The 57,671-nt window shown below is 31.8% G+C and carries 47 protein-coding genes, 1 tRNA gene, 1 other RNA gene and 5 pseudogenes (2 of these 54 running past the window's edge); 24 read left to right on the top strand and 30 right to left on the bottom strand.

Annotation, left to right across the window (positions count from 1 at the left end):
- Positions 1-100, top strand: a pseudogene (locus tag JBKA6_RS07805) (IS1595-like element ISIse1 family transposase) (its annotated part extends 61 nt beyond the left edge of the window); the annotation flags it as partial.
- 80 nt (positions 101-180) lie between these two features.
- On the opposite strand, the gene coaD reads toward JBKA6_RS07805, so the two are convergent.
- The 4 genes from coaD to bshA all read right to left on the bottom strand — a co-directional run bounded on the left by coaD (position 181) and on the right by bshA (position 3,903).
- Entirely contained in the window at positions 181-648 is a 468-nt protein-coding gene (coaD, locus tag JBKA6_RS05055; protein WP_096686484.1) for a pantetheine-phosphate adenylyltransferase, read from the bottom strand.
- Entirely contained in the window at positions 645-1,622 is a 978-nt protein-coding gene (locus JBKA6_RS05050) for a D-alanine--D-alanine ligase (protein ID WP_096686482.1), read from the bottom strand. The genes coaD and JBKA6_RS05050 overlap by 4 nt, the downstream gene beginning before the upstream one ends.
- Before the next feature lie 9 nt (positions 1,623-1,631).
- The gene (gene rfbB, locus JBKA6_RS05045; RefSeq protein WP_096686481.1) at positions 1,632-2,693 is read right to left on the bottom strand and encodes a dTDP-glucose 4,6-dehydratase; all 1,062 of its coding nucleotides are present in this window, start codon (positions 2,691-2,693) and stop codon (positions 1,632-1,634) included.
- 91 nt (positions 2,694-2,784) lie between these two features.
- Positions 2,785-3,903: an N-acetyl-alpha-D-glucosaminyl L-malate synthase BshA gene (gene bshA, locus JBKA6_RS05040; RefSeq protein WP_096686479.1), complete on the bottom strand. Its 1,119-nt coding sequence runs from the start codon at positions 3,901-3,903 to the stop codon at positions 2,785-2,787.
- 189 nt (positions 3,904-4,092) lie between these two features.
- Between bshA and JBKA6_RS05035 the strand changes: the two genes are divergently transcribed.
- Positions 4,093-4,596, top strand: a complete 504-nt coding sequence (locus tag JBKA6_RS05035; protein WP_096686477.1) for a TRAP transporter small permease subunit — start codon at positions 4,093-4,095, stop codon at positions 4,594-4,596.
- A gap of 2 nt (positions 4,597-4,598) precedes the next feature.
- A complete protein-coding gene (locus JBKA6_RS05030; protein WP_096686475.1) occupies positions 4,599-5,675 on the top strand; it encodes a TRAP transporter large permease in 1,077 nt (358 codons plus the stop codon).
- Between the two features lie 171 nt (positions 5,676-5,846).
- Here the strand turns inward: JBKA6_RS05030 and JBKA6_RS05025 are convergent, their stop codons facing one another.
- Complete coding sequence (locus JBKA6_RS05025) at positions 5,847-7,145, bottom strand: IS1380 family transposase (protein WP_096686473.1); 1,299 nt, start codon at positions 7,143-7,145, stop codon at positions 5,847-5,849.
- A 107-nt stretch (positions 7,146-7,252) separates the two neighbouring features.
- Between JBKA6_RS05025 and JBKA6_RS05020 the strand changes: the two genes are divergently transcribed.
- Entirely contained in the window at positions 7,253-7,549 is a 297-nt protein-coding gene (locus tag JBKA6_RS05020; RefSeq protein WP_096686471.1) for a TRAP transporter large permease subunit, read from the top strand.
- A gap of 135 nt (positions 7,550-7,684) precedes the next feature.
- Here the strand turns inward: JBKA6_RS05020 and JBKA6_RS05015 are convergent, their stop codons facing one another.
- Both JBKA6_RS05015 and fmt read right to left on the bottom strand, forming a co-directional pair.
- Positions 7,685-8,146, bottom strand: a complete 462-nt coding sequence (locus JBKA6_RS05015) for a prolipoprotein diacylglyceryl transferase (protein ID WP_096686469.1) — start codon at positions 8,144-8,146, stop codon at positions 7,685-7,687.
- 377 nt (positions 8,147-8,523) lie between these two features.
- Positions 8,524-9,462, bottom strand: coding sequence for a methionyl-tRNA formyltransferase (fmt, locus tag JBKA6_RS05010; RefSeq protein ID WP_172843107.1), 939 nt, complete (start codon positions 9,460-9,462; stop codon positions 8,524-8,526).
- Between the two features lie 99 nt (positions 9,463-9,561).
- On the opposite strand from fmt, the gene rnpB reads away from it, so the two are divergent.
- An RNA gene (gene rnpB, locus JBKA6_RS05005) (RNase P RNA component class A) lies at positions 9,562-9,947 on the top strand.
- Between the two features lie 667 nt (positions 9,948-10,614).
- On the opposite strand, the pseudogene JBKA6_RS08170 reads toward rnpB, so the two are convergent.
- The 5 genes and pseudogenes from JBKA6_RS08170 to JBKA6_RS04985 all read right to left on the bottom strand — a co-directional run.
- Positions 10,615-10,794, bottom strand: a pseudogene (locus tag JBKA6_RS08170) (IS982 family transposase); the annotation flags it as partial.
- 792 nt (positions 10,795-11,586) lie between these two features.
- A tRNA-Arg gene (locus JBKA6_RS05000) sits at positions 11,587-11,663 on the bottom strand.
- Between the two features lies 1 nt (position 11,664).
- Positions 11,665-12,702, bottom strand: a complete 1,038-nt coding sequence (locus JBKA6_RS04995; protein WP_157776954.1) for a PorP/SprF family type IX secretion system membrane protein — start codon at positions 12,700-12,702, stop codon at positions 11,665-11,667.
- A 4-nt stretch (positions 12,703-12,706) separates the two neighbouring features.
- On the bottom strand, positions 12,707-13,930 hold the full coding sequence (locus JBKA6_RS04990) for a 3-phosphoshikimate 1-carboxyvinyltransferase (RefSeq protein ID WP_231952039.1): 1,224 nt from the start codon (positions 13,928-13,930) through the stop codon (positions 12,707-12,709).
- A 26-nt stretch (positions 13,931-13,956) separates the two neighbouring features.
- Positions 13,957-15,336 (bottom strand): aspartate kinase, encoded by a 1,380-nt coding sequence (locus tag JBKA6_RS04985; protein ID WP_096686461.1) that lies wholly within the window; start codon positions 15,334-15,336, stop codon positions 13,957-13,959.
- A 163-nt stretch (positions 15,337-15,499) separates the two neighbouring features.
- On the opposite strand from JBKA6_RS04985, the gene JBKA6_RS04980 reads away from it, so the two are divergent.
- Both JBKA6_RS04980 and JBKA6_RS04975 read left to right on the top strand, forming a co-directional pair.
- Entirely contained in the window at positions 15,500-18,403 is a 2,904-nt protein-coding gene (locus JBKA6_RS04980; RefSeq protein WP_172843106.1) for a glycoside hydrolase family 3 N-terminal domain-containing protein, read from the top strand.
- The gene (locus JBKA6_RS04975; protein WP_096686457.1) at positions 18,397-19,290 is read left to right on the top strand and encodes a NifU family protein; all 894 of its coding nucleotides are present in this window, start codon (positions 18,397-18,399) and stop codon (positions 19,288-19,290) included. The genes JBKA6_RS04980 and JBKA6_RS04975 overlap by 7 nt, the downstream gene beginning before the upstream one ends.
- A gap of 114 nt (positions 19,291-19,404) precedes the next feature.
- Here the strand turns inward: JBKA6_RS04975 and JBKA6_RS04970 are convergent, their stop codons facing one another.
- The 6 genes from JBKA6_RS04970 to JBKA6_RS04945 all read right to left on the bottom strand — a co-directional run bounded on the left by JBKA6_RS04970 (position 19,405) and on the right by JBKA6_RS04945 (position 28,155).
- On the bottom strand, positions 19,405-21,825 hold the full coding sequence (locus tag JBKA6_RS04970) for an alpha-ketoacid dehydrogenase subunit alpha/beta (RefSeq protein WP_096686455.1): 2,421 nt from the start codon (positions 21,823-21,825) through the stop codon (positions 19,405-19,407).
- A gap of 48 nt (positions 21,826-21,873) precedes the next feature.
- On the bottom strand, positions 21,874-24,723 hold the full coding sequence (locus JBKA6_RS04965) for a gluzincin family metallopeptidase (protein WP_096686453.1): 2,850 nt from the start codon (positions 24,721-24,723) through the stop codon (positions 21,874-21,876).
- A 41-nt stretch (positions 24,724-24,764) separates the two neighbouring features.
- On the bottom strand, positions 24,765-25,931 hold the full coding sequence (locus JBKA6_RS04960) for a proline dehydrogenase family protein (protein WP_096686451.1): 1,167 nt from the start codon (positions 25,929-25,931) through the stop codon (positions 24,765-24,767).
- Positions 25,928-26,497 (bottom strand): aminoacyl-tRNA hydrolase, encoded by a 570-nt coding sequence (gene pth, locus JBKA6_RS04955; protein ID WP_096686449.1) that lies wholly within the window; start codon positions 26,495-26,497, stop codon positions 25,928-25,930. Before pth ends, JBKA6_RS04960 begins: the two co-directional genes overlap by 4 nt.
- Positions 26,498-26,599: 102 nt before the next feature.
- Positions 26,600-27,202 carry a 50S ribosomal protein L25/general stress protein Ctc gene (locus JBKA6_RS04950; protein ID WP_096686447.1) on the bottom strand — a complete coding sequence of 201 codons (603 nt, stop codon included), beginning with the start codon at positions 27,200-27,202 and terminating at the stop codon, positions 26,600-26,602.
- A 14-nt stretch (positions 27,203-27,216) separates the two neighbouring features.
- Positions 27,217-28,155 carry a ribose-phosphate pyrophosphokinase gene (locus JBKA6_RS04945; protein WP_096686445.1) on the bottom strand — a complete coding sequence of 313 codons (939 nt, stop codon included), beginning with the start codon at positions 28,153-28,155 and terminating at the stop codon, positions 27,217-27,219.
- 758 nt (positions 28,156-28,913) lie between these two features.
- Here JBKA6_RS04945 and JBKA6_RS04940 point away from each other — a divergent pair.
- Positions 28,914-29,339: a DUF1573 domain-containing protein gene (locus JBKA6_RS04940; RefSeq protein ID WP_096686443.1), complete on the top strand. Its 426-nt coding sequence runs from the start codon at positions 28,914-28,916 to the stop codon at positions 29,337-29,339.
- A gap of 23 nt (positions 29,340-29,362) precedes the next feature.
- Here the strand turns inward: JBKA6_RS04940 and JBKA6_RS04935 are convergent, their stop codons facing one another.
- Together JBKA6_RS04935 and JBKA6_RS04930 are read right to left on the bottom strand one after the other, a co-directional pair.
- Positions 29,363-30,220, bottom strand: coding sequence for a class I SAM-dependent methyltransferase (locus JBKA6_RS04935; protein ID WP_096686441.1), 858 nt, complete (start codon positions 30,218-30,220; stop codon positions 29,363-29,365).
- A gap of 26 nt (positions 30,221-30,246) precedes the next feature.
- On the bottom strand, positions 30,247-31,935 hold the full coding sequence (locus tag JBKA6_RS04930) for a S8 family peptidase (protein WP_096686439.1): 1,689 nt from the start codon (positions 31,933-31,935) through the stop codon (positions 30,247-30,249).
- A gap of 160 nt (positions 31,936-32,095) precedes the next feature.
- Between JBKA6_RS04930 and JBKA6_RS04925 the strand changes: the two genes are divergently transcribed.
- Positions 32,096-32,725 (top strand): beta/alpha barrel domain-containing protein, encoded by a 630-nt coding sequence (locus JBKA6_RS04925; RefSeq protein ID WP_096686437.1) that lies wholly within the window; start codon positions 32,096-32,098, stop codon positions 32,723-32,725.
- Positions 32,698-33,441: a hydroxymethylpyrimidine/phosphomethylpyrimidine kinase gene (locus tag JBKA6_RS04920; protein ID WP_096686435.1), complete on the top strand. Its 744-nt coding sequence runs from the start codon at positions 32,698-32,700 to the stop codon at positions 33,439-33,441. Before JBKA6_RS04925 ends, JBKA6_RS04920 begins: the two co-directional genes overlap by 28 nt.
- Positions 33,442-33,783: 342 nt before the next feature.
- On the opposite strand, the gene JBKA6_RS04915 is transcribed toward JBKA6_RS04920, so the two are convergent.
- Together JBKA6_RS04915 and dnaB are read right to left on the bottom strand one after the other, a co-directional pair.
- Entirely contained in the window at positions 33,784-34,977 is a 1,194-nt protein-coding gene (locus tag JBKA6_RS04915; protein ID WP_096686433.1) for a phosphoglycerate kinase, read from the bottom strand.
- A gap of 283 nt (positions 34,978-35,260) precedes the next feature.
- Entirely contained in the window at positions 35,261-36,754 is a 1,494-nt protein-coding gene (gene dnaB / locus JBKA6_RS04910) for a replicative DNA helicase (protein ID WP_096686431.1), read from the bottom strand.
- Positions 36,755-37,182: 428 nt separating this feature from the next.
- On the opposite strand from dnaB, the gene JBKA6_RS04905 reads away from it, so the two are divergent.
- From JBKA6_RS04905 to JBKA6_RS04870, 8 genes and pseudogenes are all read left to right on the top strand, one after another.
- A complete protein-coding gene (locus JBKA6_RS04905; RefSeq protein WP_096686429.1) occupies positions 37,183-39,054 on the top strand; it encodes a M1 family metallopeptidase in 1,872 nt (623 codons plus the stop codon).
- Between the two features lie 3 nt (positions 39,055-39,057).
- Positions 39,058-39,975, top strand: coding sequence for a PfkB family carbohydrate kinase (locus JBKA6_RS04900; RefSeq protein ID WP_096686427.1), 918 nt, complete (start codon positions 39,058-39,060; stop codon positions 39,973-39,975).
- Between the two features lie 245 nt (positions 39,976-40,220).
- Positions 40,221-40,835 (top strand): DUF4294 domain-containing protein, encoded by a 615-nt coding sequence (locus tag JBKA6_RS04895; RefSeq protein WP_157776953.1) that lies wholly within the window; start codon positions 40,221-40,223, stop codon positions 40,833-40,835.
- Positions 40,836-40,928: 93 nt separating this feature from the next.
- Entirely contained in the window at positions 40,929-43,340 is a 2,412-nt protein-coding gene (locus JBKA6_RS04890; protein WP_096686423.1) for an OmpA family protein, read from the top strand.
- A gap of 68 nt (positions 43,341-43,408) precedes the next feature.
- Positions 43,409-43,846: pseudogene (locus JBKA6_RS04885) on the top strand (5-methylcytosine restriction system specificity protein McrC); the annotation flags it as partial.
- 3 nt (positions 43,847-43,849) lie between these two features.
- Positions 43,850-46,138 (top strand): AAA family ATPase, encoded by a 2,289-nt coding sequence (locus tag JBKA6_RS04880; protein ID WP_096686419.1) that lies wholly within the window; start codon positions 43,850-43,852, stop codon positions 46,136-46,138.
- A 79-nt stretch (positions 46,139-46,217) separates the two neighbouring features.
- The gene (locus JBKA6_RS04875) at positions 46,218-46,409 is read left to right on the top strand and encodes a hypothetical protein (RefSeq protein ID WP_096686417.1); all 192 of its coding nucleotides are present in this window, start codon (positions 46,218-46,220) and stop codon (positions 46,407-46,409) included.
- A gap of 198 nt (positions 46,410-46,607) precedes the next feature.
- On the top strand, positions 46,608-46,901 hold the full coding sequence (locus tag JBKA6_RS04870) for a transposase (RefSeq protein ID WP_231952038.1): 294 nt from the start codon (positions 46,608-46,610) through the stop codon (positions 46,899-46,901).
- 146 nt (positions 46,902-47,047) lie between these two features.
- On the opposite strand, the gene JBKA6_RS04865 is transcribed toward JBKA6_RS04870, so the two are convergent.
- The 4 genes and pseudogenes from JBKA6_RS04865 to rfbC all read right to left on the bottom strand — a co-directional run bounded on the left by JBKA6_RS04865 (position 47,048) and on the right by rfbC (position 49,581).
- Complete coding sequence (locus JBKA6_RS04865) at positions 47,048-47,704, bottom strand: hypothetical protein (RefSeq protein ID WP_096686409.1); 657 nt, start codon at positions 47,702-47,704, stop codon at positions 47,048-47,050.
- An 80-nt stretch (positions 47,705-47,784) separates the two neighbouring features.
- Positions 47,785-47,994, bottom strand: a pseudogene (locus JBKA6_RS04860) (transposase); the annotation flags it as partial.
- An 8-nt stretch (positions 47,995-48,002) separates the two neighbouring features.
- Positions 48,003-48,851, bottom strand: a complete 849-nt coding sequence (gene dptG / locus JBKA6_RS04855) for a DNA phosphorothioation-dependent restriction protein DptG (protein WP_096686405.1) — start codon at positions 48,849-48,851, stop codon at positions 48,003-48,005.
- A gap of 175 nt (positions 48,852-49,026) precedes the next feature.
- Positions 49,027-49,581 (bottom strand): dTDP-4-dehydrorhamnose 3,5-epimerase, encoded by a 555-nt coding sequence (gene rfbC / locus JBKA6_RS04850; RefSeq protein ID WP_096686403.1) that lies wholly within the window; start codon positions 49,579-49,581, stop codon positions 49,027-49,029.
- Positions 49,582-49,689: 108 nt separating this feature from the next.
- On the opposite strand from rfbC, the gene yaaA reads away from it, so the two are divergent.
- The 5 genes from yaaA to JBKA6_RS04825 all read left to right on the top strand — a co-directional run bounded on the left by yaaA (position 49,690) and on the right by JBKA6_RS04825 (position 53,307).
- Positions 49,690-50,442 carry a peroxide stress protein YaaA gene (gene yaaA, locus JBKA6_RS04845; protein ID WP_096686401.1) on the top strand — a complete coding sequence of 251 codons (753 nt, stop codon included), beginning with the start codon at positions 49,690-49,692 and terminating at the stop codon, positions 50,440-50,442.
- A complete protein-coding gene (locus JBKA6_RS04840; protein WP_096686399.1) occupies positions 50,439-51,143 on the top strand; it encodes a lysophospholipid acyltransferase family protein in 705 nt (234 codons plus the stop codon). Before yaaA ends, JBKA6_RS04840 begins: the two co-directional genes overlap by 4 nt.
- Before the next feature lie 7 nt (positions 51,144-51,150).
- Positions 51,151-51,435 carry an Asp-tRNA(Asn)/Glu-tRNA(Gln) amidotransferase subunit GatC gene (gatC, locus tag JBKA6_RS04835; protein ID WP_096686397.1) on the top strand — a complete coding sequence of 95 codons (285 nt, stop codon included), beginning with the start codon at positions 51,151-51,153 and terminating at the stop codon, positions 51,433-51,435.
- A 69-nt stretch (positions 51,436-51,504) separates the two neighbouring features.
- Complete coding sequence (gene atpD / locus JBKA6_RS04830) at positions 51,505-53,016, top strand: F0F1 ATP synthase subunit beta (RefSeq protein ID WP_096686395.1); 1,512 nt, start codon at positions 51,505-51,507, stop codon at positions 53,014-53,016.
- 3 nt (positions 53,017-53,019) lie between these two features.
- Positions 53,020-53,307 (top strand): F0F1 ATP synthase subunit epsilon, encoded by a 288-nt coding sequence (locus JBKA6_RS04825; protein WP_096686393.1) that lies wholly within the window; start codon positions 53,020-53,022, stop codon positions 53,305-53,307.
- Positions 53,308-53,433: 126 nt separating this feature from the next.
- Here JBKA6_RS04825 and JBKA6_RS04820 read toward each other — a convergent pair whose 3' ends face one another.
- Together JBKA6_RS04820 and JBKA6_RS04815 are read right to left on the bottom strand one after the other, a co-directional pair.
- A complete protein-coding gene (locus tag JBKA6_RS04820; RefSeq protein ID WP_096686391.1) occupies positions 53,434-54,864 on the bottom strand; it encodes a CCA tRNA nucleotidyltransferase in 1,431 nt (476 codons plus the stop codon).
- 14 nt (positions 54,865-54,878) lie between these two features.
- Complete coding sequence (locus JBKA6_RS04815; RefSeq protein WP_096686389.1) at positions 54,879-55,436, bottom strand: L-threonylcarbamoyladenylate synthase; 558 nt, start codon at positions 55,434-55,436, stop codon at positions 54,879-54,881.
- A gap of 604 nt (positions 55,437-56,040) precedes the next feature.
- On the opposite strand from JBKA6_RS04815, the pseudogene JBKA6_RS04810 reads away from it, so the two are divergent.
- Positions 56,041-56,454: pseudogene (locus tag JBKA6_RS04810) on the top strand (transposase); the annotation flags it as partial.
- A gap of 116 nt (positions 56,455-56,570) precedes the next feature.
- Here JBKA6_RS04810 and JBKA6_RS04805 read toward each other — a convergent pair.
- Entirely contained in the window at positions 56,571-57,344 is a 774-nt protein-coding gene (locus tag JBKA6_RS04805) for a methyltransferase domain-containing protein (protein WP_096686386.1), read from the bottom strand.
- An 82-nt stretch (positions 57,345-57,426) separates the two neighbouring features.
- Positions 57,427-57,671: the final stretch of a hypothetical protein gene (locus JBKA6_RS04800; protein WP_096686384.1), read on the bottom strand. It continues 1,165 nt past the right edge of the window; only the last 245 of its 1,410 coding nucleotides appear in the window; its start codon lies beyond the right edge, outside the window; its stop codon occupies positions 57,427-57,429.

Here is a 57,671-nt window from a genome sequence, read left to right as displayed (position 1 = left end):
GTATTTTACGATTATTTTGCCTGGGTATGGCAAACGACAAAAGGTTAGTGCATTGACTAATATAAATCGTATTAATACCGACAAATACCACATTAAAATAATATGTGGAATTTTCATTTTTGTAATGAAAATTTATATTTCTATTTACTCAGATGAGTAAAAAATTAAGTTATCTTGAAACTATAATTTAAACTGAGGCACCACATCTGGCACAAAATCAGAGTAATTACCTTTGTTCTTTATAATGTCTCTTACAATACTAGAACTTATAAAGGAATACTGATGATGAGTTAGTAAAAACACAGTTTCTATCTCTGGGCATAGTTTATTATTTGTATGAGCTATGGCTTTTTCAAATTCAAAATCTGAAGGATTTCTCAAGCCTCTCAAAATAAACAGAGCTCCTCTTTTTTTACAAAAATCCACAGTTAGATCTCGGTAGTTATCTACAATTACTTTTGGCTCATTTTCAAAAGTTTTTTTTACAAAATAAAGTCTGTCTTCTAATGAAAACATATATTTTTTTGTATTGTTTTCGCCTATAGCTATTATTATTTGGTCAAAGATGGGCAAAGCCCTTTTTACTATACTCAAATGACCATTAGTAATTGGATCAAAAGATCCTGGAAATACTGCTATTTTACTCATTTATTTTTGAAAATATCTTCTATTATTTCGCTAAAAAAATCTTTCCATTCTATGCCATATGCCATTATCTGCGCTGGTATTATACTGTTTTCAGATAGACCTGGAGTAGCATTCACCTCTAAAAAATAAGGAACTTCATCTTTTATTATAAAATCTATTCTGATATAACTCCTCAGAGATAATATTTGGTATATCTTTTTAGCCTCAGCTTTTATTTTAGAGGCTAGATCTTTTGGTAGATCAGCAGGAGTTATCTCCGTTGAAGCCCCATCGTATTTGGCTTTATAATTGAAAAAAGACTCATCTGATCTTATCTCTGTAATAGATAAAACCTTAACCTCATTATTTGTAGAGAAAACTCCTACAGATACTTCCTTCCCATCTATATATTCTTCTATCAAAATTTGATCATCCTCTTTAAATGCAAGTTCTATGGCTTTATCTATATCTGCTTGTTTTTCTACCTTGGAAGCTCCTAGGCTAGATCCAGATTTATTTGGTTTGATAAAAATAGGTAACTCTAATTCTGATAAAATATCATTTTTTTCAACGGGTCTATCTCTGTATGAAATTAAATTTTTAGCCTTTATTATTCCGTTTAATTCCAAAATAGACAGACACATTTTTTTGTTGAAAGTCAAAGCCGAAGTTAAAACATCACAACCTGTATAGGGTATATTTGTAATTTCGAAATAGCCTTGTAATTTCCCGTCTTCTCCTGGGCTTCCGTGAATGGTGTTAAACGCGATATCAAAAACTATTTTCTCACCATTTATCTTTAATGAAAAATCGTTTCTGTCAATGTCTATTTTGTTAGCATTTTCGTCTATGAAAAACCATCCTTCTCTGAGAATATGTATTAAATATGGCTTGTATTTTTCTTTATCTAGATTTTTATAAACCATATCCCCGCTCTTTATGGATATTTCCTTCTCATTGGAAAAGCCACCTATTATAATTGCTACATTTTTCATGCGTCCTTTTTATTTTAAAATATCTTTATACTGGTTTTGATAATATTTTCGGTATTCCAAAGAGATTACATTATCTAACCATTCTGTGTTTTCTAAATACCAATCTATAGTTATAGAAATTCCCTCGTCTAGTTTTACAGAAGGTGACCACTTTAACTCTCTATTTAACTTTGTAGAATCTATAGCATAACGTTTATCATGCCCTGCCCTATCTTTAACACAGGTTATCAATGACTCTGAACTTCCCTTTTTATTACCTAATTTTTCATCCATCTTATTACACAATAACTTTACTAGATCTATATTTTTCCATTCGTTAAAACCTCCTACATTATAACTGTCTCCTACCCTTCCCTTGTGAAATATCAAATCTATAGCTCTGACGTGATCATTGACAAAAAGCCAATCTCTAATATTATCACCACTGCCATATAGTGGTAGAGGCTTTCTGTTTTTTATATTGTTGATAAAAAGAGGTATCAGCTTTTCTGGAAATTGATAAGGACCGTAATTATTGGAACAATTACTTATAATATAAGGGACGTCATATGTGGCCCCATAAGCTCTAACAAAGTGATCAGAGCTAGCCTTAGAAGCAGAATAAGGCGAATTAGGACTGTATAAGCTCTCTTCTGTGAAAAGTCCTGTAGAGTCCAAGCTTCCATATACTTCATCTGTAGAAATATGATAAAACAGCTTTCCTTCAAAATTATTTTTATGTATCTCTTTAAAAGAATTTAACAGATTTACAGTCCCAATAATATTTGTCTCTATAAATTCCATGGGATTGCTAATGGATCTATCTACATGACTCTCTGCTGCTAAGTGTATTATTCCATCTGGTAAATATTTGTGAAATATATCGGTTATCTCCTTTTTATTTACGATATCAGCCTTTAAAAAAGTATAGTTCTGACAGTCTTTTATGCTATTTAAATTCTCTAAATTCCCAGAGTACTTTAAAGCGTCCAGGTTTATTATATGATAATCGGGATACTTACCGACTAATAGTTTCACCAAGTGAGAACCTATAAAACCAGCTCCTCCTGTTATGAGTATTTTCTTAATCATTTTCTATAAATGCAAGATAAAAAACTGCAAAAGCAAAATACTAGCAAATGTAGTAGATTATTTACAACGCTAAAGAAGACCTTCATTTATACTAATTGAGAACACTTTTATACACATTTAAATACATTGGAAGTATATTTTCTATTCTAAATTTAGTAGACCTTTGAAAAGCTCTTGTTTTAAAAAGATCTAATGTCTTTTGGTCCCCCAGTATTTTAATAGCATTTTCGCTCATGCTTTCTACGTCTTTGACATTGCTTAAATAACCTGTCTCTCCATTTACATTTATCTCTGGCAATCCTCCAGTATTGCTAGATATAACGGGCGTTTTTGCAGCCATAGCTTCTAGAGCTACAAGCCCGAAACTCTCTTTTTCCGATGGTAATAAAAGCAAATCAGATATAGTTAAGATAGATTCTATCTCTATAATTTTCCCTAAAAAACAGACTTTCTTTTCTAGATTTAGATCGTTAACCATAATTTCTATTCTCTCTTTTTCTGGTCCTTCACCTATTAATATCAGCCTTGATTTTATTTTCTTTTGTACTATGTTGAATGTATCGATTACATCTTCTACATTTTTTACCTTTCTGAAATTTGAAATATGAGTAATTATTCTCTCATCACATCTAGCGATGAGCTCTCTATTTAATACCTCTACATTTTCGTACGTATGTTGATTTATGAAATTAGGTATTACACTTATATCTTTTTTTATATCAAAAAACGATATAGTTTCATTTTTTAAATCGTTAGACACTGCAGTTACCGCGTCTGACTTTTCTATACTAAAAGCCACTACCTCTTTATAGATTGGGTTTCTTCCTACTACGGTGATATCCGTTCCGTGTAATGTAGTAACCACCTTGATATCATAACCTTTATCTCTTAGTATTTGTTTGGTCATATAAGCGGTATAGGCATGAGGTATCGCATAGTGAACGTGTAGCAGTTCTAAATTATAATTTACAACAGTATTAGCTATTTTCCCCGATAGGGCTAATTCATAAGGTTGATACTGAAATAAAGGATAATCACTGACAAAGACTTCGTGATAGTATATATTCTTTTTTAAGAAGTTTAATCTAGCAGGCCTCTCATACGATATGAAATGGATCTCATGATCTAGTTTTGCTAGATTTATACCAAGCTCAGTAGCTACTACACCACTACCCCCAAAAGTTGGGAAACACACAATGCCTATTTTCACAAAAAAAATATTTAGAGTTAAAATCTAAAAAAAACAAGGGGTGCTAATGTACTTTTTATATGTGATAGTATTTAGCAATTAGCTCTTTCATTTTTTTCTTTTACTTAGCAAACAGACTTTTAAAAAAATATGTAATTCTTGGGAGAATTTTTTATAGCCTTCCCACTGAGAATTTTTACTGAGTAAAATATGTTGAGAATTATAAAATTATTAGATGATATCAATAATAAAGTAGGCGAGATAATTAGTTGGTTTGTAGTTGTTTTGATGATAGTAATATGTATTGATGTCATAATGAGATACTTGTTTGACTTCACCTTTATATGGGTAACTGAGATAGAGACATACCTGTTTGGATCGTCATTTATATTAGCATCTGGTTATACTTATTTACATGACAAACACGTTAGAGTAGATGTTTTTTATTCCAAGTGGTCGGATAAGACTAAGGCGATAATAAATTTGATAGGAAATATATTTTTCTTGTTACCATGGTCTCTTATAATTATAATATGCTCATGGGAATTTGCTTATATGTCTTTTTCCATAGGTGAGAGATCTCCACAACCTGGCGGCCTACCAGCTCTTTATATTCTAAAATTTAGTATTACTGTAGGATTTACACTGCTTTTCATTCAAGGAATTTCCAGCGTATTAAAATCTATAGTTACGATTCGTAAAATTGATAAATAAATATGGAAGTATTAGGTATAGTATTATTTGCAATTATATTTTTTTTAATCTTAAAAGGCTATCCTGTAGCTTTTACTCTATCGGGAGTATCTATATTATTTGCTCTCTTTATCTCTGTATTTTATCCTGAGCATTTTTCTATGTCCAGTTTTAATCTAATCCCTTATAGAATAATGGGAGTGATTAATAATTATGTTCTAATGGCTATTCCCTTATTCATATTTATGGGGGTGATATTAGAAAAATCTGGATTGGCTAAAAGTCTATTAGAGACTATGGCCATGCTTTTGGGCAGGATTAGAGGAGGCCTAGCTATATCTGTATTGTTAGTTGGAGTTTTATTAGCCGCCTCTACCGGTATAGTTGGAGCGACCGTTGTAACTATGGGATTGATAAGTTTACCGACTATGTTAAAAAGGGGCTATAATGCAGAATTAGCAACTGGTATTATATCTTCATCGGGCACATTAGGACAAATAGTTCCTCCCTCTATTGTTCTAGTTCTTCTGGCAGATACTGTAAATAGCTCTTCTAGATCTTCACAATCAGTAGATGTTGGGTCTTTATTTTCTGCAGTGATTATACCCAGTTTGATATTGATTTTAATGTATTTTTTATACATAATATTCAGGGCTGTCCTCGATAAAGATAGCGCTCCACTTATTTCTAAAGAAGAGTTATTAGAATTCAGACAAAATGATTTTTGGAAAAATATTTTCAATGTCATATTTCTCCCAGGGGTTCTTATATTCGTCGTTTTGGGATCTATATTTACAGGTGTTGCTTCTCCTACAGAAGCTTCTGCCATAGGGGCTTGTGGAGCTACTCTACTATCTTTTTTTCAAAAAAAGCTAAACTTAAAAATATTAAAACAAGCAGCTACAGATACTACTAAAGTTACTGTTATGGTATTTTTCGTTTTACTAGGAGCCACTACTTTTACTTTGGTTTTTAGAGAAATAGGAGGTGATGATTACTTGAGAGATATAATCATATCCTCTAATCTTTCTCCTATTATGTTTTTGATATTGGTAATGGGCTTAACCCGCATTATTCATAGTCATACTAAAATAGATTAGACGTGATATTTTTTCCTTAACTTTTTTACTAATCGAAGAGAACTCATCTTCTTTGTCGTTTTTTTGCACCTTTTTTTAGGATGACAATGCTCTTTTTTAGTGTTTTTACATGGTTTTTTAACGACAAGGCGTAACTATCCCAAGGTTGTTCATTTCACAAATAAACAACCGTTACTGGGTAATAATTTCCCGAAATAAACCCTTGTAAACAAAAGATTTAGATAGCTGATAATAGATTCGCCTTTTGGTAATTTTAATCGTTGCTCCTACCTTGAGAAGATAGGTTCTAATCGAACTGATTAACCATTTTTTTGCTACTTCAAATCTTGTTTTCTTTATCTTCTGTTTCAGTAATAAAAACATTTCATAGGCAAGACTACTCATCATAAGTCGAAAAAAATTAGCAAGAAAACTATGATTTGACAAACGATCAGAAAAACACATATTTTTAACTTCTTTTATTCTATTTTCACTTGAATCACCTCTTTTCACATAAAAGTCAAAGTAAATTTCTCTAGCATCCTTTTGGGGAAGATTACTAGAAAAATGCCTTATGTTCATCCCTAATCCTGTACTCTCAACTTTAGAATAGCACTGTTGAGGCTTGTGCCAACTCTTGGCTTTGTACGTAAAACTCATAAAATGTTGGTGCTTCTCTCCCTGATCTAAATACATTTTTTTTACAGCATTTTTTGACCAAGATACCTTTCTTTTTAAAACTTCATTGCTCGCTATGCCTGTCACATATAGTAAATCAAAATCATCTACTAATTGGTAAAAAGGAGCGCAACTAAAGCCGCTATCACTTCTAATAATTATTTCCATCTCTGGGTATCTCTTACGTATTTTGATAATTATTCGCTTTAAAATACTCACATGCCATTTATTAGAATGACTGTTTCCTGGGCGGAGTACAGGAAGAATAATCTGCTCTGTATCTCCATCATGAAAAAATAGTTCATTGTACATGAATTGACCATAATAACCGTTAAACATTGACAATTGTTGACTGCCATGAGTTGGATCATCGGTTGAATCTACGTCAATAACTATTCTCTTGCGACCAGATAAACTTAAAACATATTTGTATAACCACGCATAACAAAACTTAAAGACAGCCTGTTTATCCAAGCTATTCTCAAATCTTGATATAGTGGGTTGAGAGGCCAAATTACCTTGAAGAACATCTTTGAATAAAGGATCATTCTGTAAATGATTAACATCATTGGCGTCTTGATAGCCTAACATGATCATATAAACCCTTTGCTTTAACTGATACCTTCTGCTATAAGTAATAAATCTAGAGTCTCGAGTATCAAGTAAAAACTTACTGTAATAATGAATCAATCTATGATCTGGTTCTAGTTTTTCAAGCATGATTAAAGATCCATCAGAACTAATTTCTGATGATGAAAAAGTTAATTCAACAGAAGTCTTCCCTCTATAAAATAATGTGTTTTTATTCCTCATTTTTGGGCCTTATATAAAGTCGTTGTTTTTTAGTTAACCCTACTAAAATTAACACTTTATACCCAATATTGAAATATAACCATGAATAATCCAGGTTAATATTTTTCATGGGCTTTTTTATAGATTTTATAGAAATAATTTTCATAATAGTGCCTGTAGTGACACCCATTTTTAATGAGATGAATGTAGATATGTTGTGGGTTAGTGTTTTAATAGCATTTAATCTTCAGACATCATTTTTAACACCTCCTTTTGGTTTTGCTCTCTTTTACTTAAAGGGAGTAACTCCCCAAGGGGTTAGCACGAATCAAATTTACAAAGGAGTTATTCCCTTTATAATTATTCAAATTATAGTGTTGGCTCTGATAGTTAAATTCCCTGAATTGGTTATGAAAATAAGTTAATCTTAACCTGAGTTTGATTGACAAAACCCTGAAAATCAGAGTTTTATAACAGTATATACAAAAAAAAGAGCAGACTGCCTTTGCAGTCTGCTCTTTTCTTATATGGATACCATAGATCAATACAATTCAAGTAGTCTATACAGACTTATCGGTATCATCTTCGTCTTCGTTTTCATTAGCACTATCATTATCTTCGTCTTCATCATTAGCACTATCATCGTCAGCAGGTTGAGCTTTTTCTTCTTCTTTTTTACCTTTACCTTCGTTTTCATTAGCAGCACTCTCATCAACAGCAGGTTGAGCGTCTTCTTCAGAAGAAGAATCAGTTTCATCAAGTGGTGTTGATTCCTCAGCAGTAGAATCATCATCAGAATCAACGGCACTCTCCTCATCAGTTTTAGTAGACTGACCATCAACAGGTGGTGTTGATTCCTCAGTAGCAGAATCAACATCAGTTATATCAGTAGGTTGATCTATATCCGAAGTACTAACCTTAGATTCAGTTTTTTCCTCATTAACCATATCATTCTTACTACAAGAATAAGAAAAAGCTATAAAAAAGATCCCTAAAATGATTTTACTCAAAAATGTTTTCATAATTGTAATTTTTAAAAATTTAAAAAAGTCATCTTATTAATGACACACTATAATTTACAAAAGAGATAATCAATGATTTAAAAAATAAACTTACGCTATAGCAATCTCTAATGCAATGCAAATATATAAAAAATATTTCGAATAAAGTAGATTATTTGAACAGCTATTTGAAAATGATTTTTTAAATAAGATTAAATAACTGATAATAAGACTCCTAGATTAAGATTCAATGTGCTATAATAGCACAGTCAGTGAGTATTACAATTTACTTAAGGCTCTAAGTTTTTTTTATTAAGCAATTCATTATCCAAACTCAGAGATTTTTTATACATGTTACATTAAAAATAGTTGTAAAACAATAGTGTCTAAAAACTACATCATGAAAAATAAGCCCCTTGTTCAAAAGAAAAACCGTTTAGCAAGTCGACTATATCTAATGCTTTTCTATTTTCTAATTGGATAGTTTTAGCTTCTAAAAATCCATCTTTCACTGAGATCAGCAGCTTTTTATTTTGTATGAACACAAGTCCTATTTTCTCCGAATGAGTTTCAAAAACTGGTTTTACAAATAAAAATTTAACTTTTTTCACCTCTTGTTTATTGTGTAAAATAGCCCATGCAACAGGATGAGGACTCAAACCTCTTATCTTGTTATATATGTCTTTGAGTGGCATATCCCAATCTATTTTACAGGTATCTGTAAATATTTTATTGGCCATACGTAAAGATTTATGGTTTTGCTGCACTTGTAATGTGTAATTATCTTTTGCTATTGCATCTATTGTCTTTAAGACTAACTCTGCTCCTAATACCATTAACTTTTGGCACAATGTGCCTGCGGTATCAGAATCTTCTATTGTCATTTTTTCTTGCAATATCATTTTTCCAGTATCTATTTCTTCGTCTATGAAAAATGTGGTTACTCCTGTTGTAGTTTCTCCATTTATTATAGCCCAATTAATGGGAGCAGCACCTCTGTAATTTGGCAGTAGGGAAGCGTGTAAATTAAAAGTACCTTTTTTAGGTATTTCCCATACTACTTTGGGCAACATCCTAAAGGCAACCACTATAAATAATTCTGCTTCTAAAGATTTGAGCTCTTTTATGAATTCTTCATCTTTTAAGTTCGACGGCTGCAGTATATTCAAATTATTTTCGATAGCACATTTCTTAACTTCAGATTGAAATAATTTTCTTCCTCTACCCTTGGGTTTATCTGTTGAAGTAATCACACCTACCACTTCATGCCCTGAGTTTAATATACTATTTAATGATTCTACTGCAAAACCAGTAGTCCCCATAAATACTATTTTCATATTTAGTTTTTTCAAAAGAGCAAATTTATAAATTATAAGAAGTAAAGATTAATCAAAATCAGATTTATAAATCTACAATAACTATATTTGCCCCATTATTGGGCAAGCTATCTTATCGCTGGTATTATTTTTTTAGTATCAGAGGAAAGTCTGGACACCAGAGAGTATCACACTTCTTAATTAGGAAGGATTTTTTAACTAAAATACAGATAGTGCCACAGAAAATAACCGCCTTATTTTTAGGTAAGGGTGAAAAAGTGAGGTAAGAGCTCACTACTTTATCTAGCGATAGCTAAAGTGGGTAAACCTTGTGAGGTGAAATGTCAAGTATATTGGAAAGTTATTTTAACATAGAGTTACTCGCTCTATTCCAAGGGGTAGGCAGATAGAGGTTTTTAGTGATAAAAATCGTAGATAAATGATAAGAGTTATACTATAAATCATAGTATGATTACAGAATCCGGCTTATAAGGCTTGTCCATTTTTTTTTAAAAAGCTTTACAATCAAAAACTCCACTTTAGAAAAATATTTCTGATATCTTTTGACCTGAGTTAGATTGATATTTTTAATGTGTTCCTATCTTTTATTTCATATACTTGCCTTTTGAGTAAGTCCTCATTCGAATTATACAGTATAACACTAAAATATTTTAGAGAACGGTTGACTTATACAAAACTTAAAAACATCTAATAGAACGTCATTACTAAACTCAACTTTTATCGAACTTAAATTATTGCTTAATAAAAACTTTTTATCACCTATTGGTGTAAGGTCGATATTTTTTATACCATTCATTTTCTTGACTACTATTTGTTTATCTCAGGATAATTCAAAAAACTCTTTGCCGCTAAATGTAGAAGAAATAATAGAACAGTGTTATACCAGTCAAACTATGAATAACGAATATACTTGTATGAAAAAAAATAACAGGAGTATTAGAACAAGTAGAAAAAGAATTCATAAATGCATCTAAATCATTATTATGTATACTTCTGGAAAGAAAGCCCTCTCCTTAATTAAAGGAGGTGGTTTTTTAATTTTGACACTATCCTGTAAAGTGTGTAAATACACAATCACGTATTTTTTTGTCATTTTTCATAGTCGAACCCTTTTGTAAAAAATAGTTAAAAATTGATTCAGGATTATTACCCAAAATTTCTCATGCTACTGAGTTGAAAAATAATTATTATGCTTATGATTTCGCTAGAGCTCATTCTGCATAGACATTTTGATTTATTGCCCAAAAGTACTTTATCAATGACTTGAGAATATTTTTTGCAAAATTCATCGACTAAACAGAATATTTCAGTGATTTTGGAACAAATTATCATGCCTGTTTTTTTTAGAATCAAAACGTTGAATTTTAGAGAGTTAAATTACTCTAAATACATTGTTTTTACTTAATTACCCTAAGTGATTATTAATCAAAAACAGGTTAACCTGGATTATTCACGGTTATATTTCAATATTGGGTATAAGTGTTAATTTTAAAGGACTTTAACTAAAAACAACCGTTTTACATAAAGCCCAAAAGTGGGGAATCAAAGTACATTATTTATAATCTGAATTAGATTGATAATTACTCAGAAATACTGAGTAATAATATTTTTAACTTGAAAAATTCATATGACTATGAATAATCCAGGTTAATAGATGATAAGACAGACATATTACAAAACGCAGAGAAAAAAAGCTATAGGAGTAACAGGCAACTATCTAGCCCTTTACGGTATAATATAAACAAAGTGTTACAAAAAAAAAGAGAAGAAAAACACAACCGCTCTGTGGTTAATTATCTCGTTACCGTGTGTATCTATTTTCTTTATACTTGCGCGCCTTTAATGACAATACTCCTCTAGCGCGGTTAAAAATTACGATGATCTAATCATAAAGCTTAAAAAAATAGCGAGTGGAAAAATAGGTGTCTCATGATTAGAGAAAAAAAAGAAATAGGAGGAGAGTGCAAGACAAATTTTAGATATTTCACTCCAAAAAAGAAGTCTATAACCTATGAAAAAAAACTTTTTTTTTAAAAAAACAAACATGCTTTTTTCTTTCCTCCTTACCTTCCCCTCACTTTTGCAACTAGCTGATTATCAGGGGGGGGGAGGCAACTAGGTAAATGGTGCTCGAGGAAGGATTCGAACCCTCAACCAACGGAGCCGAAATCCGTTATTCTATCCAGTTGAACTACTCGAGCATTAATTAATACAGCCGCAGAAACCACTTTTAATTTTCATCTTATTAGGACTGAGTATATCATATCCTATCATGATCTGATGTATTCCCTCAAAACCACTATCCATAACGATTCCATATGAATAAGCAAAATTCCAATTATATGTAGATAGTCCAAACATATTAGTTATAGAATGAGGTCTAAAAAGGTTCAATTTATCAGGATTAGAAATCCTCTCTGCATAATTGACTCTATAGGAATTTAATATCCATATACGATTATTTTTATTCAAGAGATATGAAGATCTTAGATTAAAATCCATAAAAGAAAAATCTTGGACAGAATAATTTATAAGCAACGAAGGGGTAATATCAAATTTATTATCGGTGTATACTAAATATCCTATAGACATCATATAATCTCTTCTAGATATATCTTCATCCGCAAAATTACTGATAAGTAAAGTCTTTTGTTCCAAAAAGTCTTTTATTGAAAAACTCAAAAAAAAGAATTTATAAACGTAGTGTGCCCCGAAACCAAAATTAGCTATGTATTCTTTTCTTAGAGTCCCTGTTATTGCAGGGTCATTGAATATGCTATTTGAAAGCTTAGTTTGATCTTCAGAATGAACTAAAAAAGATGCCGAAATTCCAAAGGAAAGAGTGTGCAGCTTTTTATAAGCGATTTTATTAAAATTCAAACGATATGCATAAGATATCTCTCCTCCATCTTTAGAGTGTATTCCGTTTATATCCCTAAACAGGTAGACTCCTATTCCAGAATTATTTAAAAAATGACTCATTGGATCAGATGACAACTGGCCTTGGTAACTCATATTGTATACTCTAGGGTACTCAGAATTTATATACCAATTAGAAGAATCAATAAATCTTATTTTTTGGACATCTGCTTGACCTACATAAGCTGGATTAACCATAAAATAATTATTCATAAGGTATTGATGATAGTAATGAGGAATATTAGTCTGAGCCACAACACACAAACGCGTTACTAACACAAGAAATAATGAAATACAAATATTTTTTATTAATCCTGACAAAATTTTACTCCTTAAAATCAACTACAAAGTTAATATTTTCAAAATCTTTCCAAAACGAAGGATACGATTTATTCACGACATTATAATCACATATTTCAATCGGGCATAAAACACCTAGCGCAGCAAAAGACATAGCCATTCTATGATCATTATATACAGAGATTCTTTCTTCTATTTTTTTATTAGACACACTTAGTATTTCTATACTACTGTTGGTTATCTGCGATTTAGCTCCTATCTTTTCTAATTCATTTTTAAGAGCAACTAGTCTATCCGTCTCCTTTATTTTGAGGGTATGCAGACCTGTAATCTTACATTTTATCTTTAATCCAACACATGTGACAACTACAGTCTGAGCTAAATCTGGAGTTTCAATCATATCGAATTCTAAATATTCTGGAATACTAAAATGTTCATCTTTTTTTAAAAGTATGTAATCTTCTCCAAATTTAGTTTGTACTCCGAGTTTTTTATAAATATCAGGCAATATACTATCTCCTTGTCTGCTGTTTTTTTTATATGAAAGTAATTTTACATTTGCTTTTTTAGACATAGCGACTACACTGTAAATATACGATGCTGAACTCCAATCAGATTCTATACTTAGAGTTTTAGCTTCTGGATTGAAAAAAGGCACTTGTATGCAATTTTTATCAATTTTCACTTTTACACCCAGTTCTTGCAGAAGAGAAATAGTCATCTGTATATAAGGCATTGAAGCTACTCGCTCTTTCATATTTATCTTTAATCCTCTCTTTAAGAAAGGAGCTATCAATAAAATAGAAGTGATATACTGACTGCTGATATTTGCTGCTATATCTATCTGTCCACCTTCTAACCTCTTACCCATTATTCTTATTGGAGGATAACCCTCTATCTCTGTATATTCAATATTTGCTCCTATGTCTCTCAGAGCATCTACCAAAACTTTTATAGGCCTCTCTTTCATTCTACTATCCCCAGTCAGCACTATATCAGATCCTTGTTTTATAGCAAAAAATGACGTCAAAAAACGCATAGCCGTACCCGCCATGCCTATATTTATCAAAGATTCTTCTGTTGACAGAGCTTTGCTCATCATTTCGCTGTCTTTAGAATTAGATAAATTTTTAATTTCTATGTTGTTTTTGGAAAGATGTTTTAGTATCAACAACCTGTTAGTTTCGCTTTTAGATCCTGTTATGTGCAACGTTCCAGATACACACTTTGAAGGATTGTAAACTCTCACCATTTAAAATGATATTTCAAATTTCATCAGCCCAAAGAGGGGAGTTGCAATTTAATTTTATGATTTTTATCAAAAAGTTCTTCATATATGGCATTTAAGGCTTGAACAGTGTTTTGTCCTTCTACCACAACTGATGTATAATGATTATCTATATCATTTGAGATTAAATGAATAGGTATACTCTTTTCTTTCAACACATTAGAGATATCACTAATTGCTCCATGGAGATTACCTATAAAGCAAATCACGCCTATGTTTTTATTTATAACTAATGAATCCTTATCAGACGGATTTATATCGTATTGTTTGTGTAATATCTTTTTTACCTTCTGTAGGTTATCTAATCTTTCCACAAAGGTTATTTCTCTTTTTTCATAGATTTTAGGTGCCATCCTCATAATTACACCATTTTCTCTCATAGAGAAATAAATTTTTTCACATATTTCTGATGCCTTTGATAAGATATCACTCTTTAATGTTATCAAGGCCAAATTTTTAACTACAGATAGAGTCTTTAGATTAAAACCTATAATTTCGTTACTTATAAGTGTTCCCTCATCTTGAGGGGCAAGGGTATTTAAAATGCGTATGGGTATTTGTTTCCTTATTAAAGGAATTATGGTTTTATGATGTAAAATCTCTATTCCAATATGGGCTAATTTGTTAGCATCTTCAAATGAAATATTTTTTATTTTTTCTGCTGTGGGGATAAACTTAGGATCAGCAGTATATATGCCACTGACATTAGTCCAGTTTTGGACTTCCTTAGCATCTAGATAATCAGCCAATAAGGTAGCTGTGTAATTGCTGCCGTTTCTACCCAAAGTGGTAGTCTCTCCATCTAAATTAGAAGAGATAAAACCAGTTGCTATCTGTATAGTATTATCGTTCCAATTAGCGAATGCCTTTATTACATTCCTTCTAGATGTATAGTCTAATATTTTGGCGTTGCAAAAGTTACTATCAGTTTTCAATACAGATCTAGTATCTGTAAATGACACTTTGTAATTCCTCTCTTTTAAGAGGTGAGTCATTATCTTGCACGATAATATCTCTCCCATAGAGATAAATTCATCCTTAATCTTTGGCGTACTACATTTTGAAAACTCTACCTTTTTGAGGATACTATCTAAATGTTTGTATTCATTTAAAAAATCTATTTGAGGTACAGGGACTTTCTGTTCTTGAAAAAAAGAGTTTAAATCATTTACATAATCTTCTCCTTTGCAAGCCTTTTCTAAAATACACTGTAAATCATTAGTAGCATTACCTCGTGCCGATAAAACCACTAAAATACGAGTCTGTACAGAGATGCGCTCTATTATACTTAGGACATCATATATCCCTTGATTTGAAAGAGATTTACCTCCAAACTTCAAAACCTTTATACAACTCTCTGGGGACATAAAAAGTCACACGATTTATAAAAAAACAACTGAATTAGTGATATTTCTTGATATCTACAAGAATGCGTTTAAATATTAAATAAGAACTTTTCACAAAAATTCTGACCTGTGCAAAGGTATATTATTTAACTTTGCCAAAATGGGGTTATATCAAAAAAACTATATGAAGAAAGAAATAACTATAATAATAATTCATTTAGCTTTTTGCCTAGGAATACAAGCGCAGAACAATAACTTATCATTGATGAACCCACAATCTGAAATGTGGGCTGATAGTATCCTCAATACTATGACCTTGAACGAAAAGATAGGTCAGTTATTTATAGCATCAGTTCCTTCAAACTGGAATAAAAAACAGGGGGAAGATTTAGAAAGATTAATAGAACAACACAATATAGGTGGAATTATATTTTTTAAGGGAGATATAAAAGATCAGGCTGTTCTGACAAATAAAATAAGAGAAAAATCTAAACATCCTCTATTTGTATCAATAGATGCGGAATGGGGATTGAGTATGCGTTTAAATGGCGCTTTTGCTTATCCTTGGGCTATGACATTGGGGGCTATCAATGGGGAGGATCTCATATATAAAATGGGAAAGCGTATAGCCTATCACTGCAGACTACTAGGTGTTAATATAAATTTTGCTCCTGTTGCAGATATAAATACCAACCCTAAAAACCCAGTTATAGGTAATAGATCCTTTGGTAGCGATAAAGAAAATGTATCTAAGAAATGTATAGCCTATGTAAAAGGATTACAAGAAATAGGAGTAATAGCTAGCGCAAAACACTTCCCAGGACATGGAAATACCTCTAAAGATTCACATGTTACATTACCCGTTATAGATCACGATAGAGATCATTTAGAACATGTGGAATTATACCCTTTTAAAAAATCTATAGACGCAGGAATTTTATCTGTAATGATAGGACATTTAAGTGTTCCTTCTCTGGATAAAACCATGCCTTCATCTCTTTCTAAAGAGATAATTAACAATATGTTAAAAAATGAAATGGCATTTGGAGGATTAGTAGTTACCGATGGCTTAAATATGAAAGCAGTATCTGAATTATATCCCAAAGGGGAATTAGCACTAAAAGCATTTGAGGCGGGAAATGACATCTTATTAATGCCAGATGAAATACCCACTTCTATAGAGGTGATCAGAAAAGCTGTAGAAGAAAAAAAGATATCTGTCCGTGATTTAGAATACAGAGTAAAGAAAATATTAATGGCAAAGCATTTTGCAGGACTCAATAATAAGCAGACAGTAAATACCCAAGGGCTGTATGAAGAGTTAAATTCTCCTCTCGACACTGCTCTTTGCTATGAAATGTTCAAAAAGGCGATTACTGTACTGAAAAATCAAGATGATATACTCCCTTTGAAAAATGTAGATGAAAAAATAGCAATGATACAATTAGATAGAGATGCTTCATCGGAAGAGTTTAAAAATTTCGTCTACAAATACACATCAAAAGTCGATACTTTAAAAGTTGATCAAAAAAATCTACCAGAAGTATTAAAAAAACTAAAAGAGTATTCAAAAGTTTTGATAAGTATTCACAAATCTAGTGAAAATCCATGGAAAAAATACCAAGTGAGCAACTTTGAAAAGGAAGTAATAGATAGAATATCAGAACAAAACAAAGTTATATTAAGCATTTTTGCCAGTCCGTATAGTTTATTAGATTTTCAACAAGTCAAGAAAGTTTCTGCTTTGATATTGGGATATCAAAACACAGATTTTTGTCAAATGTTGGTTCCTCAAGTTATTTTTGGAGCCCAGCCTGCAAGTGGACGATTGCCAGTAGACATAGACGAAGATTTTCCTGTAAACAGCGGTATAGATCTAAAAAGTATAAATAGATTGGGATTTAATTTTCCTACAAATCAAAGATTCGATCACCGTAAACTACTCAAAGTAGATAGTTTGATAAATTCTTCCATACAAGATAGTGTAATGCCTGGATGTCAACTATTAGTAGCTAGAAATGGAGAGATAGTATACGAAAAAGCTTATGGCTATCATACATACGATAAAAAAGTAAAGGTAAAAACCACGGACATATACGATTTAGCATCCATAACCAAGGTAATGTCAACTGGTGTTATCACCATGAAAATGGTAGAGGAAGGAAAAGTAAAATTATTCCAAACCTTAGGAGAGATATTTACTCATATCAATGGCATAAAAAATTCCGATAAGGACACTATAAATATTAGGGAAGCTCTATGTCATTTCTCAAAATTGCCTCCTAGTATAAAATTTTATAGCAAAACCCTTGAAGATGAAAAATTATATTCAAAAAAAAAAAGCAAAGGCTATTCTCTTCAAGTAGCTCAAGAACTATTTATAGCTGATAGTTACAAGGATAGCATCATAAAAAAAATAATGGATTTCCCATTATTAGAAAAAAAAAAATACAAGTATAGCTGTATAATATTTCATTTGATGAAATATCACATAGAACAGGTCTATGGCAAATCTATAGATAGAGTAGCCGATGAATATTTTTACAGTCCAATAGGTTCAAATACACTGACTTATAACCCTTTGAATAAATTTCCCAAAGAGCACATCGTTCCTACAGAAAATGACACTTTGTTTAGGAAACAATTATTGAGAGGCTATGTTCACGATGAAACAGCAGCTCTACAAGGTGGCTTAGGTGGAAATGCAGGATTATTTTCATCGGCTTATGATCTGTCTAAAATGGCTCAGATGTTACTTCAAAGGGGGTATTATGGAGGTAGACAATACATCAATAAATTAGTATTCGATGAATTTAACACCGTGTACTTCGACAGATATGACAATAGGAGAGCCATATGTTTTGATAAACCACCATTAGAACAGGACTACGAAGATAGAATATCTAAATACAGCTTTGGGCATTACGGATATACAGGAACTGTGTTTTGGGCAGATCCCCAAGAAGAGATAGTTTATATATTTTTATCTAATAGAGTGAATCCCACTAGATATCCAAATAAATTATCACAAAAAAATGTCAGGGTTAATCTGAGAAACATCATATATAAATCATTAGAAAAATGGTAGAGATAGAAAAAACCGATGCGTCTACAATACTTAAGTTTAAAACTAAAGATATGCTCTCCATAGATAGGAGTTATACGTTTAACAACGTAGATGAAGCGTCGGCAAGTCCATTGATAAAAAGGATGTTTTTCTTACCTTTTGTAAAGAAAGTTCATGTGTCTCTAAATTTTATAGCCATAGAGAGATACAATATAGTAGAATGGGAAGATGTTCAATATCAGTTGGTAGATATGATAGAAGATTACCTAAAAACAGGTAGAGATATCATTCAAAAAAATGATGTAATAGAAAAAGAACCAGAAAAACAATTTATTTCTATTTATATAGAGAGTACTCCCAATCCAAATGTGATGAAATTTGTAGCTAACAAAATTCTGTTTCAACAATTGTTAGAATACAAGAATATGCAAGAGGCTGAATATTCTCTATTAGCCAAAGAATTATTTTCTTTTCCCTATGTGAAAGAGGTCTTCATGATTGAGAATTACATATCTATAACTAAGGCAAATAATGTGGAATGGATAGAGATAAATGCAGAGTTGAGAAGTTTTATTTTAAATTTTATCAATTCAGGTAAAAGTCTAGTTAGCAAAAAACCTCAAATGAAAAATGGAGAAGTGAGCAATACAAGAGACTCTTCTTCTTTTTCCCAATACGAAAAAGAAATAGAAAAAATACTCGACGAATACATAAAACCCGCTGTGGTTTCAGATGGAGGGAACATACAATTACAGAGCTTTGATGAGGCTACAGGTACGGTATATGTAATTTTACAAGGAGCTTGTAGTGGTTGTCCCTCATCTACAGTTACATTAAAAAGCGGGATAGAGCAGTTGCTAAAAGAGAAAATCTCTCAGGTAAACAGTGTAGAAGCCATATCTGCCTAGTTGCAATTTACAAACTGGACAATACACACGTAAAGTGTGTAAATAAAACAGACACTTTGTGCCATAGTGTCTGTTAAAAACTATATAACTAACCTAAAACTAGCTGAGTCAATACTAAATATTGTGATATTTATTCGGATTTATTTCATTCATAATACTATAGGCCCCCTCGAGTATATCCTCCACCGAAGGCTTGGAGAAATAATCACCATCTGTTCCATAAGCTGGTCTGTGTTCCTTGGCAGTAATTACAACAGGGTTATAATCTAAAAAATTAAATCCTCCTTGTTGATTCAATATATTTTGAAGAATATAAGACGAAGCACCACCTGGAACATCCTCATCTGCTACCATTAACTTATTAGTCTTTTTCAAACTCTCTAAAATATCCTTATCTAAATCCAAAGGAACCAAAGATTGTACATCAATAATTTCTACACTTATTCCAAGTTCATATAATCTCTCACTGGCTTGCACAGCTATGCGACACATAGAACCATATGTCACAAGGGTAATATCCGTACCTTCTCTAATTACCTCTACCTTGCCTATAGGTGTTGTAAAATCTGCAAATGTCTTTGGAACTCTCTCTTTTAAACGATATCCATTAAGAGATTCTATAACCAAAGCTGGTGATTGTGCTTGCAGTAATAAATTATAAAAACCAGCTGCTTTTTGCATGTTTCTAGGAACTAATACATAAATACCCCTTAGAGAATTTATTATAGTCCCCATAGGAGAACCAGAATGCCAAATTCCCTCTAAACGATGCCCTCTGGTCCTAACTATCAAAGGCACTTTTTGCTTGCCATTTGTTCTGTAAAAAGTAGTGGCTAAATCATCGCTCATCATCTGAAGAGCATATAATAGATAATCTAAATACTGTATTTCAGCTATTGGTCTCAAGCCCCTAAGAGCCATTCCTATACCTTGCCCTATGATGGTAGCCTCCCTTATCCCTGTGTCAAAAACCCTACTCTTACCATATTTTTGTTGCAGACCTTCTAAACCCTGATTCACATCTCCTATCTTTCCTACATCTTCTCCAAAGATGATTAGATTATTGTGCTTTGAGAGCAGAGCATCAAAATTATCCCTTAAAATTACTCTTCCATCTACATATGCATCCTCCTGATCATAAACCACTTCTTTGTAAGCTACCTTATAAACACTATCATCATACAAATTAGAATTATACTCTAATTGTATTTTATTCATGTAGTTATCTAGCCAAGATTTTAATTTATCCTTATAATGATTATTATCTCCAGCTAATCTAATTAATGAATTTCTAGCTGCCGATACTAAATCTCTTTTATTAGGTTCCCTATTTGCTCTTATCTCTTGGAATATTACTTTTACAGGATGACCTTCAGCAAGATTTTGAGATAGAGGCCCCATAATATCTAATAGATCATTTCTATGATTAACTATGGAGTCTATATAAAAATCCCAAGCCTTTTTCCTCTGAGCTGTGACATTTTCTTTAGCCTCTTTCTCTATTTTATCTAACTCCTCTGGATTAGATAATGAAATACTATCTCCTTTTTCATCTATGAAATTATAGTTGATTATCCACTCTTTCATCTTGGTAATACAATCAAAATCCTTTTCGAATTTCAATCTTTCATCACTCTTGTATCTCTCGTGAGAACCAGATGTAGAATGCCCTTGTGGTTGAGTTATATCCTCCACGTGAATCAATACGGGAACACTCTCTTGGCGAGCTAATTTTTCAGCCCTAGAATAAGCCTCTATAAGAGCTGGATAATCCCACCCTTTAACCGTTATGATCTCTATACCTTTTTCTGTTTTTGTCCTTTGGAAACCCAATAATGCCTTAGATATACTAGATTTTGCAGTTTGATATTTTACTGGAACAGATATCCCATAACCGTCGTCCCATACAGATACTATCATTGGAACTTGTAAAACTGCAGCTGCATTTATAGTTTCAAAAAAATGCCCTTCTGAAGTACTAGCGTCTCCTATGGTTCCAAAAGCTATTTCATTTCCTCTATTAGAAAATCTCTTCTCATCTCTCAACTCTCTTACATCTCTGTAGACATTAGAGGCTAAAGCCAAACCTAATAACTTTGGCATCTGAGCCGCTGTACAAGATATATCAGAGCTAGAATTTTTTAATTCTATAAGATTTTTGAAGTTTCCATTATCATCTACAATATGGGTAGCATAATGCCCAGGCATCTGCCTGCCTGAAGATGCAGGCTCAAAGGCTATATCGGTATGACCATATAAAGCAGAAAAGACATTCTGTGGTGTCAAAGAACCTATGGCCATCATAAAAGTCTGATCTCTGTAGTATCCAGATCTAAAATCCCCCTTTTTAAAAACCTTTGACATGGCGATCTGTGCCATCTCCTTGCCATCGCCAAATATGCCAAACTTAGCCTTACCGCTCAACACTTCCCTTCTGCCTAAAAGACTTGTAAAACGACTCTCTAACATCAACTTATAATCTTCCAAGATTTCCTTTCTAAAATCTTCAAAAGATATATCAAATGCATCTGACATGTATTGGGAATTAAAAGTGTAAAAAAAGGCAAACAAATTTAAGGAAAATCAATAATAACCTTTGCTCAGCTTAGCAATTATTTTTCCTAAGTTTAAAGTAATTACAAACCTGATATTTTCATAATAATTTTTGGTGAAAATATTTTCCACAATAGAAGATTTCAAAGGGAAATAAAACTCTAAAAAATCCTCTACAAGGTTAAGCCTAATTCCCGTTTCATAAAAGTATTTCTCATTTTGGTTATCCCTCTTTAAATAAGCCAAATCTCCATATAACTCCATCCATTTCCAAAGAGTTATAGTGGTATTTAAACTAGCTATAAATCTATTTGCAAATTCGCTATTTTTAATTTTAAATCCCCCTTCGGATATTATGAATTGTTGACTTAAAAAACCTTCCTTGGCAGACCTTCCAAAATACTTGTGATCGAAGAGGTAATCTCTAGAATTACCCAAAGAAAAACTATAGTAATCATCAGTGGTATTATTGTATAAAAACGCACCTAAATAAACTCTATAAGACACCCTATTATCCTTCATGTATTTTATCCTAGATCTATGATCTAAATGGATATTCACAAACTTTCTTGAAGCTTTCAAATCAAATTCGTAATAGTAATTGTAAAGTATATTGTACTTTCTAAGTGTATATCTTGCGTTAAAAACTTTATCTACATCTACACTTTTTTTTCTCTCTTTTTCTATATACAGATATCTAAGTATAACGTTACTATATAGATTAGTATTGTTCTTTGGAGTATTCAGATTTATCTTGAGTCCGAAACTCTGCCTGAAATAGGGCATGTTAACATCGTAATGTAAATAACTGAAATTGTAATTGGCTTTTATCTCTCTCCAAAAATTATCATTATCAGATATCCAAGAGTATGAAAAAGAACCAACACCACTGAGCTTACTAGTTCCAGAGCTGTAATATGGACGCAAGAGATATTCAAATAAACTAGGAACGACAATCCTGTTATTGTTAATCTCTAAACCTAAAAGCAACTTATCGTAGTTATTCCAATCTAGATTTGGAGTTATAAAGGTCTGATAAGCATCGTGTTTTGTCATATCTCCAAATAACCCTATACTCCATGATCTTTGAAAAAACTTTTTTGGATATATAACATTATCGCTAAAACTATACTCAGAAGTTAAATAAGCATCATTTACTTGTATCTTATCGTAATCGATATTAGGTATGGCCATAGTATTCTTATCACCTGTGGAATTGTAATACCATTTAGAAAAAGATACTTTGTCATCTTTAAAGGCCAAAACCTTAAAAGGAACAGAAATCCCTTTGTTTTTAACACTTATATAAGTGCTATCTCTCATATTTTCCACATGGCTCAATTCAAAATCCATTACGCGTTGAGTGTTTAAGAAATCACCGAAAAACCAATCTGTATTTTTATCAGAATTAGAGAGTAAGGATTTCTTTATCTCTTCTAAATCTGATGACCTATCATGAGGATTTGAGCTGTTGAGTATAAAGTCTTTAAGTGAACGTTGAAATTTATCTTGGCCTAAATAATCCTCTAAATACAAAAAGCCCAAAGCAGCTTTAGATCCTGATATTCCCGACCTATTCAAGAAAGACAAACTGTCTAATGGAGTGCTTATAGGCTGATCTAAACCCTTTCTAGCCATGTATAAATAAGAGAATTTATGTCTTTCATTAAATTTTACATCCGAAAAATGAAAAGAGTTTATAAAAAACCAATTAGAGAGAGCTCCAACTATTTTTTTTCCAGGATAATTCTCTTGAATATACTTTACCTCGAGAAAATTTAAAATACCCTTGTATATCCAAGAGTTTTTTCTATAGTCTATGTCCATTATCTCTTTGAGATACTTGGAAGCTATTGCTTTAAAAATTTTAATATCCCATAAAAACTCATCGGAAAAGGCCTTTAAAAAAGAAATTACTTCCACCCCTAAAAAACCTTGATCTTTTAAATCTTTTTTATTTATTAATATTTTTCGATCACCTAAGGGCAGCAAATGTCTTGCTAAAAATTTGATGTGATTTTCTAAAAAAAATATTTTTTTATCATACTCCACCTCATTATTACTGAATTCGGTCAGTATAGTTTTATCATCTATTTTATAATTAGCGAATTCAATCTTACTTTTTTTTGGGAAAAGGACAAACTCTATCTCTTTCTCTTTAGGCGAACTGAGATTATAAACTTTACTATTTCCTGATTCGTAAACTGATTTTTCACTTAAATTAGAATGGAGTTCCCAATCTTTTGGAATACTGAAAGAAACATCATATTCCGAAGATAAAATAGAAATATCTTCTTCCATCTTCCTAGAATAATACACCCACTGGTCACCTATAAAACTAGATAAATAGAAATTAGTATACTTTAAGTGCCATTTATCCTCGTATATTCCGTACTCAGTGTATTTAGAATCTGGAACTTTTACAACATATGACAACTCGAATTCTATGCTATCTCCTTCAATTAAGGATTCAGAGAGTTTTATCTCTAAAACATCTGGGTGATCTTTTAAAAAGTTATAACTCTCAATTTTAGAATTATCTATTTTCAAATCGATTACATCCCCCTGTGATTCGTATTTAGACCAATACAAATCATCCTTTTCTGCAAATATTCTCTCATTGGCAAATGGGGTATTGTTCTTTACAGAATTCACCCAAGAATACAAATAGATATAATTTAGAGTTTTTGGATAAATATTTTTGAATTTAACCTTTTGATTATAGGAGAGTTTTTTTTTCTCAACATCAGCCTCTACGACTATCTTATTAGATAAATTCCCATTCTGGGAATATGAATTTTTGAAGAGAATAAAATAAAAGAATACAAAAAGTAGACTTTTGAAACAATTAAATAATTTGTCCACACGCTCTATACTCATCTATAAATACCATATTTCTTAACATAGAAAGATTTAATAATTTATATCCCCCTTCTACTCATCTCTTTTTCTATTAGATCCAACTCTCTGCTACTCTGTCCAGATACAGAAGTATTTTCCTCTGCACGCCTTATCAAATAAGGTATTACATCTCTTACAGGACCAAAAGGCATATATTTAGCAACATTATACCCAGATTTTGATAAATTAAAACTTATGTGATCTCCCATTCCGTACAACTGTCCAAACCAAACTCTCTTATCATCTGAGCTTATATTTAATTCCTTCATTTTCATCAATATATCCAAAGTGCTCTCTTCATTATGAGTTCCTGCAAATAGATATAATTTATTTATGTTGTCTAATACGTAACCTACAGCTCTGTTATATAAATCATCTGAGGCTTTTTTATCCTCATTTATAGGAGAGATATAATTCTTCCTCTTGGCTCTTTCTCTCTCTTTTTCCATATAAGCTCCTCTCACTATTTTAACACCTACTATAAAACCCTCTTTCTCTGCCTTTTCATGTAAATACTTGAGATATTCAAATCTGTCTTTCCTATACATCTGTAAGGTGCCATAAACCAAAGGCTTTTCCCTATTGTACTTTTGCATAAGCTTCTCTACTAATTTATCAGAAGCCCCTTGTATCCAACTCTCCTCAGCATCTATCATTACAAAGACGTTAAAATACTTAGCCGCATCACAAATTTTATAATGTCTCTCTACTATAAGATCCCATTCTTTTTGTTCTGAACTACTGAGCTCACTTTTTTCTGTCACCTTCTTATATATGTCAAAGCTCCCAATACCTGTGGGCTTAAACACCACAAAAGGTATCTCTACCCTATCTTTAGCATATTCTATGATCTCTATAGTAACATTGACTGTTCTATCAAAAGATGCATTATTACTCTTACCCTCCACAGAGTAATCAAGTATAGAACACACCTTAGCATTATATATTTTATCTATGTTTTTTTGACAATCATTCTTTGTGCGCCCACCACAAAATTGATTGAACACAGATATCTTTACCAAATATTCTATAATAGGAATCCTTATCTTTAAGGCTATAAGAGCTATCTTAGATAATAAGTTTACTAGCTTATACCTCTTTATTATCCTGAATATATAATACGACTTTTTTAATTGAGCATTACTTTTTATCTCAAATGCAGTTTTGGTGTCATCGAACCTAATCATAGCATTTTTTTATTAAAATCATTCATAGTTTTTGACAATCCAAACTTTAAAAAACTCTTTACAGCTAAAACAGATTTTTTGACACCCTCTTTTAATTCTTCTATCTCATGGAGATCCCACTTACCCAATACGTGATCTATCTGAGAGCCCTTTAGAAAATCATTACCCACCCCAAACCTAAACCTAGGATATTCTGTAGTGTTTAAAAACTCTTCTATACTACCAAGACCATTATGCCCACCACTGCTACCCTTAGTTTTTAATCTAAAACGACCAAATGGCAAGAATATATCGTCTGTGATAATTAAAATGTTTTCTAGATCTATCTTTTTTTTTCCCATCCAATACCTGACAGACTTTCCGCTCATATTCATATAAGTAGAAGGCTTAAGTAAAACTACACTATTACTCGAGTAGGTAAATGTGGATATGAGACCTAATTTCTGTACAGAGAAATCAGAGCTGAACTCTCGGGCTACCTCATCTAAAATAGTAAAACCTATATTGTGCCTGGTGCCACTATACTTGTCTCCTATATTTCCTAGACCTACTATTAAAAATCTCATTTATATACAAGAGAATCATAAAAATAAATGAGCCCCCTAGTAAAATAGAACAGAGGGACTCTTTTAACACATAAAGCCGTAGTTCTACCTACAGATAAACCTTTATTTAGATTTAGATTTACTTTTCTTATCAGCCTCGGCTGCTTTCTTAGCAGTATTAGCCACACGAGAAGTTTTAATCTTTACCACAATATTCTTTTTAGAAGATAGAATTTCATTTTGCCCCATAGATAAATCACCAACAGATACGCTATCTCCTATATTCAAATCTGATATGTCTATCTCTATGGATTCTGGTAGATTGTTTACAAATCCTTTTACAGGTAATTTTCTCAAACGTTTTACTAGTATCCCCCCTTGCATAACCCCAACAGATTTGCCCTTAGTTATTATAGGTAATTCAACAATTACTGGTTTACCATCTCTCACCTCGATAAAATCTATATGTAAAATTTTATCAGTTACAGGGTGAAATTGAATATCCTGCATCACAGCTTCAATTTTTTCATCGTCTAACTGCACATTTGTGATATAAGAATTAGGAGTGTAAACCAATTCTTTAAAATTTTTCTCTTCTGAAGAAAAATAATAGGTTTTTTCACCACCATAAATAACACAAGGCACTTGATCCTCTTTACGCAACAGCCTACTAGCTGATTTCCCTAAATCTCCCCTTTTTTTGCCATTTATTGTTAATGTTTTCATTTTTAGTATAGAAATTATTGATATGTATTATGAAATAAAATTTTATTTATAGAACTCTGCATGTGTACCCCTTTCATGACTGTAGAAAAAATATTTGCACACGAAATTACTTTTATTTTTGGAGATTCCATCCTGAGAGGTATAGAATCTGTAACTATAAGTTCCTCAATACATGAGGATTCTAAATTCTCATATGCATTGCTAGAAAGTATAGGATGTGTAGCTATAGCTCTAACACTTTTAGCCCCTTTTTCTAACATTTTATCAGCAACTTTAGATAGAGTTCCAGCTGTGTCTACCATATCGTCTACTATGATGATATTTTTATTTTCCACATCACCTATCATAGATATATTTTTCACAACATTAGCTTTTTCTCTCTGCTTGTACGACACTATAACATCACAATTCATAGTATCAGCATATGCATAAGCCCTCTTAGCTCCTCCCATATCAGGAGATGCCATAGCTAAATTATCTAGATTTAAAGACTTTAGATATGGTAAGAATATAGCAAATGAGAATATGTGATCTACAGGTATTTCAAAAAAACCTTGTATCTGATCAGCATGTAAATCCATAGTTATAATACGATCAGCCCCTGCCTTGGATATTAAATTAGCGACTAATTTAGCGCCTATAGGAGATCTAGGTTTATCTTTTCTATCTTGTCTAGCCCATCCAAAATAAGGGATGACAACATTTATTTTTCTAGCAGATGCCCTCTTTGCAGAATCTATCATAAGTAATAATTCCATGAGATTATCGGCTGGAGGAATAGTCGAACAAATTATAAAAACTCTCTTGCCTCTAATAGTCTCGTCATACGACAAGCTAAACTCTCCATCTTCAAATTTGGTGAATGTAACCTTTTCTAAGTCACTTCCATACTCATTTGCAATCTCAGTGGCCAAAGTCTGACTAACACTGCACGAAAAAATACTTACATCCATAAAACTTACTGAATTTTCATCTTAAAATATAAATACTGAAATCAGACATTTTTTTAACGCCCAAAGTTAATAGTTTTTTGACGTTGTTATTAAACTTTGCAGAGAAAATATTTGAAAGATTACCCTTTTAACTTGAAAAAACTCTCAAATGATATGATAACTACTTTATTTGGGAATATTTTTAGTAGAAGTAAAAGGAATTGTAGATGAAAAATAAATACGAATCTAAATAAAAAGTGAAAACACGTTTGAAAATTTTTACAGCATTTAAAAATAGGTTCAAGACAACTTAAGAGGTGTTTTTTTTACATCATTTTATCAAATCAAATATACAAATTTTCATATGATAGTTAAATCTCCATTCACATTCTTTTAAACTAAATTAGATTAATAAATTGCGTAATAAAAACAGCTAAAAGGCTTGAAACAACTGGGTTAAAAGATAGTTATATCGGCAGTTGCTTGAGTAGGTATTTCTAACTTACTCAAGCTGTTTTTTTTTTACAATTTGTCTCCTCAATATCCAAGCAAAATAGTCGTAAAATACACCTAAATTTTACCTTCTAAATTCTTGAACGAATTATACACTTATCTTTCATAGATAACATAAGGGTTTACACGCATATAAATTTACCTTAAGTTGTCTTGAACCTAAAAATATTTAGCAAGAATATTTTTTGATATAAAAATTATACTTTTGTGGAGTCTTGTACTAAAAACCGAAGTTAAAAATATTAAAAAATATAAACTTGATAAAAATGAAAAAAATATTGTTTGTTTCCTGTATACTAATCAGTAATACTTTCTTATTTGCACAGTTCACACAAGAAAATGACAAAGGAGCTCTAATAGAGTTTGATACCGAAATGATAGATTACGGAACTATTGACAAAGGGGCTAGTGGAGTTAGATATTTCAACTTCACCAACAAAGGAAGTAGCCCTTTGATAATATCTGATGTTAAAAGCTCTTGTGGATGTACTGTTCCTACTCCTTCCAAAGAGCCTGTTATGCCTGGGAAATCTGGGAAAATAGAAGTTTCATATGACACTCATAGAATCGGAGTTTTTAACAAACACTTGACTGTAATTTCTAATTCTCAAGACAGAGATAAAATATTTTTGAATATAAAAGGAGAAGTATTAGCACCTAAAGAAGGTGATGAGAAAAAGAAAAAGAATTAATTGACAAAATTATTTCTCATCTATTAGGGTTTCTTTTGTAAAACATAAGTTATAGAAGAAAATTCTCCAGTAAAAAGTGCTTTAAAGTTTGATAAAAATCCAATTAACAAACCCATTAGAGCACTTCCTTTTTTATTCCTTTCGCTCAATATGCTCACGTAAAACGAATCAAATAACATAGCTTTAGTTTCGAGCAGTTCCATATTCTTGAAAACTCGGTTTATTGATTCCCTAGAAAAATGATACGAATGCCTTGGCACATCATAACCAGCCCAAAAACTCTTGTAAAATGATGCATCAAAACACTTGTAATTTGGCACAGCTATAAATAGTGCCCCATTGGGCTTTAATATCCTATTTAAATGAAAAACTGTGTTGTCTAAATCATCGGTTATGTGTTCGAGTGAATGCCAAAGAGTAACCACATCAAATTTGGAATCTTCAAAAACAGATAGATCAGAAGTTAGAAATAATTCGTCTTTTTCTATTTTTACCTTCTCGTCTTTACCAAATATTCTCTCCGCTTGTAATATTGGTTCTAATCCGTTTATCTTCCAGCCTTTTGCCTTGCATTCCCTTATAAAATCACCCGTTGCGCAACCTATGTCTAATATGACTCTATCACCACGAAATTCATTTATCCACTTAATCTTTCTTTGAGTAGAAAAGGTTTTAACCATTGAATAAACACGTTCAAATAAAGTGCTATTCTTATTATTATGTGAAATATACCCTTTACTATTATAATATTCCTCTATCCTAGATAGAGGAATATTTTCCGTAAATAAAAAGTCTGACTCCAAGTCCTTTCTCAATGAGAAATACTCTCCACTAACTAAAAAATCTTTACAAACTATATATGGATCAGAATCAGGATTCAAGTCTAAAAAATATTTTTCCCTTATAATTAATTCTTAGATGCCATTTTATCTGCCATAACAAGCGCATTGTAAGCGTTTACAATTTTTCCAGATACTGAAATACTAGATAGATTAGTATCAGTTATTAATTCATTGTTTGGAATCTCGCTAGATTTAAAGGGAAGCGCTACCTTAATATCCACATCAGTGCCCGAATTCATCAATATATGCTTTACTTGCTTTGCCGATAGAGAAGGATAATATGAACGAATTAGCGATGCTACGCCTGCAACTGTAGGAGCAGCCATAGACGTTCCTGAAAAAAACTGATAATTATCTCTTGGAGTAGTCGAATATATCTCAACTCCAGGAGCGAATACATCCACATTTTTTTTGCCATAATTAGTAAATACAGCTAATAGATTTTTATTATAATCTATTGATGTAGCCCCAACAGTTATAAAATTATTCGAAATTTCGTTTGTTAAATCCTTAGAATCATTTGGATATGTATGTTCTATATCTATATTAAGCGCACTATTACCAGCTGCATTAACTAATATAACATCGTGTTTTTCAGCATATTTGATAGCATCAAAAACCCATTGCTTGTTTGGAGAATGAGATTTACCAAAACTCATATTTATAACCTTAGCCCCATTGTCAACAGCATAACGAATTGCAAGAGCTACATCCTTATCGTATTCATCTCCATCGGGAACAGCACGAACGGTCATTATCTCCACATTGTCAGCTATACCATCTATCCCCTTCCCATTATTTCTAGTCGCTGATATTATACCGGCCACATGAGTTCCATGAGATTCTTTATCCTTGAAACCTATGACGTCATTATTGCCGTAATTCTTGTCTTCGATATCATATACATTATCCCCCACTATAGCCCTTCCATTAAAGTTTAAAACGTAATGCTTAGAACCATAATATTCCATAACCCTATGAATATGCTTTTCCAAAGACTCTATATCTAATTGAGAATCTAACTCTAAAAGAGTATTTAAAACCTTACTCGCCTTTACTATATCGTAGTCATTGGACTTTAATTTCTTCAAATCAAAAACAGAAAAATTGTCTACATTCAAAACCTTAGAAATGATTTTTTTGTACTTTTCAACATCTTCTAATTTTTCTCTTTGTAAATCAAATGAGACTTGATTTCTTACTTGCTTTGTCAATACTTCATCTTTCAATTTGGAATACTCATTAAAATCAGCAATATCTCCTAAGGGGATGTCCTTGTATTCTTTGTCTTTAAAACGATCGTGCATATTGCTTACAATTCTAGTCATCTCTAATTGCTCTAAATAAGAATTCCCTTTGTCACTGCCTAAAAAATTCCATCCGTTTATATCGTCGACAAATCCATTTTTATCATCATCGATATTATTATTTGGAATTTCTTTTTTATTGACCCATATGACATCTTTTAAATCCTCGTGTTCTATGTCTACACCACTGTCTATAACACCGACTATTACCTTTTTACCTTTCTTGTTTTTTAGAAACTCGTAAGCCTTATCTAAACTAATTCCTGGAATATTATCAGTTTTTAAATCTTTGTGAGACCAACTTTTGAAACCTATATCGTCTATCAGGTCAACACTATTTGAAATTACTTCTGGTTTGGTTTTAACAGAGATCTTACTCGAAGTACAAGCTGTTATAACTGTTATAATAATTGAGATTGATAAAAATGGTAAAATGCTAATTTTCATATGTAGAAATAATTTTAAAATTGAATATTATGTAAATGAGAAAACAACTACAATAGTTACTTCTATTATAATTTCATTAAGTAATTTTGCAAAACTAGTCAGAATTTGATATAAAGCAAAATATTTATTCAATCACTTCGGGACAGATCCTCTATACCAAATGCAGATTCAAATCATCTCAAGCCCGCATTTCTTCAGTGGAGAAATAGAAATAATAAAAGGTCTACTAGAAGAAAATTTAGATGTGCTCTACATTAGAAAACCCCAAAGCGACAGAAAAACTTTAAGTTTATTTTTATCTAAAATTCCCCAAAAATGGCATTACAAAATAATGATTCCTTATTCTGAAGGCTTAGAGGATTTGGAAGATTTAAGATATATAAGAGGCTTTCATTTCAATAAAAAATCCATAGATGATTTAAAAGGGTGTTTTGAATCAAAAGTCAATTATCTGCACAAAATGAATAAGAGAACTTCTACGGGAATACACCTACCAAAGAACTTATCTGAGTTGCCTGAAAACATAGGAGATATATGGCTTAGTCCAGTGTTTAAAAGTATATCAAAACAAAATTATCTTCCAACTGTAAATTGGAATCCTATAAAATTAAATCTCCCCTTAGAAAGGGTAGTGGCCCTAGGAGGTGTAAACCAAAATAACATAGACGAACTAAAAACAAGAGGGTTTAAAAAACTCGCTCTCATGGGAGCCATATGGACTTCTAATAATCAAATAAAAACTTTTAAGGATATAAAAAAACTATGCCTAGAAAAAGACCTTTTGTCCTAACCATAGCTGGATTAGATCCATCTGCTTCAGCAGGTGTTTACTCCGATATTAAAACTTTTGAATCTCTAAAAGTGTACGGCTTAGCCGTTCCAACGGCCAACACCCTGCAGACCGAAAAAGATTTTATAAAGGCAAATTGGATTCCAACAGAACAAATAATAGAACAATTACAGCTCATACTCGATAATTACTCAATAAAGTTTGCCAAAATAGGAATTGTAGAAGATTTACAAATACTCACTAAAATAATTGATATCATCTACGATAAGGGCATTAATATAATTTTAGATCCAATTTTAAAATCCAGCAGCGGCTTTTCTTTTCATAAAGAAGATAATTATAGACAACTGATAGATGTTTTTGGTAAATGTTTTTTGATAACACCTAATTACAATGAAATTACAAGTCTTTTTGAACATGGTGATATAGAATCTGAAGTTCTAGAGTTGAGTAAAAAAACAAATATCCTTATAAAAGGAGGACACAACATCTCGAACATAGGAAGAGACTTTTTATATTCTAAGGACAAAAAATACACCTTCGCTCCAAAAAAGACTGATATTACAGAAAAACACGGATCTGGATGTGTCTTTTCAGCAGCAGTCACAGCATATTTATCCAGAGGATTTTCACTACACAGATCCTGTCTTAAAGCAAAGAGTTATACCGAGCGCTTTTTAAATAGCAACAAATCCTTATTGGGCTGGCATAAATAAAATTAATGTCACTTGATATGCTCTAAATTAAAGACACTATCCCTTAAAGTGTGTAAAGATACCTTTTAATTTTTCTCATTTTTAATCTTTATTTTGGCGAGAAGCCCTACTTAAAGAGAGCTAAAACGATTTAAATTCCTAAGCAGAGCCTTTATTCAAAAGGCAGCTAAAACAGCTGTGACTATTGCAAATAGGGATGATTTTGCACTCCTATTTTAATACCTATAAACTCACATTTTCCTAAAGAAACCTTTAGAAAAAGAAATACTTAGGCGGTGGATTTTTCGATAGAAAAATAACAACCAGAATCCTTGTTTACACATTTTTTAGGACAGTGTCAAATTAAACACCATCTAACATAGCCTTTATACCTGGCAACTTTTTACCCTCCAAAAATTCTAACATAGCTCCTCCACCAGTTGATATATAACTCATGTTATTTTCATGACCATTTTTTTTCACAGACGCTATAGAATCGCCCCCTCCAATTAAAGAAAAAGCTCCGTTTTTTGTAGCATTCACTATGATTTCACTCAAAGTGTCTGTTCCTACAGAAAATTTTTCAAATTCAAAAACCCCTACAGGACCGTTCCAAAGTATTGTCTTAGAGTTAATTATAACCTCTTTAAACAATTCTATACTCTTTGGGCCTATATCCAAACCTTGCCAAGTGTCTTCTATTTCACCTGTATTGGCAATTTTAGTATTCGCTTGATTAGAAAAACTATCAGCTATTACAGAATCAACAGGTAAATATAGTTTTACATTTTTCTCCTTTGCAGCTTCTATAACATCTAAAGCAATACTTAGATTCTCTTGCTCATATATAGATTCACCTATTTGACCACCTTGGGCTTTCCAAAATGTATAGGTCATCCCTCCTCCTATAATCAAATTGTCTACAGTGTCTAACATCTTGTTTATTATAGGCATCTTAGTAGAAATCTTAGCGCCTCCTATTATAGCAGTAATAGGCTTTTCTCCTGTCTTCAAAACTTTTTCTAAACTATGTATCTCTCTCTCTACAAGGTATCCAAAGTATTTATTCGCATCGAAAAACTGAACTATAGTCGTAACAGACGCGTGCGCTCTATGAATAGCTCCAAAGGCATCATTTATATAAACATCAGCTAAATCAGCTAGTTCTTTAGCAAATGACAAATCTCCTGCTTCTTCACCTTTGTGAAACCTTAAATTTTCTAAAAGTAAAACCTGACCACCTTTTAATAACGAAGATTTCTCCTTTGCCTCACATCCTATACAATTATTAGAAAATAAGACCTTCATCCCTAACTCTTGTTCCAAACAAGGTAAAATATGATGTAAAGACAGTTTATCTTCTACTCCTTTTGGTCTACCTAAATGAGACATAATAATCACAGATCCATTATCTGATAACACCTTTTTTATAGTGGGTATGGAAGACTTAATCCTACTGTTATCTGTAACCCTAGAATTATTATCTAAAGGCACGTTGAAATCTACTCTTATAAGTACTTTTTTGTCGTTAAAATTAACTGTATCTATTGTATTCATTGAAAATCTAATAACTGTAATAACAAAGCGAAATTATTGAAGATTTTTTCAAAATCAATGTACTTTGTAAAAAGATTATCAACTAAATTAAAATACTTCAAAAATACTTCAGTGGTATCATAGTCACAGATCGTGACTTTAGGTTAAAACCCTTAGTATTTTACACTATAATGTCTTTTTATATGGCGTTATCATGCAGAAATCACCTGAGTTTTTTTTTCTCAGGCAGCTTTTTTTACATTTTACTTAGGTTTATTGTTTGACTTAATAATTGTATTCTGTTTTAAAACATATCATTACCGTCTTTGCCATTTATCATAAAATTAGATTTTTCCATAATATTCTTATTGATATTAGAACGGGAAGCGACTTCCATATTTTCGAATTTAGTATTTCCAGCACTGAATTTAAGCTTGATTCTACCTGTTCTACCATTTCTGTGTTTTTCTAATATAAATTCGGCTTGTCCCCTGCAAGGAGTTCCATCTTCCCACTCTTCTATTCCATAATACTCAGGTCTGTAGATAAATGAAACTATATCTGCATCTTGCTCTATAGCTCCAGATTCCCTTAAATCTGATAAAAGAGGTCGCTTGCTTCCGCCTCGTGTTTCCACAGCTCTAGACAATTGAGAAACAGCTATAATAGGTATATTCAATTCTTTGGCTATGGATTTTAAACTTCTAGAAATCATAGATATCTCTTGTTCTCTATTTCCTGTTTTAGAGCTATTGCCTATGGTCATAAGCTGTAAATAATCTATCATGACTATTTTCACACCATTTTGACGAATCAATTTTCTACACTTGGCCCTCAAATCGAATACGGAAATAGATGGAGTTTCATCTATGAATATGGGAGATATTTCCAAAGGATGGACTTTTGAGTCTAATTGTTCTATTTCATCACCCCTTAAGTTTCCCTTTATCAATTTTTCATAAGGTAATTCCGTTTCGCTAGAAACTAGACGAGTTCCTATTTGAGCTGCCGACATCTCCAAAGAAAAAATAGCCACAGGTATTTTCCAATCTACAGCCATACTCCTAGCCATGGAAACTATAAAAGATGTCTTACCCATACCAGGACGAGCGGCTACGATGATCAAATCAGAAGGTTGCCAACCAGAGGTTATGATATCTATTCCTTCAAACCCAGTGTAGCATCCGCTCATATCTCCTTTTTTCTCTTTGATATTTTTTGAAATTTGACTAACTAAAATACCTATGTCCTCTGGACCTTTTTTTGAACTGATATTGGTAACATCAAATATTTTGGATTCAGCATTATTCAGCAAATCAAAAGGGTCTATAGTGTCGTCATAAGCTTCTTTTAATACGGCGTTGGCTATGCTGATCATCTCCCTTTTGATATACTTGTCTAAAAGTATCTGACAGTGATCTTTTATATGAGCCGAAGAAAAAACAGATTGAGATAATTCTATTAAATAAAAATCACCGCCTATATCTTCTAACTCTCCAGTAGATTTGAGTTTTTCTGATACAGTGTATACGTCTATCTTTTTTGATTCATTAAATAGGGAGTATATAGATTTAAAAACCTTTTGATGACTTTCATTATAAAAGTGTTTATACTCTAACACATCTATTACATCGTCCACTCCTTTATTATCAGTCAATAGAGCTCCTATTACCCTTTTTTCTAATTCTATAGATTGGGGCGGGACTCTCCCTTTTTGCAACAGCAAAAGATCTGTTAACTTATTATTTAAATCTTTGCTAGATTTATTTTTCTGTGATGAAGAGGTAAGTGTGGACATAATTTTACTCGAAATTTGACCTTCAAAATTAAAGCATACAATTTGGTTATCACAGTATATAATATGAACTATTAATCAACACTTTTTGCATATTTTGAAAAAATAGCTTCTCATTTTTTTAACTTAAACATAATTGTCAATCTAAAGAGTGTAATATTCTAATGAATTTACATTTTGTAATTACTTGTTATCAATCAGTTATAAAAGTAGTTGGACACCAATGTAAAGGAATAAGCATTTGTTTTATTTGAAATAAAAAAAATTACTTTTGTCTGATATTTTGGCTTCTATCATTTGACTACATATGAATTATCGAGTAAAATTAGAATTCTTTGTGACTATTTTATTTGATCTATCACAGCTGGATGGTTATGGGGTTGCATTTGAAAATTATTTTCCTCTTTATAAACTGTAAAATTATTCACAAAATGAAACTATCATTATTCAATGGGATACTTCTATTTATGGCCTTATCATTTTCCTGGTTTAGGAGTTCTAGCCAAACCTGTTATTGGCAGCAGAAGGTTTCTTATGTTATGGAAATAGATATAAACACTGACGATAATACTTTTTTAGGCAAACAGCAACTCACTTATTACAACAACTCTCCAGATACTTTAAGAAAAGTGTTTTATCATTTGTATTACAATGCTTTCAAGCCTGAGAGCATGATGGATGTTAGATCTAGACTTTTGGAAGATCCCGATGAGAGAATTTCTAATAAAATCTTAGGGTTAAAAGAAGATGAAATAGGTTATCAAATGATAAACTCTTTAAAACAAGATGGAGTAAATCTAGATTATAAAGTAGAGGGAACGATATTAGAGGTAGTGTTAAACAAGCCTATATCTCCAAATTCCAGCTCTATTTTTGAGATGGAATTTAAAGCTCAAATACCCATTCAATTGAGGAGAACAGGAAGAAATAGTGCAGAAGGTGTTAAATTATCTATGACACAGTGGTATCCTAAAATGGCTGAATACGATAAAAACCGATGGAATACAGACAGTTATGTAGGCAGGGAATTTCACGGTGTATGGGGTGATTTTGACGTTAAAATAACCATTGATAAAGAATATCTTATAGGAAGCACTGGAATCCTTTTAAATCCAGAAAAGATAGGTCATGGGTACGAAAAAAAAGGCACTAAAGTAACTCGAGATAAGAGAAATACTTGGCATTTTAGAGCGACTGATGTTCACGACTTTGCATGGGCTGCAGATACCGATTACCTACACGATAAAGTACAGGTTCCAGAGGGACCATTAGTTCACTTCATATATAAAAACAATCCTAAATTTTTGGATAATTGGAAAAAGGTTCAGCCCCTTACTGTGAAATTTTTTCAAGAGATGAAAAAAGAGTTTGGCGCTTATCCCTATTCTAAGTATACAATTATACAAGGTGGTGATGGAGGAATGGAATATCCTATGTGCACTCTCATTACTGGAAATAGAAAATTTAAGAGTTTAGCCAGAGTAATAATGCACGAAGCTGCACACTCGTGGTTTCACGGTGTCTTAGCCACTGATGAAGGCAAATACGCTTGGATGGATGAAGGTTTCACTTCCTATGCTACTACTGTAATGTTAAACAGAATAATCGAGAATAAGACATCTGATAGCATTTTTGAAAAAACATTTCAATCTTATTTTGATATAGTCAAAAGTGGTAAAGAAGAGCCTTTGAGTATTCATGCAGATCATTTTTCTACTAACTACGCTTATGGAATAGGGAGTTATATAAAGGGACAGATATTTTTGGTTCAACTAAAGTACATCATAGGAAAACAAAATTTTGATAATACAATGAAAGAGTATTTCTCTAAATGGAAGTTTAAACATCCTGATTATAACGACCTTAAGAGAATAGCAGAAAAAATCTCTGATATACATTTGGGTTGGTATTTAAATTATTGGATAAATACCACACATACTATTGATTACTCTGTTAAGACAGTGCTTCCAACTAAGGAGAATACAACAGAAATAACGTTAGAAAAAATAGGAAAAATGCCTATGCCTATAGATTTAGTAGTTACATATAACGATGGGCAAAAGGAGTTGTTTTATATTCCTATAAGTATGATGAGAGGAGAAAAGCCTAATGAGACTAATATGAAAAGGACACTTTTAAAAGATTGGCCGTGGACACATCCTCTGTATACTTTTACTGTAAATACTCCTTTTAAAAATATAAAATCAGTAGTTATAGATTCTGAAAACATTATGGCAGATATAAATAGAAAAGACAATATCTTTCCTATAAAAGACGAGAAAATAACAATTAAAGGTAATTAAAACATGAAATTATTAGTGCTTGGAACAGTAGCCTACGACGCAATAGAGACTCCATTTGGAAAGACAGATAAAATACTAGGGGGTGCGGGCACATATATTGCTCTATCAGCTTCTTATTTAGATGAGTCGGTAGGTATTATTTCTATAGTCGGCAATGATTTTGAAGATGAGTGTTTAGATCTTTTGAAAGATCACAACATAGACATTAGTGGGATAGAGATAAAAAAAGATGATAAGACTTTTTTTTGGTCAGGGAGATACAGTCAGGACATGAATGTTAGGGATACTATAAATACTGAATTAAATGTGTTGAGTAATTTTTCTCCAGTTTTGAGTGATAAGGATAAAGAAGTAGATTTTCTCATGTTAGGAAATCTTCATCCCTCTACACAGTTAAGCGTACTCAAACAGTTGAATAAGAGACCAAAAATAGTGGCTTTAGATACTATGAATTTCTGGATGGATTCCGCTTTAGATGAGTTATTAAATGTTCTTAAAGAAGTGGATGTTCTAACCATAAATGATCAAGAAGCCAGGCAATTATCTGGCGAGTACTCTTTAAAATTGGCATCTCGTAAGATATTAGAGATGGGCCCTAAGGTCTTGATAATAAAAAAAGGAGAACACGGAGCGATTATGTTTGGAGAAGATAAAATGTTTTACGGACCTGCTATTCCATTAGATATAGTTAATGACCCTACAGGAGCAGGAGATTCTTTTGCAGGTGGCTTTATGGGGTATTTAGCTAAAACTGGAGATTGTAGTTTCGAAAATATGAAGAGAGCTCTTATATATGGTTCGGTTATGGCTTCTTTTTGTATTGAAGAGATGGGCACAAAGAGATTAGAATATCTCTCTAAAAAAGATATCTCAGATAGATTACAAGATTTTATAAATCTATCAAAAGTAGATATAAACTAGAGCTAATAAATATTTTAAATTAGTACCTATCCTGAAAAATTTAAACAAAAAGATGTAAAGGTGATGATTGTATTGTCTAATTTGTCAGTTAACAATCCGTAGTTTTACGAATATATTTACTATATCAATATAGATATAGTTTTTTTTAAATTGTTTATTAATGTCTTTTGTTTTTTCAATAAAATAATAATTTAGAGTTGCATATTTTATATTTTTTAGCTTGTCTTTTGTTGGGTACTAATTTAGTGGCACAGGAAAGAGATTCTGTACCCGTCAATTCGGATTTAGAGTCGGATTCATTGAGATTAGACAAATCAGATAAAGAATTAGATTCTATCCCCTCTTTTAATTTAAAAGAGGTAGTATTATATGCTGATCCTAAATTTGACTCTAATGCCGAGTTTAGAAAGTATTTAATTTTAAAAAAAAAGGTTTTAAAGGTATATCCTTATGCTAAATTAGTTTCCGATAGGGTAAAAAAGATGGAAAAACGTCTTGAAAAGATAAAATCTCCCAAAGCTAGAAACAAATATGTAGAGATAGTGAGAGAGTATTTTCAGTCAAAACTAGTTGAAGATTTAAAGAATATGACTCAGACGGAAGGACAGATTTTATGTAAACTCATATTTAGAGAATCTGGAAGCACTGTCTACGATATCGTATCAAAATTTAAGGGCGATATAACTGCATTTTTATGGAATTCCACAATATATGTTTTCAATATATCTCTCAAAAAGGAATACGATCCCTCTTCAGACAGCGAAGATACTATGATAGAATTTATACTCAAAAAAGCTTTTGCCGAAAATTATTTTGATAATGTGAGTATAATAGATGACAGGGTTATCATACAAAAATGATAGTTAAACGAAATAATATCAGTGTTTAAAGGTTTTTAATCTCGATTTTATGATTTGAATCTAAAACACTGAATGTAATATCTAAAATCTAAGATGAAAATTAGATTCCTATGTTTTATATTCTGTTTAACAAGGGTTTGTGTTGCACAAAATAGCATCACACAACAGGCTTTTGAATTATTCAATAATAGGGCTTATCACCAAGCTTCTTCTGTGTTGAAAAAGGCTTTCTTGAAAGAGAAAGACACCCATATAAAAAATAAAATACTTTACACTATAGGTCTGTGTTACTTTCACAATGGCAATTATATGGAAGCCATTGGAATTTTTCAAAGGTTAATCTCATCGGGAGTTAATGATTTAGATATAAGAAAAAGTTATGCTAAAGCTCTGCTAAGAGTAGGCAATGTAGATTCTGCTAAAGATATTGTTCAAGGTTTAGACACAAGCGATGCAAAATCAGATAAAGAAGAGATAAAGAGGCTGTCTCTCTCTATAGATTTGATTTTAGAGCAAAAGGGTAAAGCTCCAAAATATACAGTTGAAAAAATTGCGGAGTTAAATTCTGATTATTCGGATTTTGCTCCTCATTTGATAAATGATAGAGAATTATTTTTTAGTTCTTCTAGGTTAAATTCCATAGGGAATAAAGTAGATCAAAGAGAGGGCAATAGTTATTCGGATATTTATATGAGCAGAAGAGGAAGAGATGATAACTCTATATGGACCATCCCCGTCTCCATAGGGGATAATATAAACACTGAATTTCACGAAGGTGTCACGAGTTGGAACCAGGAGACTAAAACTATTTATTATACCGAGTGTGTTCCTTATGAAGAAAATGACAAGTGTGGTATCTATTCTAGAGTTTATAACGATGGCATTTGGAGTGAAAAAAAGTTGGTGTTCTCTCCAGATTCGGTTTGGGTCGCGGGGCATCCTACTATTTCAAAAGATGGTAAAACACTTTATTTTTCATCAGATACAAAAGGATCCATAGGAGGCAAGGATATTTTCAAAATCACTCATGACCCTTTAACTGACGAATGGGGTAACGTCAGAAATTTAGGAGGATTAATCAATACGGATAAAGATGAATACTATCCATCGGTAGATAAGAACGGAGATTTGTATTTCTCTTCGGATGGAAGACCTGGATTTGGTGGCTTTGACATATACAAAGCCGTGCTTACAAACGATGTTTTTACAGAAGTAGAACATTTAGAATCTAATATAAATTCATCTGCAGATGATTTTTCCATAACTTTTTCAAAGGACAATACATGGGGATTTTTTGCTTCTAATAGAGAAGGTGCTGACAATATATACAAATACATTCCTTTACCCAAGTTTCACCTCCTAAAAGGATTAGTTTTAGATAAAAAAACTGGAGAGGTCTTAGATAATGTGAAAGTAAAATTAGAGGAACTCTATGGAGATGTAAATTTTTCTATGACAGATATAAAGGGAGTTTACAACTTTAATAAGGAAATTGTAAAGGCACAAACTAATTATAAACTCACCTTTGAAGCAGATAATTACTTGACAAAAACTTGGAGTTTTTCAACTTTAGGAATTAGTGATTTGGAATTTAATTTATTGGGAAATGAATACGTACATTCTACAGATATAAATATATTTTTAGATCCTATAAATAGACCTATAGTATTACCCCGTATAGAATACGATTTCAACAGTTCTGAATTGAGAGAAGATTCTAAGAGAGAATTAAATTCTCTAGTGGATGTTTTAATGGAAAATCACCTATTAGTAATAGAATTACGATCTCATACTGATCATATTGGATCTCATGAAGATAATATTAGATTATCAGATCAAAGGGCTAAAAAGTGTGTAGAATATTTAGTTTCCAAAGGTGTGGAGAAAAGAAGGTTGAGTTATAAGGGTATGGGTGAGACAGAACCCTTTGTAATACCTAAAAATAATGAAAGTTCATTTGATTATAAAACTGTTTTAACAGAAGATTTTATAAAAAAACTAGACAGAGAAAAGGAGCAAGAGGCACGTCAGTACAATAGGAGAACTGATTTTAAGGTTTTGGGAAAAATAAGGATAGAAGATTTATCGACTTATGATAAAGACAACACAGCCACAGCTGCTTTTGCTATAGATACTGTAAAGATCGATACATCTGAGGTAGAGTTTAAAGAAAAGCCTGAAGATATTTTATATTACACTTTAAGTAGTGAAGAGGAGAATTTAAGATCTGTTGCAGATAAATTCAATATTTCTGTTGCAGAGCTAAAAAAATTAAATGGCGGGCTGAGTGCTCTCAGGACTTTTGTAGGGTTAAAATTAAAAGTTAGTCTGACGGCTGATTATACAGACTTTGATGAGAAAAATTATAGGCTACAGCGTAGAGATATATCTTGGCAGAGGATATCTGTAAGTTTAAATATCACCGAAGATAAACTCAGAAATCTAAATCCAGACATAGAAGATAAAGATTTAAAAAATGGGCTGTTAATAAAGATCAAAGAGTAGTTAGATATTTCTATTTATTTGAGAAACTATCGACACTATCCCTTAAAGTATGTAAAGACACATGGGAAGAGTACATCTACAGAATGTTAGTTAGGACCAAGCAACCTGGCATCAAAGTTAGTTTCCAAAACAAACAGAAATTTTGGGAAAATAGAACCATTAGACCAGACCTAATCATAGTACATCAACAAGGCGGAAAGTCTGAGACCTATGTGGTTGATACTAAGTGGAAGGTATTAGATGCTAGTAATCCAAAACCTAGCGATGATGATTTAAAACAAATGTATGCCTACAACCTTTATTGGGGTGCAAATAAAAGTATGTTGTTATACCCAAACTCCGTAAATATTGAGGAAATCTTTGGTAGATATTGGAAAGGGAGGACAAACCCAGATGAAAACCAATGTAAAATAGGGTTTGTCAACGTTCTGAATGATTCAAATTCCTTGAATATGAATATCGGGTCAGATGTGCTACACAAATTGATAGAGAATTATAATAACTAAACAATGGGTAAAATAGTCACTAAAATTAATTGTAAAAATGTTGCTCCACTATCTGAATTAAGCGGAACTATTAATTCTGGTTCTATGAAGATTGGAGTATTCGCAAATAATGGCAGCGGAAAAACATTTCTTAGCAGGCTCTTTAGATTGACTGAGCAAATTAAAACAGCCGAATTAGGTGAAGATGATCACTCTCAAACAGATAAAATTATTTCAATAGGTTCAAACAGTTCCCAGTTTTCATTCTCTATTACGAATAACAAAGGTGAAACCGTTGAAGATTTTTCAATTGAATTAAAAAGAGGAGAGAAACCTGAAATCTCAAATACTAACTACTTGTACCATACTTTTAATCAAGACTACGTAGAGCAGAATATCAGTTCTAAAGATTTTGATAAAGATGGACAGATTGATGGGTTTATACTGGGGGAAGCTAATATCAATCTTCATGATGAAGAGGAAAAGTTAAATGCAATTGAGAAAGAAAGTAACGCAATTGCTGATGAACTTAGGAATAGTATTAGCAGTTATATTTCCGAAAAAATAGCCCCAATAAAGGATATTACGCGGCTTACAGAGTATCGAATACTTAATTACGATACTATTCTCAAAGAATTTAATTCAGACAGTCACAAGGTAGAGAAATCGTTTGATGAATATAAAATTGATTACGATAAAATTAAATCTGTTCCAGATACCCTCGAAAACATCGATATGGTTGACGAAATGAAGATTGATGTCGATTTAATTAAGACTATAGTTCAAAAAAATTCTGAAGAATTCTCACTCAGTACTCTTGCAGAGGATTTTAAACTAAAATTAAAAGGAAAACAAGGCTTTATTGAAGGCGGTATGAAATTGCTTAACGACCCTGATTCCAACAAAAGGTGTCCATTTTGCGAACAAGACCTGGAAAGCGAAGCATTAAAATTAATTGATGACTATACAACGTATTTAAACGATAGCGAGGCAAAAACTATTAAAATGTTCTCCCAATACAATGAGCAATTGACTGAATACATTAATACTCTTACAAATATTGAGAACGAGAACAATAAGCGGATTTTAAAATTTAATAATTATAAGGAGAAATATATACCATCAATGGAAGAAGTTTCTCTTGAATCTTTCAAAAATTCATCTCTTTTGGACTTAATGGGTGTGTTGATTGAGAATAACAAGAAGAAAATATCGGGAATTAATAAACCTGTGATAGTTGAGAATGAATATTTAACCAAACTGAAAGAGGAATTGTTAAAATTAAATGGCGTTATCAAGGATAACAATGAGAAAATCACAACTATAAATAAGAAGAAGGATGAAATAGGTAAAGAGAGTAAGGATACTAGAAAAAATATGTGTAAGAGTGCCTTCCGTGAATTGGCTAGTACTCATAAGGAGAGTTTGGAGAATGTACTGAAATTGAAGAACGATTGGACTAAGTTGAATTCAGAAATAACCAAAAACAAAGAGAAGCAAAAGATCAGTAAGCGAACCCAGGTTGCAGATACAATCCGCACAGTATTGAAGTGTTTTTTCGCAGATAAATATCAGCTTGACGAAAATACTTTTAGACTCATTTTCAATAAAAACCTACTTGAAAAGAACCAAGCAAAGGATGTTTTGAGCGAAGGCGAGAAAAACATAGTTGCATTTGCTTACTATATGGGAGACTCCCACTTGAAGATATCTAAGGAGGATGAGTATAAGAATTTGTTTTTGATAATTGATGACCCGATATCAAGTATGGATTTCTATCACGTTTACAAATTATGCGAGGTTATTCGTAATGTAAAAAAGTTTCTGGATAAAATCAACCATGAACGTTTTATTATTTTTACTCACAATAATGATTTTATGCGAATTTTAATTACTAGTAAAATCATTGATAAAAAGCTTTTACTTCGAAATAATAAGCTTAAGGATTTTAATTCAAGCTTAACAGTGCCATATATTCATCATCTGATGGACGTTTACTCAATAGCAAGTAAGAAATCTTTGCCAACACACACTACTGGTAACTCAATTCGTCACATAATAGAAACACTGACGAGATTTGACAAGGTTGATATTTCGGATGAAAGTATAGCTAATTATATCAATGATAATTTGCCAAAAGATAAAAAATCATACACTTTGATTAATGATTTGTCTCATGGTGGTTGGAGAACTGAACAAGCCCCCATTACTGAGGAAGATTATGTTGAAGTTTGCAAGACAATAACCGAACATATCAATTCTCAGTTCCCTGGTCAAATAGAGTATTGTAAAAAGAAAATTGAAGAAAATTAATTCATTTCAGATTTAAGAAGTAAAAACAGTATACGAATACTTAATAGCTTATTCATCCGCAAAGTCTGTAATCGAAAACGTGGATAATTTTGGTGCTGAAGTAGCAAAAAAACTTTTAAATCAAATGGAATCGCTTGAAAAAGAAGATGTCATTGACTGGGAGATTGTTTGTGGAAAGTTGGGAAGAAATGATGTCTTCGCAGTGATGGATAGACTCAAGGATGAGATGAGATACGATGAAGAGACACTATCCCTTAAAGTGTATAAATAAGAAATGACATATTTTGACACTATCCCTTAAAGTGTGTAAATAAAAAATGACATATTTTTTTGTTTTTATTCATAGTCGAAATTTTTCGTTAAAAATAGTTAAAAATTGATTCGACTAAATCGGTCTCAAAAGCATCGAAAAAGATTCCAATAACTACACTAGAAACCTCTTAAATCCCAATAAATTTAAAGGATTCAAGTGATTTTATTAATCGAACTCAGGTTACGAGGGCTTTGCCATAAATCAAAGTACAATAGAAAGATAGAACGCAACCATCATCTTGAAAGGCACAAGAATATAATGCGTAATAGGCTCAAGAGTAATGAAGGTCAAAATAGACGTAAAAAAAGAACATCAGATGTAGAACCCGTCTTCGGACATATCAAATCAAACCGAAACTTCAAGAGATTTACACATAAAGGGATTAAAAAAGCAGAATTAGAATTTGGATTACATGCTTTGGCTCACAATCTTCGAAAAAAGGTCTCATAAAAAGGACCTTCCTTTTAAAAGGAAAGTAAAATGTAGTACTAAATACCAAAAATTAAAAAACCGCTTCATTTCATTAATGAGACGGTTTCTTTTTTTTGTTTTATCTGATTTACTTACTGCGTTCAAATCACTTTATTGCATTTCCTCTATTGGATTAAATTTTGGATTATTTTTTTAAACTCATTACCATTTAATGACCATTCTATTGTATCTTCTTTAAAACCTTCTCTCTCATAAGGAGTAATTTTAATATTAACTGACAAATTCGTTGTATTTAAAAAATATTCCGTTTTCGTTTTCCCCGTTCTATTTATCATTATACCATTATCTAATGGATTTAATGAAATAATTTTTGAAAGTGAATATTCAATAGATTCAGCTCTACCAGAGAAAATTAATCTTTTACTAGTTAATGTTAAAATTCCACTATCTAATTGGGTTACTTTTTGTTCTACACCACCTTCAAACTGTCCAAAATTATATGATACTCCTTTCGTTAACCTAATTGAAAAACCTCGAGTATTACCTTTTATTTTCACACTTTTTTCCTCACAATATGAAATACCTGGAATATCAAAAATTAAAACTTCTCCTTTCTTTAATAATACATTACTATTAAATGAACTTGAATGTTTACCTTCAATAAATGATGCAATTAAATTATTATAACTTATTTCAAGAACATCATCAGGAATAATATTATGCTTTTTTCCTCTTAAAAAATCAAATAAACCCATAATTTCTTTTTCAAGAACATCATCAGTAACAACATTATACTTTCTTAAAAAATCGAATAAACCCATATTTTTTTTCAAACTTCCAAATTAAAGACACTATCGCGTAAAGTGTGTAACTAAAAAATGACATATTTTTTTGTTTTTATTCATAGTCGAAATTTTTCGTCAAAAATAGTTAAAAATTGATTCAGGATTATTCCCCAATTCAGTATGGGTTTGGACCATTTTTTTGTAGCCTCCCTCAGAGCTAAAAAAGTAGATTTCATAACAGCATCATCAGTTGGGAATGACAATTTGTTTTTGGTATACTTCCTGATTTTTCCATTGAGGTTTTCAATCAAGTTGGTCGTGTAAATAGACACTATTACAAACTATGTAAATATATCATCAGAGTTATAATTTTATCATGATTAATTTTAAGGACTCTCCCTATATCTTTTGGATTTCTATTAAAGTAATCTTCTAAGTTTTTCCCCGAATTACCCAATACTTTATCATCGACTGTAACTTTTTTATCCCCTTGCATTTCAAATATTTCTGTTTTTAAATTATCTATTGTTTTCTCTAAGTTTTTTTCTGTTTTCACCGTGAAATTTTTATCAAAAATCACAACAGAATCATTTTTAAATACTTTTAAACTTAATTTTCTTTTTGTACCTCTTAATTTTCGGTTTTCTTTTGCTTTATAACCATTAAAACCCCAATCGGGACCGTTATGTATTTTATGGATATCATCTGTAAATATTGCCCATAAGGGTTTGTTAATATAGTCATTTACCTCGATAAATTTGCCTTTTACTACGCTATTTGAATTCTCTACAAAATTCTCTGCGGAATCTATGGAATAACTATCTGTGACTTCTTTTTTGCCTATTATTCTTCTTGATGAATAATTATTATGGGGCAGGAAAACTATATGCAGCCTGTTTTTATAATAGGTGCCTATATTTCTACTGAGATAAAAAAAAGATCCAATTGTTTTTATTCCATCTACAGCTTTTATTTCTACTGTTAGACTGTCTTGTCTATTAAAATCTAGATTTAATAATACAAAGCTCAAATGATAAAAATATTCAGGTTCTTCTAATGCACATCCTATCCCTATTGGTTCTTCACGATTTGGGATTTTATGATTATCGGCGCAACTCTTGGCAACAAAAGCAATTATAAACATTATGAGTACAACACTTATTGACTTTATTAAGTATTTCATTTTCTTGCATTTTTATAAAATATAACCACTATCAGGCTCGTTAAAATAATAGTAACTTAATTAACAGCCAATATCATCTTTATTCTCTTGAACTAAAATAGACAAAATAATTTCAATATAGCCTTAATAAAAAATAAGGCATTGATGACTAGATGGCACTTTGGATATGCTTTTTTTAGAAATAAATTGAATCCTTAAAGAGAGATAACACCTTATCTTTTTCAGATATAATTAAATCTTCATTATTTAATTTGTTATTTTCTAAATTCCAATCTATAGAAAGATCAGAATCGTTCCATATTATTCCTCTTTCGTTTTGAGGTTGATAAAAATCAGTGCATTTATACAATACTTCTGTATCGTCTTGTAATGACAAAAAACCATGAGCAAAATATTCGGGAATATATAACATTCTGTTATTTTCTTTGGATAGTAAAAATTTATAGTGTTTCCCAAAAAAGGGACTGCTTTTTTTCATGTTCACGACGACATCTAATATAGATCCTCTCATGACTTTGATTAATTTTCCTTGAGGATTAGGACATTGAAAATGCAATCCTCTCAAAACCCCTCTTTTAGATTTTGAATAGTTGTCCTGGACAAAGTCTACTTCTAGACCTATATCTTTTAATTTTTTCTTATTGTAAATTTCTGTAAACAAGCCTCTATCATCTCTAAATACATGGGAATGTTCTAACAGAATCAAACCGTCATTATTTGTAATTGTCATTTTATAATTTTAAACCTAATGTCAAAGTTTTTTGGGAACGTCTTTTTTTGAACAAAAATATTTAATTTAGCGGACTGAAATGGACGTTAATAACGAGATAACTTTACTATGAAGATAATTATCTCTCCAGCTAAAAGCATGGATTCAGAGACTTCTGTGCCTATAAAAAAGTTTTCAAATATTTTCTTCGAAAAAGAATCATCAGTCCTAAATTCTATACTCAAAAAAAAATCTGTCGATGATTTATCTAGTTTGATGAATATTTCCAAAGAATTAGCAGAGTTAAATTGGGATCGTAATCACAGTTGGGAATTTCCATTTTCTCAAGAAACACATAGACAGGCTATATATACTTTTAACGGTCCTGTTTTTAAAAGCATCAACCCATATCAATTAGAATCCATTGATTATTTACAAGAAAATTTATTGATACTATCTGGATTATATGGCATTTTAAAACCTTTGGATTTGATTCATCCATATAGATTGGAGATGGGCACTAAACTTTCAGGAGAAAACTTTAAAAATCTATACGATTTTTGGCAAGAAAAAGTTTCGTGTTTTATAAAAGATCTAACTCATAAAGAAGAAATAATCCTCAATTTAGCGAGTGAAGAGTACTTCAAAGTAATAAATAGTAAAATTTTGTCGAGAAAAATTATCACACCAATATTCAAAGAATTAAAGAACGGAAAATTAAAAACCATCCCAATATATTCTAAGATGGCCAGAGGATTTATGGTCAGATTCGCATGGGAAAACCAAATAAAAGATATAGAACAAATAAAGTTGTTTAAAACAGATGGATATACTTTTGATGAAAATTTATCCAACGATAGGAAAATTGTCTTTATCCGATGATAATATTTAGGTTCTTGTGGAGAATTTGGTATTGGATAGTTACAATTACTGTTACAATCTTTACTGCTCCTTTCTGTTTTATATCTCTATTTTATCCTCCTTTGTTAGCTAGAACAGCCAGAGGCTGGGCCCGCCTAATATTGATGTTAATGGGATTTATAATGAGAAAACATGGCGCTTTCCCAAAGGATGACCAACCGTATATAATAGTTTCTAATCATTCATCAGAATTGGATATATACATGATTCTATTGCTAAATCCTAAACAGACTCTATTTATAGCAAAAGCAGAATTAGGGAAACTGCCCATATTTGGGATATTGGCAAAACGCACAATGATTTTAGTAGATAGAAAAAAATTGCACAGCCGAAAAAAAAGCTATATGAAATCCATGGAAACTATTAAGAATGGAAAATCCATATGCATATTTCCAGAGGGACATATCCCAGATGATTATGACCTCCTTTTAGATAGATTCAAAGATGGAGCTTTTAGTCTTTCGGTAGAGACGAACTCTATGATAGTTCCAGTTGTATTTCCCGATAATAAAAAGAAGTTCCCCTTTATATGGTCAAAGGGATCCCCTGGAATTTTAAATGCACACATTTACGAACCTAGAACAGGATCAGACAGAACGGAATTAAAAAACGATATATTCTGCCTTATAAAAGGAGAATTAGAACGATTACAACCTAAATAGGAAACTAATGAAAGTAAGTATTGACAAAATAGATAAGCTAGCCAAGCTAGCAAAATTGCATTTTAATGAAGAGGAGAAACAAATCATGTTAGATAATCTGAATAATATGGTGTCGTTCATAGATTGTTTAAATGAGGTAAACACTGATAACGTCGAACCTTTAGTATATATAAATCAAAATACTAATGTTTTTAGAGAGGATAGTCCAAGAGATTGGATAAATCAAGAAGAAGCTCTAAAAAATGCCCCTGAAAAAGACGGTAATTACTTTAGGTTACCAAAATTTATGTAATAAATGATAAATAGAATTTTTAATATAAAATATTAACTTTGCGCGCCTTAAGCGAAAAAAAATAAAAAAATGGCAGATAATATCGGAAAGATAACACAAATAATAGGTCCCGTTGTAGATGTTAGTTTTGAAACAAGTCAAAACGGACTGCCTAAAATCTACGACGCCCTTGAAATAACAAAGGACAATGGAGACAAGGTAATCTTAGAGGTTCAGCAACATATAGGTGAAAATACTGTTAGGTGCATTTCTATGGAATCTACAGATGGATTCAGCAGAGGACAGAGTGTTCTATCTACAGGAGCGCCGATTAAAATGCCTATAGGCGAAGAGGTAAACGGCCGTCTATTTAATGTTGTGGGTGATGCCATAGATGGGTTAGGTGATATCAAAAAAGACAATGGCTTACCTATACATAGACCAGCTCCTAAGTTTGAAGATCTCTCTACTGCCTCTGAAGTTCTGTATACTGGTATTAAAGTTATAGATCTGATAGAGCCTTATGCAAAGGGAGGAAAAATAGGTCTTTTTGGGGGAGCAGGTGTAGGAAAGACAGTTCTTATTCAAGAACTTATAAATAATATAGCAAAAGGACACGGTGGACTTTCCGTTTTCGCTGGTGTTGGAGAAAGGACTCGTGAAGGTAATGATCTTATGAGAGAGATGATAGAGTCTGGAATTGTGAAATATGGAGAAGAATTTGATAAATCTCTAAAAGAAGGAGACTGGGATCTATCCAAAGTAGATAAGGAACTCTTAAAAGAATCTAAGTCTGCTTTTGTATTTGGTCAGATGAATGAACCTCCAGGAGCGAGAGCTCGTGTGGCTCTATCTGGTCTTACTTTAGCCGAATATTACAGGGATGGTACCCTCGACGATGGTCAACAAGGTAGAAATGTACTGTTTTTCATAGATAATATATTTAGGTTCACTCAAGCGGGATCTGAGGTATCTGCCCTGTTGGGACGTATGCCTTCAGCTGTTGGATATCAGCCTACATTGGCTACGGAAATGGGTGCTATGCAAGAGAGGATAACATCCACAAAAAAGGGATCTATAACGTCTGTTCAAGCTGTATATGTTCCTGCTGACGATTTGACAGACCCAGCGCCAGCCACTACTTTCTCTCATCTAGATGCCACTACAGTACTATCGCGTAAAGTTGCCGAATTAGGAATCTACCCAGCTGTGGATCCATTGGATTCTACCTCTAGAATACTAAATGAAGAAACTGTAGGAAAGGAACATTATGAGTGTGCTCAAAGAGTGAAAAAGATCTTACAAAGACTAAAAGAGTTACAAGATATAATAGCTATCCTAGGAATGGATGAATTATCTGAAGAAGATAAATTAGTAGTTCATAGAGCCAGGAGAGTACAGAGATTTTTATCTCAGCCATTCCACGTAGCAGAACAATTCACAGGTTTAAAAGGGGCATTGGTAGATATAAAAGATACCATCAAAGGCTTTAATATGATTTTAGATGGGGAAATGGATAAATATCCTGAATCAGCTTTTAATTTAGTTGGAACCATTCAAGAAGCTATAGAAAAAGGAGAAAAGCTATTAAATGAACAATAGGAAATGCATATAGATATTGTTACACTTGATAAGATTATTTTCAGTGGGGAGGTTTGGTCTGTTACTGTGCCTGGGTCTAAAGGGATGTTTCAAATTTTGAAAAATCACGCTCCTATTATTTCTACTCTCGAAAAGGGGATTATAAAACTCATAGCTGATAAAGACAAAATCAAAAAGATCTCAAAAGGAGATATAGAGACTTATAATGAGGAAAATGGCTCCTTTATTTTGAAAATAAACAAAGGTGTTGTAGATGTAAACAATAATAAAATAACAGTTTTACTCAACTAATAATTTATTATAACTTCTGTTTACAGACAAATCAATTGACTATTTTATTTGGCCCACTAATAATTTAGTGGGAACGAAAAAAATATGTCATTTTTTATTTACACACTTTAAGGAGGGATAGTGTCATTATACTTTTGGTTTTAAACCTATTTCTATTCCTCTCTTTAATGCAAACTGGTATGAAGGTTCGTATTCATTGGGAATTTTTCCCTCTAGAATTGCCTCTCTTACGTCTCTTTTTATAATTCCTATCTCCTTACAAGGTTCTAAATCGAATAATTTCATAAGAGTATCTCCAGATATAGGAGGTTGGAAATTTCTTATCCTGTCTCTCTCTTCAACTTCTTTTATCTTATTTCTGACAACTTTAAAATTATTTCTATATAGGTTCAACTTGTGTACATTCTTTGTAGTTATGTCTGCTTCACAAAGGGTCATGAGATCATCTATCTCATCGCCGACATCGAATAATAAACGTCTTATAGCAGAATCTGTAACGCTATTCTCAGAAATAGATATAGGACGAGAACTCAACAGTACCATTTTTTGTACGTATTTCATATTGTCATTCAAAGGCATCTTTAAGCGCTTGAACAACTTATAAACCATTTTAGATCCGATAAATTCATGACTGTGAAAAGTCCATTTTCCATTTTCAAATTTTTTAGTCGAAGCCTTGCCTATATCGTGAAATAAAGCAGCCCACCTCAACCATATATTATCAGTATTTCTAGATATATTATCGACTACTTCAAAAGTGTGAAACATATTGTCTTTATGAGATTGTCCTTCTATTTTTTCTACTCCTTGCAAATTGGTCAATTCGGGAATTAGTATCTCTAAAAGACCTACTCTAAAAAGTAATTCAAAGCCTATTGAAGGTTTTTTTGACATTAATATCTTGCTGAGCTCATCTAAAATCCTCTCTTTAGAGACAATAGATATTCTGTTTTTATTCTTCCTTATAGAATCTAGAGAATCATCATCTATTTCAAAATTTAGCTGAGTAGCAAATCTAATTGCTCTAATCATACGTAAAGGATCATCAGAATAAGTGATATCTGGGTCTAGAGGAGTCTTTATGATTTTATCACTTATATCTTCTAATCCATTAAATGGATCTATGAGTAAGCCAAAATCTGGTTTATTAAGACTCAAGGCCAAAGCGTTTATAGTAAAGTCTCTCCTGTTTTGATCATCTTCCAAACAACCGCTCTCTACTGAGGGTTTTCTACTGTTTATATCATACGATTCTTTCCTAGCTCCTACAAATTCTATATCTAAACCATCGGATTGTATCATAGCCGTGCCAAAATTTTTGAAAATTCTCACCTTGGGTTTATTAGGTAATTTATCAGCTACCATATTGGCTAATTTTATTCCACTTCCTACCGTTACAATATCTATATCTTTTGGAATGTTTCGTCTTAAAACATAGTCTCTTACAAACCCTCCTATGACATAAGTTGGCATTTTCATCTCTTCGGCTATATCACTTATCACCCTGAAGATAGGTTTGTCTAGTATCGTATAATTATTACTGCCCTTGGTGTACATATTTATATAAAAATCTATTCTCTTATTATTTTAATTTCAGCGTTTTCAGATACTCTTATAATAGACGATGGCTTGATGCATTTATTATCTCTGTATAAATTTACACAATAGTCTACCTGATTTAAAATCTCAGAATCTATATCTTTAAAACTATTGGGATGTGCAAAGCCACTAATATTAGCAGAAGTAGATACTATTGGGCTGTTTAACATAGATATTAATCTATTACAAAATGTATTTCTAGTTAGTCTTATGGCAATAGTATTGTCTTTTGATACAATGCTTTTAGGTATCCCTCTTGGATTATCGTATATAATGGTTACTATTTTTTTACGATCATTTATGATTTCCAAAGCTGCTTTGGGGATATCTACAATCTTTTTGAGCATTTGCTCGCTATTGACTAATATGATCATGCTCTTAGCATAAAGCCTCTTTTTTACATCATATATCCTGTCTATAGCACTTTCATTTTTAGCATCGCAACCAAGACCCCAAATAGTGTCTGTAGGATACAGAACAACTCCACCTCTTTTCAATACCTCTACAGTCTTAGATAATTCTTTTATCATTTAATGTGTAACTTTTTTATACAGCAAAAACACTCATCTCCCAGTGATCATTAAGAGAAAAATGCATTTAACTATAAAAAATTGAAACTGAAGGGCAAAAGTAAAAAAATTATCCCCAATAAGATAAAGCTGTTTAGTGCTTTTTATAGGAAAGCTCTTGTAGAATTAACCCAGATTATTCACAGATATATTTCAATATTAGGCATAAAGTGCTAATTTTATTAGGGTTAACTAAAAAACAACGACTTTAGATAAAGTTCAAAAACGAGGAATAGAAATACATTATTTTATATAAGGAAAACTTCTGTTGAGTTAAATTTTTCATCATCAGAAATTAGTTCTGATGGATCTTTAATCATGCTTGAAACCTGAGTTAGATTAATAAAAACGCTTGGCCCTTTTTAATTTATTAATTTTATTGAAGTTTAAGATATTACTGGTGTGGTTATTGGAGTCCTTTTATATGCTTATGAGGTGATTTAATGGAAACTTGATACTTTTTGCACAAAAACATTTTATTTATCACAAACACAAATCTCTTTAATAGCTGTTAATTCAAGTCTTTTGATTGTTTTAAGTAAGCAAATTATTAATCAAACTCGGGTTAGTATGGAAGGATAAAAAGACGTTTTCTAAATGATATGAAATCAATATACAATTCCCCTACAAAACAATCAGCTGAGGCCAGCCCTAAATGACTTTGCAAAGACATGGAAATCCAAGTATTCCTATGCTGTTAAAAGCTGGCGAGATAACTGGGAGGAATTATCTGCTTTTTATGAATTTCCCGTAGAAATCAGGAAAATTATTTACACGACCAACTTGATTGAAAACCTCAATGGAAAAATCAGAAAGTATACCAAAAACAGATTGTCATTCCCAACTGATGCTGCTGTTATAAAATCTATTTTCTTATCTCTGAGAGAGGCTACAAAAAAAATGGCCCAAACCCATACCAAATTGGGAAATAATTTTGAATCAATTTTTAACTATTCTTAACAAAAGAGTTCGACTATGAATAAAAACAAAAAAATGTCATTTTCTATTTACACACTTTTCAGGATAGTCTCGAGTAAATAACTATTCAACACAACTTATCAATCGAACTCTATAATAGATTCTGAAATTTCCCATTTATTTCTCTGCTATGATAGAAATCGAACTCATATGGGGTTTATACTTAAAAAATAGTTTTCTCATTGCTAAAATTCTCTTCCTCTCCAAGGGATGAGATAGAACGTTTATTAGTATCTTGAGAGTATTAAAAACACCTTCATCAGCAATAACTCTTCTAATTTCTAACAATCGCATAGGTTGTCTATAAATTTTCTTGATTTTAAAGCCCTCTTTTACAAGTATATTTACCCACTCATTTTCTGTCAATGGTCTTGCATTTACTTTAATCTCTTTTGAAAGAGCTAATCGTATTTTCTTCTTATGGTCATCTGGGATTTCATTAGGCACTAATTCTAATTCGTGAATACCATATAGACCACCTTTTTTTAGTATCCTGTATGCCTCTTTTATAATATCTGATTTTTGGTTATCAGACTGCATAGTTAACATAGCTTCTCCATATACTTGAGTAGCAACTTCATCACTTAGAGATGTTTTATTTGCATTGGCAATTACAATTTTTACATTGGAAGATCCAATCTTTTTTTCAAGTGAGTTGGCTACATCTTCTATCATCTCTATCCCAGTATACATAGAAGGTTTATATTCGAGTGCTAATAGAGCTGTCAACCCTAATCCTGGAGCAAATTCTACTACCGAACTCTTGGGATTAATATCTATATTTTCAATTAACCATCGTGTTAGTTCTTTTCCCCCAGGACGTAAAACTCTTTTGCCCATCTTAGCCAGAACCCAATGACCTTGACTAGATTCTGATATTGTATCAGTCATTTTGTATTGAAATAATTATTAAAATATCTTTTTTGTTTATGAAAAGGCTGTTTAAAACAGTAGTTTATTAATTATCTTAGACTCACTCAATGTTAATCCCAGCATCAGCTTTTGCACTTTCATAAGCAGTTCTAGCATCATCAACTTTTTTAAGAGCATTAGCAGTCTCTTTAGAGGCATCAGCGGCAATTTTAGCATCATTCTTAGCAGCGGGAAACATATAAGTAAGACCAGTGATAACCATATTAGAATTAGTTTCAGCTTTATCGCCAATAATCCCCTTAGCGATAATAAAAGCTGGAGAATTTCTAAAAAATTTAACAGTTT

The sequence above is a fragment of the Ichthyobacterium seriolicida genome, assembly GCF_002369955.1.
In the GTDB taxonomy this organism is placed as follows: domain Bacteria; phylum Bacteroidota; class Bacteroidia; order Flavobacteriales; family Ichthyobacteriaceae; genus Ichthyobacterium; species Ichthyobacterium seriolicida.
The sequence above is the reverse complement of the archived record's forward strand: the minus strand, read 5'-3'. Positions and strand labels throughout refer to the sequence as shown.

What these genes read in the sequence shown, in the direction of transcription:
- coaD (WP_096686484.1), bottom strand. Translation starts at nt 648, where the DNA reads ATGAGTAAAATAGCAGTATTTCCAGGATCTTTTGATCCAATTACTAAT.
- JBKA6_RS05050 (WP_096686482.1), bottom strand. Translation starts at nt 1,622, where the DNA reads ATGAAAAATGTAGCAATTATAATAGGTGGCTTTTCCAATGAGAAGGAA.
- rfbB (WP_096686481.1), bottom strand. Translation starts at nt 2,693, where the DNA reads ATGATTAAGAAAATACTCATAACAGGAGGAGCTGGTTTTATAGGTTCT.
- JBKA6_RS05035 (WP_096686477.1), top strand. Translation starts at nt 4,093, where the DNA reads ATGTTGAGAATTATAAAATTATTAGATGATATCAATAATAAAGTAGGC.
- JBKA6_RS05030 (WP_096686475.1), top strand. Translation starts at nt 4,599, where the DNA reads ATGGAAGTATTAGGTATAGTATTATTTGCAATTATATTTTTTTTAATC.
- JBKA6_RS05025 (WP_096686473.1), bottom strand. Translation starts at nt 7,145, where the DNA reads ATGAGGAATAAAAACACATTATTTTATAGAGGGAAGACTTCTGTTGAA.
- JBKA6_RS05020 (WP_096686471.1), top strand. Translation starts at nt 7,253, where the DNA reads ATGGGCTTTTTTATAGATTTTATAGAAATAATTTTCATAATAGTGCCT.
- JBKA6_RS05015 (WP_096686469.1), bottom strand. Translation starts at nt 8,146, where the DNA reads ATGAAAACATTTTTGAGTAAAATCATTTTAGGGATCTTTTTTATAGCT.
- fmt (WP_172843107.1), bottom strand. Translation starts at nt 9,462, where the DNA reads ATGAAAATAGTATTTATGGGGACTACTGGTTTTGCAGTAGAATCATTA.
- JBKA6_RS04985 (WP_096686461.1), bottom strand. Translation starts at nt 15,336, where the DNA reads ATGTCCCCAGAGAGTTGTATAAAGGTTTTGAAGTTTGGAGGTAAATCT.
- JBKA6_RS04980 (WP_172843106.1), top strand. Translation starts at nt 15,500, where the DNA reads ATGAAGAAAGAAATAACTATAATAATAATTCATTTAGCTTTTTGCCTA.
- JBKA6_RS04975 (WP_096686457.1), top strand. Translation starts at nt 18,397, where the DNA reads ATGGTAGAGATAGAAAAAACCGATGCGTCTACAATACTTAAGTTTAAA.
- JBKA6_RS04970 (WP_096686455.1), bottom strand. Translation starts at nt 21,825, where the DNA reads ATGTCAGATGCATTTGATATATCTTTTGAAGATTTTAGAAAGGAAATC.
- JBKA6_RS04965 (WP_096686453.1), bottom strand. Translation starts at nt 24,723, where the DNA reads ATGAGTATAGAGCGTGTGGACAAATTATTTAATTGTTTCAAAAGTCTA.
- JBKA6_RS04960 (WP_096686451.1), bottom strand. Translation starts at nt 25,931, where the DNA reads ATGATTAGGTTCGATGACACCAAAACTGCATTTGAGATAAAAAGTAAT.
- pth (WP_096686449.1), bottom strand. Translation starts at nt 26,497, where the DNA reads ATGAGATTTTTAATAGTAGGTCTAGGAAATATAGGAGACAAGTATAGT.
- JBKA6_RS04950 (WP_096686447.1), bottom strand. Translation starts at nt 27,202, where the DNA reads ATGAAAACATTAACAATAAATGGCAAAAAAAGGGGAGATTTAGGGAAA.
- JBKA6_RS04945 (WP_096686445.1), bottom strand. Translation starts at nt 28,155, where the DNA reads ATGGATGTAAGTATTTTTTCGTGCAGTGTTAGTCAGACTTTGGCCACT.
- JBKA6_RS04940 (WP_096686443.1), top strand. Translation starts at nt 28,914, where the DNA reads ATGAAAAAAATATTGTTTGTTTCCTGTATACTAATCAGTAATACTTTC.
- JBKA6_RS04930 (WP_096686439.1), bottom strand. Translation starts at nt 31,935, where the DNA reads ATGAAAATTAGCATTTTACCATTTTTATCAATCTCAATTATTATAACA.
- JBKA6_RS04925 (WP_096686437.1), top strand. Translation starts at nt 32,096, where the DNA reads ATGCAGATTCAAATCATCTCAAGCCCGCATTTCTTCAGTGGAGAAATA.
- JBKA6_RS04920 (WP_096686435.1), top strand. Translation starts at nt 32,698, where the DNA reads ATGCCTAGAAAAAGACCTTTTGTCCTAACCATAGCTGGATTAGATCCA.
- JBKA6_RS04915 (WP_096686433.1), bottom strand. Translation starts at nt 34,977, where the DNA reads ATGAATACAATAGATACAGTTAATTTTAACGACAAAAAAGTACTTATA.
- dnaB (WP_096686431.1), bottom strand. Translation starts at nt 36,754, where the DNA reads ATGTCCACACTTACCTCTTCATCACAGAAAAATAAATCTAGCAAAGAT.
- JBKA6_RS04905 (WP_096686429.1), top strand. Translation starts at nt 37,183, where the DNA reads ATGAAACTATCATTATTCAATGGGATACTTCTATTTATGGCCTTATCA.
- JBKA6_RS04900 (WP_096686427.1), top strand. Translation starts at nt 39,058, where the DNA reads ATGAAATTATTAGTGCTTGGAACAGTAGCCTACGACGCAATAGAGACT.
- JBKA6_RS04890 (WP_096686423.1), top strand. Translation starts at nt 40,929, where the DNA reads ATGAAAATTAGATTCCTATGTTTTATATTCTGTTTAACAAGGGTTTGT.
- JBKA6_RS04880 (WP_096686419.1), top strand. Translation starts at nt 43,850, where the DNA reads ATGGGTAAAATAGTCACTAAAATTAATTGTAAAAATGTTGCTCCACTA.
- JBKA6_RS04865 (WP_096686409.1), bottom strand. Translation starts at nt 47,704, where the DNA reads ATGGGTTTATTCGATTTTTTAAGAAAGTATAATGTTGTTACTGATGAT.
- dptG (WP_096686405.1), bottom strand. Translation starts at nt 48,851, where the DNA reads ATGAAATACTTAATAAAGTCAATAAGTGTTGTACTCATAATGTTTATA.
- rfbC (WP_096686403.1), bottom strand. Translation starts at nt 49,581, where the DNA reads ATGACAATTACAAATAATGACGGTTTGATTCTGTTAGAACATTCCCAT.
- yaaA (WP_096686401.1), top strand. Translation starts at nt 49,690, where the DNA reads ATGAAGATAATTATCTCTCCAGCTAAAAGCATGGATTCAGAGACTTCT.
- JBKA6_RS04840 (WP_096686399.1), top strand. Translation starts at nt 50,439, where the DNA reads ATGATAATATTTAGGTTCTTGTGGAGAATTTGGTATTGGATAGTTACA.
- gatC (WP_096686397.1), top strand. Translation starts at nt 51,151, where the DNA reads ATGAAAGTAAGTATTGACAAAATAGATAAGCTAGCCAAGCTAGCAAAA.
- atpD (WP_096686395.1), top strand. Translation starts at nt 51,505, where the DNA reads ATGGCAGATAATATCGGAAAGATAACACAAATAATAGGTCCCGTTGTA.
- JBKA6_RS04825 (WP_096686393.1), top strand. Translation starts at nt 53,020, where the DNA reads ATGCATATAGATATTGTTACACTTGATAAGATTATTTTCAGTGGGGAG.
- JBKA6_RS04820 (WP_096686391.1), bottom strand. Translation starts at nt 54,864, where the DNA reads ATGTACACCAAGGGCAGTAATAATTATACGATACTAGACAAACCTATC.
- JBKA6_RS04815 (WP_096686389.1), bottom strand. Translation starts at nt 55,436, where the DNA reads ATGATAAAAGAATTATCTAAGACTGTAGAGGTATTGAAAAGAGGTGGA.
- JBKA6_RS04805 (WP_096686386.1), bottom strand. Translation starts at nt 57,344, where the DNA reads ATGACTGATACAATATCAGAATCTAGTCAAGGTCATTGGGTTCTGGCT.